The sequence below is a fragment of the Paenibacillus alba genome (genome assembly GCF_013204855.1).
Taxonomy (GTDB): Bacteria; Bacillota; Bacilli; order Paenibacillales; family NBRC-103111; genus Paenibacillus_E; species Paenibacillus_E alba.
The window spans coordinates 1-45,723 of the sequence record NZ_JABMKZ010000051.1; the positions used below are offsets into that span (position 1 = coordinate 1).

At 47.1% G+C, this 45,723-nt stretch carries 37 protein-coding genes, 21 tRNA genes and 1 rRNA gene; 53 read left to right on the top strand and 6 right to left on the bottom strand.

The window, feature by feature from the left end:
• The first annotated feature begins 3 nt into the window (after window positions 1-3).
• From rrf to HQN90_RS34640, 26 genes are all read left to right on the top strand, one after another.
• Window positions 4-120, top strand: a 5S ribosomal RNA gene (rrf, locus tag HQN90_RS34515).
• A gap of 52 nt (window positions 121-172) precedes the next feature.
• Window positions 173-249 (top strand) — tRNA-Ile (locus tag HQN90_RS34520).
• Between the two features lie 24 nt (window positions 250-273).
• Window positions 274-349, top strand: a tRNA-Ala gene (locus tag HQN90_RS34525).
• 3 nt (window positions 350-352) lie between these two features.
• Window positions 353-428 (top strand) — tRNA-Asn (locus tag HQN90_RS34530).
• Between the two features lie 27 nt (window positions 429-455).
• Window positions 456-543: transfer RNA gene (locus HQN90_RS34535), tRNA-Ser, on the top strand.
• Window positions 544-567: 24 nt separating this feature from the next.
• A tRNA-Met gene (locus HQN90_RS34540) sits at window positions 568-641 on the top strand.
• Window positions 642-653: 12 nt separating this feature from the next.
• A tRNA-Ser gene (locus tag HQN90_RS34545) sits at window positions 654-745 on the top strand.
• Between the two features lie 16 nt (window positions 746-761).
• Window positions 762-836: transfer RNA gene (locus HQN90_RS34550), tRNA-Glu, on the top strand.
• Between the two features lie 26 nt (window positions 837-862).
• Window positions 863-938: transfer RNA gene (locus tag HQN90_RS34555), tRNA-Val, on the top strand.
• 16 nt (window positions 939-954) lie between these two features.
• Window positions 955-1,031 (top strand) — tRNA-Asp (locus HQN90_RS34560).
• 23 nt (window positions 1,032-1,054) lie between these two features.
• Window positions 1,055-1,130 (top strand) — tRNA-Thr (locus HQN90_RS34565).
• 66 nt (window positions 1,131-1,196) lie between these two features.
• Window positions 1,197-1,278, top strand: a tRNA-Tyr gene (locus tag HQN90_RS34570).
• A 21-nt stretch (window positions 1,279-1,299) separates the two neighbouring features.
• Window positions 1,300-1,372: transfer RNA gene (locus tag HQN90_RS34575), tRNA-His, on the top strand.
• 19 nt (window positions 1,373-1,391) lie between these two features.
• Window positions 1,392-1,463, top strand: a tRNA-Gln gene (locus HQN90_RS34580).
• A 24-nt stretch (window positions 1,464-1,487) separates the two neighbouring features.
• Window positions 1,488-1,563, top strand: a tRNA-Lys gene (locus HQN90_RS34585).
• A 75-nt stretch (window positions 1,564-1,638) separates the two neighbouring features.
• Window positions 1,639-1,718: transfer RNA gene (locus HQN90_RS34590), tRNA-Leu, on the top strand.
• A 39-nt stretch (window positions 1,719-1,757) separates the two neighbouring features.
• A tRNA-Gly gene (locus HQN90_RS34595) sits at window positions 1,758-1,829 on the top strand.
• A 9-nt stretch (window positions 1,830-1,838) separates the two neighbouring features.
• Window positions 1,839-1,909 (top strand) — tRNA-Cys (locus tag HQN90_RS34600).
• Between the two features lie 14 nt (window positions 1,910-1,923).
• Window positions 1,924-2,009, top strand: a tRNA-Leu gene (locus HQN90_RS34605).
• Between the two features lie 17 nt (window positions 2,010-2,026).
• Window positions 2,027-2,103 (top strand) — tRNA-Arg (locus HQN90_RS34610).
• A 22-nt stretch (window positions 2,104-2,125) separates the two neighbouring features.
• Window positions 2,126-2,202 (top strand) — tRNA-Pro (locus HQN90_RS34615).
• 15 nt (window positions 2,203-2,217) lie between these two features.
• Window positions 2,218-2,288, top strand: a tRNA-Gly gene (locus tag HQN90_RS34620).
• Window positions 2,289-2,786: 498 nt separating this feature from the next.
• Window positions 2,787-2,948 (top strand): hypothetical protein, encoded by a 162-nt coding sequence (locus HQN90_RS34625; RefSeq protein ID WP_173227402.1) that lies wholly within the window; start codon window positions 2,787-2,789, stop codon window positions 2,946-2,948.
• A 222-nt stretch (window positions 2,949-3,170) separates the two neighbouring features.
• A complete protein-coding gene (tenA, locus tag HQN90_RS34630; RefSeq protein WP_173227403.1) occupies window positions 3,171-3,851 on the top strand; it encodes a thiaminase II in 681 nt (226 codons plus the stop codon).
• On the top strand, window positions 3,848-4,201 hold the full coding sequence (locus tag HQN90_RS34635) for a low molecular weight protein tyrosine phosphatase family protein (RefSeq protein WP_173227404.1): 354 nt from the start codon (window positions 3,848-3,850) through the stop codon (window positions 4,199-4,201). Before tenA ends, HQN90_RS34635 begins: the two co-directional genes overlap by 4 nt.
• A gap of 3 nt (window positions 4,202-4,204) precedes the next feature.
• Window positions 4,205-5,296, top strand: a complete 1,092-nt coding sequence (locus HQN90_RS34640; protein WP_173227405.1) for a M24 family metallopeptidase — start codon at window positions 4,205-4,207, stop codon at window positions 5,294-5,296.
• A gap of 11 nt (window positions 5,297-5,307) precedes the next feature.
• Here the strand turns inward: HQN90_RS34640 and HQN90_RS34645 are convergent, their stop codons facing one another.
• A complete protein-coding gene (locus HQN90_RS34645; RefSeq protein WP_173227406.1) occupies window positions 5,308-6,192 on the bottom strand; it encodes a LysR family transcriptional regulator in 885 nt (294 codons plus the stop codon).
• A gap of 187 nt (window positions 6,193-6,379) precedes the next feature.
• Between HQN90_RS34645 and HQN90_RS34650 the strand changes: the two genes are divergently transcribed.
• The 6 genes from HQN90_RS34650 (at window position 6,380) to HQN90_RS34675 (ending at window position 13,435) form a co-directional block, all read left to right on the top strand.
• Window positions 6,380-7,711 (top strand): uracil/xanthine transporter, encoded by a 1,332-nt coding sequence (locus HQN90_RS34650; RefSeq protein ID WP_173227407.1) that lies wholly within the window; start codon window positions 6,380-6,382, stop codon window positions 7,709-7,711.
• Window positions 7,712-8,258: 547 nt separating this feature from the next.
• Complete coding sequence (locus HQN90_RS34655) at window positions 8,259-9,620, top strand: extracellular solute-binding protein (protein WP_173227408.1); 1,362 nt, start codon at window positions 8,259-8,261, stop codon at window positions 9,618-9,620.
• 114 nt (window positions 9,621-9,734) lie between these two features.
• Window positions 9,735-10,619 (top strand): carbohydrate ABC transporter permease, encoded by an 885-nt coding sequence (locus HQN90_RS34660; RefSeq protein ID WP_079419761.1) that lies wholly within the window; start codon window positions 9,735-9,737, stop codon window positions 10,617-10,619.
• A 1-nt stretch (window position 10,620) separates the two neighbouring features.
• A complete protein-coding gene (locus HQN90_RS34665; protein WP_173227409.1) occupies window positions 10,621-11,448 on the top strand; it encodes a carbohydrate ABC transporter permease in 828 nt (275 codons plus the stop codon).
• 71 nt (window positions 11,449-11,519) lie between these two features.
• A complete protein-coding gene (locus HQN90_RS34670) occupies window positions 11,520-13,118 on the top strand; it encodes a response regulator transcription factor (RefSeq protein WP_173227410.1) in 1,599 nt (532 codons plus the stop codon).
• A gap of 125 nt (window positions 13,119-13,243) precedes the next feature.
• On the top strand, window positions 13,244-13,435 hold the full coding sequence (locus tag HQN90_RS34675; protein ID WP_079419741.1) for a hypothetical protein: 192 nt from the start codon (window positions 13,244-13,246) through the stop codon (window positions 13,433-13,435).
• Window positions 13,436-13,529: 94 nt separating this feature from the next.
• Here the strand turns inward: HQN90_RS34675 and HQN90_RS34680 are convergent, their stop codons facing one another.
• Window positions 13,530-14,186, bottom strand: a complete 657-nt coding sequence (locus tag HQN90_RS34680) for a GntR family transcriptional regulator (protein WP_173227411.1) — start codon at window positions 14,184-14,186, stop codon at window positions 13,530-13,532.
• Between the two features lie 210 nt (window positions 14,187-14,396).
• On the opposite strand from HQN90_RS34680, the gene HQN90_RS34685 reads away from it, so the two are divergent.
• The 12 genes from HQN90_RS34685 (at window position 14,397) to HQN90_RS34740 (ending at window position 25,813) form a co-directional block, all read left to right on the top strand.
• Window positions 14,397-15,422, top strand: a complete 1,026-nt coding sequence (locus HQN90_RS34685; RefSeq protein ID WP_173227412.1) for a tyrosine-protein phosphatase — start codon at window positions 14,397-14,399, stop codon at window positions 15,420-15,422.
• Between the two features lie 40 nt (window positions 15,423-15,462).
• Entirely contained in the window at window positions 15,463-16,341 is an 879-nt protein-coding gene (locus HQN90_RS34690; protein ID WP_173227413.1) for a carbohydrate ABC transporter permease, read from the top strand.
• A gap of 18 nt (window positions 16,342-16,359) precedes the next feature.
• Window positions 16,360-17,193 (top strand): carbohydrate ABC transporter permease, encoded by an 834-nt coding sequence (locus HQN90_RS34695; protein WP_173227414.1) that lies wholly within the window; start codon window positions 16,360-16,362, stop codon window positions 17,191-17,193.
• Between the two features lie 29 nt (window positions 17,194-17,222).
• Window positions 17,223-18,545, top strand: a complete 1,323-nt coding sequence (locus HQN90_RS34700) for an ABC transporter substrate-binding protein (protein WP_173227415.1) — start codon at window positions 17,223-17,225, stop codon at window positions 18,543-18,545.
• Window positions 18,546-18,565: 20 nt separating this feature from the next.
• Entirely contained in the window at window positions 18,566-19,495 is a 930-nt protein-coding gene (locus tag HQN90_RS34705) for a metallophosphoesterase family protein (RefSeq protein ID WP_173227416.1), read from the top strand.
• Between the two features lie 149 nt (window positions 19,496-19,644).
• Window positions 19,645-20,409, top strand: coding sequence for an NUDIX domain-containing protein (locus HQN90_RS34710; protein ID WP_173227417.1), 765 nt, complete (start codon window positions 19,645-19,647; stop codon window positions 20,407-20,409).
• Between the two features lie 20 nt (window positions 20,410-20,429).
• Entirely contained in the window at window positions 20,430-20,834 is a 405-nt protein-coding gene (locus tag HQN90_RS34715; protein ID WP_173227418.1) for a hypothetical protein, read from the top strand.
• Window positions 20,835-20,839: 5 nt separating this feature from the next.
• Complete coding sequence (locus tag HQN90_RS34720; protein ID WP_173227419.1) at window positions 20,840-21,649, top strand: ribose-phosphate pyrophosphokinase; 810 nt, start codon at window positions 20,840-20,842, stop codon at window positions 21,647-21,649.
• A gap of 1 nt (window position 21,650) precedes the next feature.
• Complete coding sequence (locus HQN90_RS34725) at window positions 21,651-23,138, top strand: nicotinate phosphoribosyltransferase (protein WP_173227420.1); 1,488 nt, start codon at window positions 21,651-21,653, stop codon at window positions 23,136-23,138.
• A gap of 26 nt (window positions 23,139-23,164) precedes the next feature.
• On the top strand, window positions 23,165-23,638 hold the full coding sequence (locus HQN90_RS34730) for an NADAR family protein (RefSeq protein WP_173227421.1): 474 nt from the start codon (window positions 23,165-23,167) through the stop codon (window positions 23,636-23,638).
• Window positions 23,639-23,666: 28 nt separating this feature from the next.
• A complete protein-coding gene (locus HQN90_RS34735; RefSeq protein ID WP_173227422.1) occupies window positions 23,667-24,596 on the top strand; it encodes an ADP-ribosylglycohydrolase family protein in 930 nt (309 codons plus the stop codon).
• Between the two features lie 638 nt (window positions 24,597-25,234).
• Window positions 25,235-25,813, top strand: a complete 579-nt coding sequence (locus HQN90_RS34740; RefSeq protein WP_173227423.1) for a TetR/AcrR family transcriptional regulator — start codon at window positions 25,235-25,237, stop codon at window positions 25,811-25,813.
• 72 nt (window positions 25,814-25,885) lie between these two features.
• On the opposite strand, the gene HQN90_RS34745 is transcribed toward HQN90_RS34740, so the two are convergent.
• Both HQN90_RS34745 and HQN90_RS34750 read right to left on the bottom strand, forming a co-directional pair.
• The gene (locus tag HQN90_RS34745; protein ID WP_173227424.1) at window positions 25,886-27,526 is read right to left on the bottom strand and encodes a helix-turn-helix domain-containing protein; all 1,641 of its coding nucleotides are present in this window, start codon (window positions 27,524-27,526) and stop codon (window positions 25,886-25,888) included.
• Window positions 27,527-27,528: 2 nt separating this feature from the next.
• Window positions 27,529-29,334: a cache domain-containing sensor histidine kinase gene (locus HQN90_RS34750; protein ID WP_173227425.1), complete on the bottom strand. Its 1,806-nt coding sequence runs from the start codon at window positions 29,332-29,334 to the stop codon at window positions 27,529-27,531.
• 299 nt (window positions 29,335-29,633) lie between these two features.
• Between HQN90_RS34750 and HQN90_RS34755 the strand changes: the two genes are divergently transcribed.
• From HQN90_RS34755 to HQN90_RS34785, 7 genes are all read left to right on the top strand, one after another.
• Window positions 29,634-31,025 carry an ABC transporter substrate-binding protein gene (locus HQN90_RS34755; RefSeq protein WP_173227426.1) on the top strand — a complete coding sequence of 464 codons (1,392 nt, stop codon included), beginning with the start codon at window positions 29,634-29,636 and terminating at the stop codon, window positions 31,023-31,025.
• A gap of 75 nt (window positions 31,026-31,100) precedes the next feature.
• Window positions 31,101-31,985 carry a carbohydrate ABC transporter permease gene (locus tag HQN90_RS34760; RefSeq protein WP_173227427.1) on the top strand — a complete coding sequence of 295 codons (885 nt, stop codon included), beginning with the start codon at window positions 31,101-31,103 and terminating at the stop codon, window positions 31,983-31,985.
• A gap of 1 nt (window position 31,986) precedes the next feature.
• Window positions 31,987-32,817, top strand: coding sequence for a carbohydrate ABC transporter permease (locus HQN90_RS34765; RefSeq protein WP_173227428.1), 831 nt, complete (start codon window positions 31,987-31,989; stop codon window positions 32,815-32,817).
• Window positions 32,818-32,850: 33 nt separating this feature from the next.
• The gene (locus HQN90_RS34770; RefSeq protein WP_246362977.1) at window positions 32,851-39,516 is read left to right on the top strand and encodes a glycoside hydrolase family 3 N-terminal domain-containing protein; all 6,666 of its coding nucleotides are present in this window, start codon (window positions 32,851-32,853) and stop codon (window positions 39,514-39,516) included.
• A gap of 231 nt (window positions 39,517-39,747) precedes the next feature.
• Window positions 39,748-40,188, top strand: a complete 441-nt coding sequence (locus HQN90_RS34775) for a HEAT repeat domain-containing protein (RefSeq protein WP_144028626.1) — start codon at window positions 39,748-39,750, stop codon at window positions 40,186-40,188.
• Window positions 40,185-40,340, top strand: a complete 156-nt coding sequence (locus HQN90_RS34780) for a DUF3934 domain-containing protein (protein ID WP_079419827.1) — start codon at window positions 40,185-40,187, stop codon at window positions 40,338-40,340. Before HQN90_RS34775 ends, HQN90_RS34780 begins: the two co-directional genes overlap by 4 nt.
• Before the next feature lie 119 nt (window positions 40,341-40,459).
• Window positions 40,460-41,092, top strand: coding sequence for a spore coat protein (locus HQN90_RS34785; protein ID WP_173227429.1), 633 nt, complete (start codon window positions 40,460-40,462; stop codon window positions 41,090-41,092).
• Window positions 41,093-41,145: 53 nt separating this feature from the next.
• Here the strand turns inward: HQN90_RS34785 and HQN90_RS34790 are convergent, their stop codons facing one another.
• Both HQN90_RS34790 and HQN90_RS34795 read right to left on the bottom strand, forming a co-directional pair.
• Entirely contained in the window at window positions 41,146-41,892 is a 747-nt protein-coding gene (locus tag HQN90_RS34790; protein WP_173227430.1) for a YqcI/YcgG family protein, read from the bottom strand.
• A gap of 77 nt (window positions 41,893-41,969) precedes the next feature.
• Window positions 41,970-42,557 (bottom strand): DUF1989 domain-containing protein, encoded by a 588-nt coding sequence (locus HQN90_RS34795; RefSeq protein WP_338042425.1) that lies wholly within the window; start codon window positions 42,555-42,557, stop codon window positions 41,970-41,972.
• 219 nt (window positions 42,558-42,776) lie between these two features.
• Between HQN90_RS34795 and HQN90_RS39780 the strand changes: the two genes are divergently transcribed.
• Complete coding sequence (locus HQN90_RS39780) at window positions 42,777-44,183, top strand: sensor histidine kinase (RefSeq protein WP_173227432.1); 1,407 nt, start codon at window positions 42,777-42,779, stop codon at window positions 44,181-44,183.
• A 73-nt stretch (window positions 44,184-44,256) separates the two neighbouring features.
• The gene (locus HQN90_RS34805) at window positions 44,257-45,330 is read left to right on the top strand and encodes an FUSC family protein (protein ID WP_173227433.1); all 1,074 of its coding nucleotides are present in this window, start codon (window positions 44,257-44,259) and stop codon (window positions 45,328-45,330) included.
• Window positions 45,331-45,723 lie beyond the last annotated feature (393 nt).

Genomic DNA, 45,723 nt, shown 5'->3' on the forward strand with positions numbered 1-45,723 from the left:
CTGTTTGGTGATGATGGCGGAGGGGACCCACGCGTTCCCATCTCGAACACGACCGTTAAGCCCTCCAGCGTCGATGGTACTTGAACCGCAGGGTTCTGGGAGAGTAGAACGTTGCCAAGCAGTACCCTTAGGGGTATTTTTTTTGCTGCCCTGTGAACGAGCTTATTCGTTAGGGCCCTTAGCTCAGCTGGTTAGAGCGCACCCCTGATAAGGGTGAGGTCGGTGGTTCGAGTCCACTAGGGCCCACCAATATTTCCTAAAAAGAACTAGTGAGGGGCCATAGCTCAGCTGGGAGAGCGCCTGCCTTGCAAGCAGGAGGTCAGCGGTTCGATCCCGCTTGGCTCCACCATATTCCCTGATAGCTCAGTTGGTAGAGCACTCGACTGTTAATCGAGTTGTCACAGGTTCGAGTCCTGTTCGGGGAGCCATTTTCTTACTTGTACTAGGCTTATCATGGAGAAGTGTCCGAGCGGCCGAAGGAGCACGATTGGAAATCGTGTAGACGTCACAAGCGTCTCGAGGGTTCGAATCCCTCCTTCTCCGTCTCTTAAGATATATGTTTCCTTTGGCGGCGTAGCTCAGCTGGCTAGAGCGTACGGTTCATACCCGTAAGGTCGGGGGTTCGAGCCCCTCTGCCGCTACTAGTTTGAATTGGAGAGATACCCAAGTGGCTATAAGGGGACCCTCTGCTAAGGGGTTAGACTGCGTAAGTGGTGCGAGGGTTCGAATCCCTCTCTCTCCGCCAGTAATTTTCTAAATAAGGCCCGTTGGTCAAGTGGTTAAGACACCTCCCTTTCACGGAGGTAACAGGGGTTCGAGTCCCCTACGGGTCACCATTCATTCCCACAGATTCATATCCCATGGAGGCTTAGCTCAGCTGGGAGAGCATCTGCCTTACAAGCAGAGGGTCGGCGGTTCGATCCCGTCAGCCTCCACCATATGTACAAACCACATGGAGCTGTGGTGTAGTGGCCTAACATGCCTGCCTGTCACGCAGGAGACCGCGGGTTCGAATCCCGTCAGCTCCGCCATTTTTGAACAAAGTAGAAAATATGCCGTTGTAGCTCAACTGGTAGAGCAACTGACTTGTAATCAGTAGGTTGGGGGTTCAAGTCCTCTCGACGGCACCAGAATTGTTCCCCAAAAAAGTGAAGCAACATCTCTTACTTTTTCAGGGATCGGTAAGGCTTTAATATGGAGGCTTAGTGAAGTGGCTAAACACGGCAGACTGTAAATCTGCTCTCTCCGAGTTCGGTGGTTCGAATCCATCAGCCTCCATATCCCTAATTTCATATTGTGGCGGTCGTGGCGAAGGGGTTAACGCACTGGTTTGTGGATCCAGCATTCGCGGGTTCAAGTCCCGTCGTCCGCCCATTATTATCAAAGCTTGATGGGGATTAGCCAAGCGGTAAGGCAACGGACTTTGACTCCGTCATGCCAAGGTTCAAATCCTTGATCCCCAGTATTTATTTTATTAATTGTATTATGAGTCATTAGCTCAGTTGGTAGAGCACCTGACTTTTAATCAGGGTGTCGTAGGTTCGAATCCTACATGACTCACCACTTTACCCCAAAAAGTGAAGTGAAAGCTTCGAAGGGAATTCCGATTACTTTTCGGGGGCCCCAGCATTAACATGCGCGCGTATGGCGGAATTGGCAGACGCACTAGACTTAGGATCTAGCGGGTGACCGTGGGGGTTCAAGTCCCTCTACGCGCATTAAATCCTCGGCAGTATTCATACTCCTGAGGTACCCATGCGGAAGTGGCTCAGCGGTAGAGCATCGCCTTGCCAAGGCGAGGGTCGCGGGTTCGATCCCCGTCTTCCGCTTTTTAATTTGGCGCTATAGCCAAGTGGTAAGGCAGAGCTCTGCAAAAGCTTTACCCCCAGTTCGAATCTGGGTAGCGCCTTATTACTATTGCAAGCCGGAGTGGCGGAATCGGCAGACGCACAGGACTTAAAATCCTGCGATAGGTGACTATCGTACCGGTTCAAGTCCGGTCTTCGGCATTATCCCAATAACATAAGCGCCCTTAGCTCAGCTGGATAGAGTATTTGACTACGAATCAAAAGGTCGGGAGTTCGAATCTCTCAGGGCGCGCCATTTTCATCAAGCTATACAATATCGGGACGTAGCTCAGCTTGGTAGAGCACCTGCTTTGGGAGCAGGGGGTCGCATGTTCAAATCGTGTCGTCCCGACCATTAATTTCATAACGCGCGGGCGTAGTTTAATGGTAGAACTTCAGCCTTCCAAGCTGATCGCGCGGGTTCGATTCCCCCCGCCCGCTTAACCTTAGTTTTATCTTAAACCCTTGTGTAGCAAGGGTTTTTCTTTGTCTACTTTTCGGCAAACGATTGAACTCTTCTGTAGGTATGGGCTTTTTCGTTTTGTGAAATTTCCAAGCGATTAGGAAAATCAAAATAGCCCTCTGTCCTGTAAAGGGATTGAGGGCTATTTTTGCTATATACGCTACATAATAATCATTTTAGTTGACCTGTTTCCTTCAGAAACTGCTCAACTTATTAATATCAGAAGTTGTCATTTTATGTAAGATGAAATGCTAATAGTCTTACTAATTCAAAAAACACGATTTCAACAGTTGTTGGAACCCCACATTCATCCCTCCCCATGGATAACAGTGTGGGTTTACACGCAAAAGGACCGTCAGGATGTTTTCTGACGGTTTTTCTTAATCTGAGAGGCTGAAAAACAGCCTTAAGTTGGCGGGGAAGTTCGAGATGAGCACCATAAGGCTGAAAAACAGCCTTACAGAGAGGAGAATGGTATGAATTTCTCCAAAGTGGCGGTCGAGAGGCTGAAAAACAGCCTTAAGTTGGCGGGGAAGTTCGAGATGAGCGCCGTAGGGCTGAAAAACAGCCTTAAAGAGAGGAGAAAGGGAGAATTCTCCAATCTACCCACCGAATGCGTCGCGGAACGCATGATTTAATAGTTCGAGCTCCACGTCCCAAAGGGGAGCGATGTCAGGACCGACCTGTTCATCGAACCAGTCGGAGAGTGCTTGTGATTGCAGCCATGCTCGACGATGAAGGGAAGGTTTAGCATGACCTTTTATATCTTACGAACCTTCAGGCGAAGGAAATTCGCAAAACTACGCTAAATATCGTATGCTTTTATTAGAAGCTTGAAGTTGAATAAAGGGGAAATTCGCATGTCATTTACGCAACATTTGATACATAAATACCAAGAGGCTTGGCGTCAAACACAGCAGCATCCTTTTGTACAAGAACTTGGGGCAGGCACGCTGGATCGTAATAAATTCCGTTTTTATATGGTTCAGGACTATTTATATTTAATAGATTATGCAAAGTTGTTTGCTTTAGGAGCAGTGAAAGCAACGGATTTGAAGACGATGGGAGAGTTTGCCACTTTGCTGCACGCGATCCTCCACGAGGAAATGGGGCTGCACCGCTCTTACGCGGCTCAGTTTGGAATTAGCGAGAAGGAGCTGGAGCAGGCAGAACCTTCGCCGATTACGTTGGCATACTCCCATTATATGCTGCATGTCGCACAGAACGGGGCGTTAGCTGAACTGACCGCAGCACTGCTGCCCTGTATGTGGAGCTACTGGGAAATCGGCTGTATGCTTAAGCAGATACCGGGAGCAGCGGAGCATGTGGATTATGGAGAATGGGTACGCATGTACAGTTCGGAGGAGTTTGGCGCATTAGCGCAGTGGTGCATCGGTTTGATGGATCGTTTGGCGGAAGGGAAGTCCGGCGACGATCTGGCTAGGCTGGAAACGATATTCGTAACAACGACAAGGTATGAGACGATGTTCTGGGAGATGGCTTATCAGGAGCAGATGTGGCAAGTAGGGGTGTCTGAATGATCGTGGATGGCGGCGGCCCATTAAAAATTCTTTTTGTATGCAGTCGCAATAAATGGAGAAGCCTTACAGCGGAAAAGATTTTCGCCGGAACTCCTGGATACGAAGTTCGGTCAGCAGGGACGGAAGAGCAAGCCAGAGTGAAAATAACAAGCGGGCACGTAGGGTGGGCAGATGTCATTTTCGCAATGGAGAAGAAGCACGTTAGACGCATAAAAGAGAAGTATCACGACTCATTAAGTAATAAGAAATTGATATGTTTGGATATTCCGGATGATTATCGATTCATGGATGAGGAATTAATTGAGATATTGAAATCACGAGTTTCGGACTATTTAGACCTGGAGGAATAGAAGATGAATCAACGAAAACATAAACTAAACGCGCTTATTGAAAATGAAGGGCTGGATATCGCTTTTATTACCTTGCCTAAGCTGATTTATTACTTTACGGGTTTCTATTCGGATCCTCATGAGAGATTTATGGCGCTTGTGTGCGTGAAAGGGGAGGAGCCTTTTCTGTTTGTACCGGTGCTTGACCACGAAAAGGCGGCAAGAGTGTCGAGCGTGAAAGCTATTTTCTCCCATAAGGATGAAGAAAATCCGTACGCTGTTCTTAAGACACACCTTGGAAGTCATATCTCCAAAATAGGCATTCAAGCCGATCACTTAAATGTAAAGCGATATTTGGCCTTGATGGAGATCACGGGGGCAGAGGCAGCAATTGACATAGAGCCCATGCTCAATTCGATTCGCAGAGTGAAAGGCGAGGATGAAGTTGCGATTATCAAACGGGCAATTGGTTGTATTGAAGAAGTGATACGTACAACGTTGCCTCTGATAAAGCCGGGTGTAACCGAACTGGATATCGTAGCTGAAATGGAATACCGCATGAAGCGGCTAGGAGCGGATGGTCCCTCTTTTGATACGATGGTACTGGCGGGAGAGAAGTCTGGGCTGCCTCACGGAGTGCCAGGGAATGATCGGGTTCGCGAGGGCGAGCTGCTGCTTATAGACACAGGCGTATTTGTGGATGGTTATGCTTCGGACATTACGCGCACGTTCGCCGTTGGGGAAATCAGCGCTAAGCACAAGGACATCTATGACGCTGTATTGCAAGCTAATCTACGTATGATTGAGGCTGGACGCCCCGGTGTTGCGATAGGGAGCTTGGACACTGCTGCGCGTGAGGTTATCGCTAACAGAGGCTATGGCGAGTATTTCATAACTAGGGCGGGACACGGCTTAGGACTGGAAATTCATGAATACCCGTCCATTTATGGAGGGAATCCAGATCCCTTAATTGAAGGTATGGTCTATACGGCGGAGCCAGGCATTTATATATCAGGGCTTGGCGGCGTCCGCATCGAGGATAACGTACTTGTAACCGCCAATGGGGTCGAGGTGCTGACTTCCTTCCCTAAGGAATTAACGGTAATCGGCGGTTAACCTTGTTGAATTTATGGCTCGGACGTCATGGTCCCTACCAGTTCTACGAAACGTTGCCCTGCCTTTGATAAGTAGTGCTGCTTAAGCCAAATAAGCGCGGAAGAAGCTGAAACTTCGGAGTCCTCGATATGGAAGGCTTGGACACGGTAGCCGCGGTGCTTCTTAAGAACGGTTTCCGGAACGATCGTGCTCCCGAAGCCTGATGAGACTAACTCCATAAGAATGGCAATGTCCGAACATTCACCAATGATGTTCGGACTTATATTTTTCATCCGAAACTCCTCTAGAATTAATTGAAAGATGCCCAAACCATCTGTACTTGGAAGTATGAGAGCATGCTGGGAGACCTGTTCGAGGCTAACGCTTGTGCTGTTTCCCAATTGCGGCTCTGAGGAGACAAAATAGAAGGACTCCTTCTGCAGCTGCAGGACGGTATAATCATCAAGAAGCAGCGGTAATCGAACGATGGCCAGCTCAATGATTTTTTCTTTGACCAACTTGGCAAGCTGTGAGGACTCATTTTGCTGGATTTTATAGGTGATATGCGGATAGGACTCCCGAAATGTCTGTAGGATTGTAGGCAACTGGTAGTAGGATATTGTATTGACTCCAATGGACAAGGTGCCTCGGACACCACTTCCAATTTGTGTGACCTCGGTTTGCGCTTCCTCCATATCCTTCGTAATTTTAATGGCGTAGCGCTGTAGTGTTGTACCTGCTTCTGTTAACTGCAAATATCGCCCCCTTTTTTCAAACAGCTTAACGCCTAATTCCTGCTCCAACTGTTTTAATTGCTGGCTAAGCGGAGGTTGTGCCATATGCAGCTTCTTCGCAGCCGCGGTGATCTGCTTTTCCTCAGCAATGGTTAGGAAGTAACGGAGTTGTCTAATATCCATCGTATTTCTCCTTTTATGTATATGTAAATCGTCTGTTAAAGCTATTAAATATATATTATTCCTATGATGACTCTCATGTTATCATATTTCTGCACAATCCTTTTGTAAATTTGCACAAAGCGATACGTGGAAGGATGTGCAAAGGAAGGAAGATGGACGATGCATCAAGAGAAACTCAGTGAAATGAATGGTTAATCCAATATCGCCGAAAATCTGGCTAGCTGGTGTCCAGTGGCTATTTTTCATGTTTACGAATACGTTTGTCGTTCCGCTTTCGCTAGGCCACGCTTTTGGGCTGGCACCTGGTGAAATCGCGGCATCTTTGCAGCGTTCTTTTATTTTGACGGGTGTACTCTGTATCCTGCAAGCGTTATGGGGACATCGGTATGCCGTGATGGATGGGCCTGCCGGACTATGGTGGGGGCTTGTGCTTAATCTATGTGCTTCGGCACCGTCTGTGGGATTAAGTTTAACGGAGGTAGGCGGAGGGCTTGCCAGTGGATTTCTATTGGCTAGCTTGACGATGATCGTACTTGGAAGTTTGGGCTTCGCCTCTTTTTTAAAGAAAATTTTCACGCCTATCGTCATGGGGGTCTCTTTATTTTTGTTAACGATTCAATTAGTTATGAACTTTTTTAAGGGCATGCTGGGGATGAATAGCGCGGGGGAAGTAGACCTAAAGGTTGCTGCTTTATCTATCGTTATTGCCATCTTTGTTGTCATCGTTAATTTGAAGGGATCCCGTGTGATTAGCAGTTATTCGATTCTAATTGGCATCGTTGTCGGCTGGATTGCTTATGTGCTGATCTTTCCCTCCACCCATCAGGTTCAGGAGAAAGCCGGCTCCCTAGTCGCACTTTTCCCATGGGGAGCGCCGAATATGCAGATGGGGATTATTCTAACGGCCTTTATTGTTGGCTTAATCAACATGACCAATTCCATTACGTGCCTAGCGACGGTGGAGAAACTGTACAAGACGAAAACATCGGACTCGCAATATAAACGTTCTTATCTGCTGACTGGCGTTTTCACCATTTTCTCGGCTTGCTTCGGGCTTCTGCCTTTTGGATTATTTACTTCTTCCGTAGGGCTGTTGGAAAGTACTAAAATTCTAGAACGCAAAGCGCTTATTATCGGTGGAGCGATGTTCGCTATGCTAGGACTCATTCCGGCTCTTAGCGGCTTGTTCTCATCACTGCCGACTAGTGTAGGCAATGCTGTGCTGTTCGTTGCTTACTTGCAGATGTTCGGCACGTCGCTTCGCACGATTCAAGGGTTTCAGTTCAATTCGAAGACCGTACACCGGATTGCGCTTCCTGTCCTCCTGGGCATCTGCATCATGAATATTCCGCCGCAGGCGTTCGCGCTGCTTCCACTCTACATTCGCCCGTTGATTAGCAATGGGTTGGCGATGGGAGTCATTTTATCTCTAGTGCTTGAGACGGCGATCAATTGGAGCAAATACGAGCTGCCTGCAGCAGCTGAGCCGCTCGCCATGTCAGAGACGAAAAAGGCCTAAATAGCAAAGGGGCTGTCCATAAGTAGATAAACCTACTTGAGGGACAGCTTTTTTGCTTTTTTGATTGGGATTCGGAGAGGCTCGACTTTCTCTAAACCTGCAATTATACATCTTTTTTGCTCTTGGAATAGCCTCAACGATTAAATTCCTGCGTTTGTGCAGGTTTTTGAGGCTTTTTCTGAATGTACGGCTGAAAAAGATAAAAATACCTGCACAATTGCAGGCATTTCCACTTTTTAACCAAATTCGCTCGGAAATTCCTGTATTTTCGCAGGCTTTTACACTTGGGTGAACGGATCTGATCTGGAAGCCCCTTCATCCCACATGAAAGTAATCAACCCCATCATCTATCGACGCTTTCCTACTTAATTTGGCTTATGGGACAGCCCCTTTTTTTGCATCTGCTTGCAGCAGCCGTCTGCGGTAATTGCCTTTATATGGAGAATTTTATCCCTGTTTTCTCGATATGTCAGCCTATAATTTGCCATTCTGTGTTTCTATAATGAGAGTGTAGGAACAAAAGTTAACCATTTGTAGGAGGTCAAGAATGAAAAAGACGAAAAGTGCATTATCTGTGGCAATGGTTATGGCAATGGCAGCAACTTCGGTAGCATGCGGTACCGGCACTGACACGAAGACGGCGGCTACATCGGCAACGCCCACACCAGCAGCTTCAGCAGCAGCTAAACCGGTTGAGTCTGAGAAGCCAAAAGAGTTCAAGATGACTTTGCGCCATACAGAAATCAGAGATACGGCGAAAGCGAATCTGGCTATTTTGCAAGATGTCGTCAAAGCAACGGAAGCCGCCGTACCTGGCTTGAAGTTTGAGCTGGATGGCGTTGAGGATGTTGTCAATCGCGATACGAAACTCAAAGCCGAAATGCAAGCAGGCAGTCCGCCTCCTATTTTTGACTTATTCGGTGGTGCAGATACTCAGAATTATTCGAAGGCTGGCCGCTTGCTTGATCTGACGCCTATTATTGCGGAGCTTGGTTTGAAAGACAAATTCATGAACTTGAACGAATTCACGGTTGACGGCAAAGTGTATGGTCTGCCTAGAGCAGGATTTGTTGAAGGCGTTTTCTATAACAAAAAATTATTTGCGGATGCAGGCGTTCAAGTTCCTAAGACGTGGGATGAGTTCTTGAAAGTGTGTGAAGCGCTCAAAGCAAAAGGGATTACACCAATTGCCATGGCCGGCGGTGCTGGAGATGGCTGGGTGCTTAACATGCTTACCAATACATTGTTCGTACGTTTGGGCGGACCCCAAATTCAAGAAGGCTTCGCGCCTGGCAAAACGAAATGGACAGATGCTCCCGTTGTAGAAGCATTCAAGAAAATGGAAGAGCTGAAGCAAAAAGGCTACATCGATAAGAACGTGATCTCAACGAAATATGCAGACGGTCAAGCTAAATTCTATACAGGTCAAGCAGGCATGCTGTTTGATGGAAGCTGGGCATCCTCGGGTATCATGGGTAAGAACTCCAAAGTCGCTGATGACGCAAGCTTCTTCAATTTCCCTAACATGGGCGGCCCCGGGGACGACATGATTAACGGAGGCTGGTCAAACGGTTACGGATTCTCATCGAAATTGACGGATAACGAGTTGAAAGCGGTTAAAGCCTTTATCAAAAACTTCTATACAGAAGCTAATCAAAAGAGAGCCCTGAAAGAATCCGGCAATATCCCAGCTATGAAGTTGAGCGATATTGGCGATGCTAAAGGATTAATCGCTGACGTTGTTCAAGGCCAGCTATCCGCGAAGAAAGGTGCCTTCCCGGCATTTGACGCGCTGGTTACACCAGCCGTTAAGAAAACGCTGGAAGGCGCGATGGAGGAGTTGATGGGCGGTAAAGTAACGCCGCAAAAAGTGGCGGAGAAAGTCCAAGCCGCACAAGACGCCAAATAACACGCCAAATAACAATCAGGGCACCACACCAAAGCGGTGGTGTCCTAATTGTTGCTAATGGAAGCAGAACTCCCGCGGGCAGCTATGTCATTAATATCGAAAGATGGGGATCACATGAATAAAGTATTGCGCAATCCACTCGCCTACGCGTTGTTTGTCGTTCCAGCCCTGTTGCTTTATATGACTTTCTACATCCTTCCCATGATCAGCTCGTTGAAATACGCGGTAACTAGCTGGAACGGAATTAATGAAGCAACATTTAATGGTTTGGACAATTTTGTTAAGGCTTTTCAGGATGAGAAGTTTTGGGTCGCCCTGAAAAACAATATTTACTTCGTTTTGTTCTCGGTGTTTATACAAATTCCGCTCATTATTTTCTTTGCAATTTTGATCAGCGGTGCGCGCAGATTCCTCGGATTTTACAAAACGACTGTATTTTTGCCCAGTGTGCTGTCGACGGCAATTGTCGGCGTCATCTGGCAGTTCATCTATCACCCTGACGCCGGTCTGATCAATCAGGTGCTGCGCGCCATGGGGCTTGAGAAATGGACACACGGTTGGCTTGGTGAAGAGGGCTATTCCATGCTGGCCATACTCGTCACCAATGCTTGGCAGTGGACAGGATTTTATATCGTGCTGGTGTTAGCCGCTATATTTTCGATATCCAAAGAAGTGCAAGAAGCAGGAGAAATCGACGGCGCAGTTGGGTGGTTGAAAGCTCGCCACATCACAGTGCCGCTTATTCGGCCGGTCATTCTAGTTGTCATGATGCTTTCGATCACCGGAGCTATGAAGGCACTGGACATCGTATTTATTATGACGAAAGGCGGACCCTTCGGAAGCTCTGAGGTCATGGCCACTTACATGTACAAGCAAGCTTATTCGATGTCGTTATTTGGCTATGCGAATGCCATATCTATCATCATTTTCTTATTTACGGTCGTATTGACGCTGATCTTCCATTTGCTCACCAAAAGGTCTGAGGAGGTCGAATACTAAGATGAAGAAACAAACAACGGGCACGATGCGACACCTCATTCTCCTGATCTATATCATTATTGTTCTGTATCCGCTGCTGTTTATCCTGAATTCATCATTCAAAAATAATTCGGAAGTCGTCCTGCATCCATGGGGACTGCCCGAAAAATTCGATTTTCAAAACTACGTAGATGCATTTACGAGTTCCAGAATTGGCACTTATTTTATCAATAGCTTATATATCAGTACGATTGCAACAACTGCAGCCATCCTATTTGCAACGGCAATTGCTTATGCGGTCACGAGAATGAAGTATCCCAAGCTGAGCAAGCTGGTGTATGGAACACTGCTGATCTCGCTGCTCATATCGCCAGCGTCGCTGCTTATCCCTTTGTATATCATGATTAGAAATCTAGGCATTTACAACACGCCTTTTGCTTTAATCGTTCCTTATACGGCTTTTGGTATTCCGTTGTCGGTGTTTGTCATAGCGGCCTTTTTGAAATCCATTCCAAGGGAGCTGGAAGAGGCGGGAATTATGGATGGGCTTTCGGTATATGGCTTGCTTATACGTATTATCATGCCGTTGACACTGCCTACGCTTGTGACCGTATTTATATTGAATTTTATGGGACATTGGAATGAATTCATTATGGCAAATTTATTTTTATCCAGTCAAAATCTGCGAACACTGCCTGTAGCTGTTGTTTCCTTCATGGATAAATTCCAAATGAACTACGGCGCTCTAACGGCATCCGTCATGATTAGTGCAATACCGGTCATTCTTGTTTATACGGTCCTGCAGCGACATATTATTCAAGGGGTTACCTCGGGAAGTGTGAAAGGGTAAGGAGTCGAAGCTGATCTGCCGCTCACGCCAGAAATGGTTATGCCTAACTCTTGATAAGGGAGGGGTTCATCATGTTGAAAGCGTTGCTTGTTGACGATGAAATAAACATTTTACGCAATTTGCAAAGTGTTATTCCATGGGAGAATATCGGTATAGAAATTGTTGGAACAGCTGAGAACGGTGCCAAGGCATTGGAACTTGTGGATCGTCTTAGACCCGATTTGGTGGTATCCGATATTAGCATGCCGATTATGGACGGGATCACGTTCGTTCAAAAGCTGCGAGAGCGTGGTATACCTTCTGAATGTGTGATGTTAACCGGATATCAGAGCTTTGAATACGCCAGATCGCTGATGCGGTACGGAGTTAAGGAATATATGATGAAGCCAGTGGACTATGATGAGCTTGAGAGGGTTATCCGGCGTACCGCGGCTTCCATTCTAGAGAAAGAGCTGAAAGCCAAGCAAGAGCAAAGAGTAAGGAACAGCGCGGTCAATTTAGTGTACGAGAAGAATTTGCACGATTTATTGCTAGATTGCTCATCTGTAGATATTCATTTGACTCTAGATGAAGAAGGAAAGAAACTGGATCTGGATAGGGCAAAGTACTTGCTGCTGCTTGTTGATCTTGAGCACTATGCACAGCTGTCGTTGGGGTGGGACGAGAAGGAGCGGAAGCTTTGGAACTTCGCCATTTACAACGTATTAAGCGAAGTGCTTTGCAGCGAGAATCGAAATTATACCGTTTTGCAAATGCGAGAAGGCGAATGGTGCTTATTAATTGAACAAGCAGGAGACAAGCTTGCTGACGAAGATATCAACCGGGCTGGGAGCTGGGCTGAGCTTATTCGAGAGAGTGTAAGAAGCAGCATTAAGCTGGATGTTCATGTTAGCATTTATGTAGAATGGATTCCTATTTCTGGCCTAGGGAACGCCTACAAGCGAGTTCATTGGGAGAGCAGTCTATCTCCAGCCAGCGTTACTTATGTAGCAGCAGCCCAAGGTCAGGGCGCAGCGCAAATACAGCTCGATATGCTGTGGAAATTAACGGAGGATATGGTCACAGGTCTCAAGCAATGCAGCCGGATGAAAACCGAAGAAGCGATGCAAGCACTTAATACTCATTTGAAAATAATTCCGGATTCCTCTCTGCTGCGTGTGCGGCAAATTATTCACTACTTCGTGCTCAATCTCATCCGTGAGATGCGTGAGGTCAACATGCTGACGCAGTCAGAAGAGGATGCCATCTGGGTTAAGCTTAATCAATGCATTCGGGTGAAAGACGTGCTGCTAGTGATGAATGAAATGGTCAGCCAATGTCTTGTCGTATTTGTCAGCAAGAAGACAAGCGTCGTTCTGATGGAATCCGCACAGGCGTATATTCACGAACACATGTCCAAGGACATCGGCATTGATGAGCTTGCCAGCACTTTGGGGATTAGCAACAGTTATTTTAGTTTGCTGTTCAAGCAGCATTTTGGCGTTACTTTTGTGGAATATTTGACGAAGCTCCGGATGGAGACAGCCAAGGCTATGCTGGAAACGAAGGAGCGCAGAGTAGCGCAAGTCAGTAAATCAGTCGGTTATTTGGATGGACGATATTTCATGAAGCTGTTTCATCGATATACCGGAATGACACCTACCGAATATAGAACCAGTAGAAGGAATTAAGCGGCAACCAGTGGCCTACATGATGTGCTTTTGAGAAAAGTCCCAAGACTAATGGACAAGGATAACCGAATATACATAAACGGAATCATCAGAAAGTTGGGTAACAACTAGGAGGTGTTTCACGAATGGTTTATTGGTTGGTGGCCGTTGTCATTGTCGTGCTTGGTTTACTGATTATCGCAAGTATGAGAAAGCGAAAAGTTGTGGATTCAACGGATTTGAAAACACATAAGCCGTGTTCCTACTGTAATGAGGAAATCGCCATTGATGCGGAGGTATGCAAGTATTGCAGGGGTGTGGTTGTAAGTTCGAATTAACAGCATATGAAATAAAAGAAACAACGGTCAGTTCGCAGCAGTGCGAGTTGACCGTTGTTTTTGTTTGGCGAAGGTTCTCATCGTCATCTGTTTCTTAGCTGTCAAAGCCTGGCACATCCATCGCAGTCCGATACAGGATTCTCTCAAAGGCTTCGACCAGAGACTGCTTGGCTTCACCATAGTTCCCCTGAAGGATCGAATCGTAAACCGATTGGTTGATCCGGTTGGCGGAATAATGCTGCAGATGGGGCGTTTGCTTCCAGTGAAGCAATGATTTCATAACGACTTTGTCTTTGTAGGAATCGATTAACATTAGCATGGTATCGTTATCGGCTGCGGAAATGACAGTTCGTCTAAACAGAACGGAATTTTCGATGTATGACTTATAGTCGTTTTTCTGACTTGCTTCTATTTGAATATCCAGATATGTTTTCAACTTCTTCGTATCAAATGCATATTCACGCAATACGGCCTGATCCAATACGTATAGTTGCAGCGCTAATATCGATTCATAAATGTGAATAAGTTCTTTGTGCGAGATATCCTTCACCAAGATGCCCCGTTTGTTGAACGAAACGATAAATCCTTCCGATTCCAAACGCGAGAGTGCGGAGCGTATCGGAGTACGGCTCATATTAAATTCAATGGCAAGCTCGTTTTCGGATAAAACCGTTCCAGGCAAGTACTCGCAGGAGACAATTTTCTGGCGAATATTAGTATAGGCGATGGATTCCAAGGATAATTTGGACATTCTCAAATGTTCCCTTCAGCGTGATTTCACTTGAATTCTACACGGATTGATTCGATGTTGCAATAAAAAATGTCACCTGCCCCACTTAGGGAACCGCAGTGTTTTCGTTAATAAATTCTTCATTCGACGTTAATATCCATCTAACAAATCGATTGTACACTTATATGTATACAATAATGTATACATAAGGAAGGGGCTCTACAAATCGAAATGAAGATTCAGTTATCCAAGGTAGAAGTTCAACGTATTGGCAATCGCATGCACTTGCAATGGAAATCAGATGAGGCATTGGGGAAGGTGAGCATATTCACAGGGTTGTCCCCGCTTGAAGCACATGATCCATTGGCTGAAACGGATGTCCGTATCTCATCCTTATCATTCCACGACCCGAATCCGGGACGAAGAACCTATTTTATATTGAAATCCGAATATGGGGGAGCTCGAATAACCGCCGAAAGGAGGCTGCCGCTCCAAGGCTCCTTGAATTTTCGCGATATGGGCGGATATGAGACGAGTGATGGCCGTTACTTAAAATGGGGGATGTTATATCGATCGGAAGAACTGATCGGTTTGACGGAGGCTGATCGACTTTACTTGCACAATTGTGGACTCAAGCTCATTTGCGATTACCGAGCAGAGTACGAGGCTGAATTGAAACCGAACCCTTCTATTGAGAATGCGAGGCAAGTGGGCATTCCCATCGAAGTGGAATCATCCAGGCATCGTTCCCGCATGAATTACATGGACATGATCGCCAACGACATGCTGCATTTGCTAGGTCCAGCGGGAGAAATGTTGACATTTGCCAATGAGCGGTATGTATCTGATTTTGCGAAGTCATATGCGATTTTGTTCGATCTTCTGTTAACGCCAGGCAACCTGCCTATGGTACAGCATTGCGCCGCTGGAAAGGATCGCACAGGGTTCGGATCTGCGCTTGTTCTATTGGCTCTGGGCGTACCCGAACAAACGATCATGGAAGATTATCTGCTAACCAATGCGTTCAGGGAAGAGGCAGACCAACAAATTCTTGCCTCCATTAAACCAAAGCTTAAGCGTGAAGCGGATGGCGAAGTTTTATTGGCCATGATGCAAGCAAGAGCGGAGTATTTGCAGGCGGCTTTTGATGAAATTTATGTGCGGTACGGAAACATGGATCGTTATTTGGAAGAAGCGCTTGGTTTAACCATTTCCAAACGGAAACAGCTTCAAGACATGCTGCTGACAGACATGTGATCGGCCTATAACCCTTATGGCAAAGGAGAGAACAAATTTCATGCGGCGAAGTCATCGTCTCGATTACCGACCCTATCTTTGCATCTTGCCTGCGTTGATTGGTTGTCTCGTGTTTACGGTTTATCCCGTTATCTACTTATTTTATCTTAGCCTTTATAAAGTTGATCTGTTAAGCAATACGTGGGTGTTTGTCAATTTGCAAAATTATCTGGATTTAGCTCATTCTCAGGGTTTCCTCCAGGTTTTACGAAATTCGGTCATGTATTCTTTTTGTACAGTCGCTATATCTTGTTGTTTATCACTTATCCTTGCTCTTCTATTGAACCGTCCCGGCAGGCTGCATCAATTTGTTCAGACGGCGGTGTTTTCACCCCATATCATCCCGTTAGTTTCCATTTCTTTGTTATGGATGTGGATGATGGACAAGGATTACGGGCTTCTGAACCTGATGCTCGAGTGGCTTCACTTGCCCAAACTATTGTGGATCGATAGTCCGGCAACTTCCTTGATGTCGCTGATTCTGGTAGCTATCTGGAAAAGCCTCGGCTTTAACATTTTGCTGATTATTGCCGGTATGCACGCCATCCCAGTGCCTGTGCTTGAAGCGGCGCGGTTGGATAGTGCAAATCCGTTCAAACTTGTTACCAAGATCATCATTCCGCTGTTATCGCCGACGCTCTTCTTTATGCTGACCGTTAATATCATCAGTTCTCTACAGGTGTTCGATTCTGTTAAAGTGCTGACAAGCGGAGGGCCTTCCAACTCTTCGAATGTGCTAGTCTACTGGATTTACCAGACGGGATTCGAGTTCTATAAATTTGGTGAGGCTTCGACGGGGGCCGTTATCCTGTTTGTCATTGTGTCCATGGTGACGATGGCGAACTTCCTGATCCTCCGTTCCCGGATTCATTATCATTAAACGAAAGGCGGTCATCGGATGAGCAAGCGCGTATTAGGCGTAACGATCCCGGAAGCGGCAGGGTTACTTTTATTGCTGGCAGTCGGACTGATCTATTTGTTCCCGTTTTATTGGATGATTGTGACATCCCTCAAGACGCTGCCGGAAACGTTGGTTTTTCCGCCGTCCTTTTTCCCGAAGCAATTGAAATTCGAGAATTATGTGGATGTATGGCGAACAGGGCCATTTCCCCGTTATGTGTTTAACAGTTTCCTCGTTGCCATATCGGCTACGGCCCTGCAACTGGTTGTCGCCATACCTGCGGCCTATGCGTTTGCACGGAAACGATTCAAAGGTTCCAAGATCATATACGGCCTGATTCTGTCAGGCATGATGCTTCCCATGCAGGTTGTCATCATTCCGATCTATTTACTGCTGAGCAAATGGGGCCTGATCAACACGTATGCGGCATTGATCATTCCTTATATGGTATCGCCATTTGCCATTTTCCTGCTATCTGAATCATTTAAGCAGTTACCCGAGGACATCATCGATGCGGCCAAGATGGAGCAGATGTCCGAGGGGAGACTCGTGTGGAGCATGCTGCTTCCGATGATTAAGCAAATTGTAGTTACGGTTACGCTGCTGCTTTTTATTACCCATTGGAACGATTTGTTCTGGGTATTAATTATGACCAGCAGCGAAAAGCTTCATACCCTGACGGTGGGCATGATCAAATTGACGAATACCGAAGGAACGCACTGGCAATTGCTGATGGCTGCCAACGTTATTCTTGTGGCCCCGATCTTTGCGATCTATGTGTTTGCCAGTAAACACATCAAGTCCGCTTTTACCTACAGCGGCATTAAATAGATAAAAACTTATTTGAAGGAGAGAACCTGATGAAGAAGCTTTCATTGATGCTCATGGTTTCATGCATAACCGTCTTATCCATTGCCGGGTGCGGAGGTAACGGGGGAAACAACGCCACTGGTGATAAAGCAGGCTCCGCGAAAGCGGAGAATACGGCGGCTTCCAAAACGAAAATTGACTATTGGTATGCGCAAGCAGCTCAGCTTAGCAAAGCTACAGAAGAAATGATCAGCAAGTATAATGCCAGCCAATCCGCAGTCGAAGTAACCGGTGTGAACCTAGGGGATGGCAGCGCGCTTGCCACTAAGCTCCAAGCCGCAATTCTCGCGGGAAATCAGCCAGCCGTTGCGATGCTCGCGACGACGCAAACGTCAGAGTTCGGCTTGTCCCATGCATTGGAAGATTTGAAAGCTTACTTTTCAAAAGAGGAAATAGCCGCTTTCCACCCTGGCATGTTGAATAACGCCATGATCAAGGATCAATTGCTCGGAATTCCTTTTTATCGAAGCACATTCGTCATGTACTACAACAAAAACATGCTGCGCGACGCAGGTCTTCCGGACATAGGGCCGAAAAATTGGGAGGAACTGAAATCGTTCGCTTTGAAAACGACTGATAAAAACAAATCCGTTGTTGGTTTTGAAATGCCGATTGATGTCATTTTCTTCGAAGACGGTGTGTTCCAGCAAAAAGGAGAAATGTTCTCTTCCGACGAGAAGCGGGTCGCTTTCGACAATGAAGCGGGTTACGCCACAGTCAAGCTGTATCAGGATATGATGAAGGACGGATCGATGAAAATACCTTCCGGTCAGGATTCGAACGCGCATCTATCGGCGATTAACGATTTCATCTCGCAGAAAGCAGCAATCGTTTGGACAACATCAGCGACCATGCCTACGATCCTTGAAGGAGCGAAGGATAAATTCGAGCTTGGGGTTGGCTTTCTGCCGGCAGGGCAGCAATTCGCCGCAAGTACAACCGGCTCTAACCTGACGATCATGGCGAAGTCTTCCGTTCAGGAGAAGAAGGCTGCGGCAGCTTTCATCAAATGGCTTGCGCAGAAGGAAAATGTCGCTCAATTGAGCGAAACAACGGGATATATTCCCGTGACGAAGGAAGCGAAGGATAGCGATCGCATTCAGCAGCTATGGGCCAAAACACCGCAATATCGCGTTGCGTACGATCAGCTTGATTTCGCTCGCGCAAGGCCGACGATGAAAGGGTACAAAGAAATATCGATTAAAATTCAGGATGAAATCAAAAAGGCTCTGCTGGATACTTCCATTGCTCCGCAGGACGCGGTGAAAGCAGCAGCGAAACAGGTTCAACAATTATTAGACGCCCAAAAATAACCGAGTAAGGGGATGCCAGCATGAATATGTTCTATGATGAGCTGCTTTTCAGAACGGACAAGCGGCCATGGATCGGGGAATTGCCGCAGACATCGACGAAAGATTTTAACTTTGCCATCATGGGGGACCGCAGCGGCTTTGCGATTGAAGGCGTATTTGAAGAAGCGCTCAGGCAGGTGAAGCGTTTGAACCCGGACTTTGTCGTTGCCGTCGGAGATTTAATCGAAGGATATTGGCAGCAGGCGGAAGGCGCTCATCGTGAGTGGGACGAGCTTGAACGCCATATTCACAGCTCAGGCTTGCCGTTCTTTCCAGTTGCAGGAAATCATGATTACGGTAATGAAGTAATGAAGAAGGTATGGCAGGAACGCAAAGGCATCGATTACTACGCCTTCCGTTACGGCAACGTCTTGTTCTTGGCTCTGCATACGGAGGAACCGCAGCATGCTCTTTCCCCTGAACTTGAACTCGCGTTCCGCGAGACGGAACTACGCAGCAAGCGTGAGCCTGAACAAGCCGAAGAAGTGATCAGGGAACTGCTTGAGAGCATTGCCGAACAGACGAAAGACGTTAAGAACAAGCATGTGCCGAGTCCATGTATCGGGGAGGAGCAGTTTGCTTTTATCGAAAAAACGCTCCATGACCATCCAGATGTAGATATGACCTTCGTCATCACGCATCAGCCCGTTTGGAAAACGGACTCGGTTGTATACGCACGTTTGCTTCAGGCATTGAGTGCCAGACCTTTTACGATGCTCGCCGGACATTTTCATAAATTGGAATTCACAAGGGTTGCCGGCCATGCACATATCCAAATGGGGAGAACAGGCGCAAACAAACACAAAGCAGGATTGGACGATTTTCATCATATCCTATGGGTAGCTATGAAGGATGGGCTGCCTACCTTTACGGCTATTAAGCTGGAGGGCATGCTAGCGTTAGATGCATAGTTGTAAAGTAACCGTGATGGCCCGCTTATAGCGCGGCCTTTTTTTTGTATATGTTTTCTTTATTTTCTCAACACCCATTGACTTTCATTCTAATTATGTCATAATGATAATATCAAAACGAAATAATCAATTCAGGCTGGTGAAACCACATGGTCGAAAACGAGTCCAACTATTCCATAAGCAATTATCGAACACCTGACGGAGCGCCAACTGATATCGTCATTTTTACCATCATATCGCAAGAGAAACATACAGGTAAGAAAGCACTGCCAACTCGAGAACTGCACGTGATGCTTATCCAGAGGAAAATATGGCCCTACGAAGGCAAATGGGCTCTTCCTGGTGGCTTTACGAAAGAAACAGAGACAGTGCATGCTTGCGCTATGCGGGAGCTGAAAGAAGAAACAGACGTGGAACACGTCCATCTCGAATATTTTAATGTTTACAGTGACCCTGGACGAGATCCGAGGGGATGGATCATCTCTCATGCCTTTCTGGCTTTAGTGAATGAGAATTTGTTAGCCAACCGCAAAGCCGCGGTCGATGCATCGGAGGTTCATTTGTTCCCAGTAGATGAAGCTCTAACTATGGATCTAGCCTTTGATCATCGGCAAATTCTGGTGGATGCCCTGCACCAAATTCGTCTGAAGATGCTCACGACTACGATCGCCAAAGAGTTCCTTCCGGAGGAGTTTACGATAGGCGAGCTGTATCAAGTCATTCAAGCGGTCGTGCCAGAATTCGAGGAAAAGAATTTTATTCGGAAAATTACTTCCACGCAGAGCCGAAAAGGAATTATTGAGGAAGCTCGCCATCCAGACGGCACCTTAAAGAGCTCAAACAAATATTCCCAACGGGCAGCCCAGTTGTATCGCTTCACAGAGGTCGAACCCCAGCTTTCCATTTATAGTTAAAAGAAGGCGGTGACGTTGATATGGATTTCTACTTAGAGGATGCAAATGTCATTGAACGACTCGTTACGGAGTGGAAAAAATATAATAACCTAGTGATCGCTTATGATTATGACAACACTGTCTATGACTTTCATCGCAGAGGCCATCAGTACCATGATGTCATTCAGCTTTTGAGAGAATGCAAGGCGTTCGGGGCTCACTTAGTCGTATTTACAGCTAGTGCGGATGCTAACTTTCCGAGCATTATCAACTACCTGGAAGCTAACGAGATTCCGTTTGATGCCATTAATGAAAGCCCAAGCTTTGTACCTGTCGCCGGCGGCAAAAAGATTTATTTCAATATCCTTCTCGACGACCGAGCAGGACTCAGCTCCGCTTACCATTGCCTGCAAGCAGCCTTGACCATCATAAAAGAAGGAGCGTGATCATCGTGATCCTATTAAATGGCACTGAATTAGTCTTCAAAATGTTCCCGAACGGCGAGACGCTGGTCGATGGCGAGCAACTCCTTAACGAGGTTAAGGTTCATAATGAAATTGCTTTTAAATACGAAAACGACAGCGATTTAATCAAGCTGATGTTCGTGAAGAATTTTTTGAACGATCATAACTTCCAAGCTTCGCTGATTATTTATTACATGCCCTACAGCCGCATGGATCGCGTGGAGGGTTCGTCGGTTTTCACTTTGAAGTATGTGGCGAATTTCATCAATGCGTTATCTTTCGACAAGGTGACGCTAATCGAGCCTCATTCCGATGTTTCGCTAGCACTTATTAATAAAAGCATCGCAAGATACCCGACCATTGAATTGCTTGATCAAGTCGTTGCCGCTACAGCTTTCAACCCAGCCGTCGATTACTTGTTCTTCCCGGATGCAGGAGCACAAAAGCGCTACAGCAAAATCAAAGGCTATCAACAGCTGGTTGGCTTTAAGGTAAGGGATTTCCAAACAGGCCAAATTAAAAAGTTGGACGTTGTGGGAAGCATTGAGAACGAGGGCTTTAAAGCTATCATTGTGGACGACTTATGCTCATATGGCGGAACTTTCATGCTGAGCGCGGAGAAGTTACAAGAAATCGGTGCTTCCGAGATTTATGTACTCGTCGGTCACTGTGAGACAGCGATTTTCAAAGGGAAGATTCTTGAATCCGATGTAATCGATAAAGTATTTACAACGAACACCATATTAGAGCCAACCGATCACCCCAAAATTCATATATTCAACATAGGAGGCGTGTAAAATGACAAAACCATTCATCTACCCAGCAACCCTGCTTTGCGATTTCTATAAGGTGAGCCATAAGAATCAATACCCGAAAGGGACTGAGCTTGTATATTCAACTTGGACAGCGCGCACGAGTCGCTTGGAAGGAATTAATGAAGTTGTCGCTTTTGGCTTCCAATCGTTCATTAAGGAATATCTCATTCAATATTTCAATGATAACTTCTTTGCAAGACCCAAAACGGAAATCGCTGCTGAGTACAAAAGGGTGCTTCAATACGCGCTCGGTGCCCAGGATCCTGACGCTTCGCATATCGAAGAGCTGCATGATTTAGGATATTTGCCGATCAAGATTAAGGCCATTAAAGAAGGAAGCTTAGTGCCAATCAAAGTGCCTATGCTGACCATAGAAAATACGAAGCCGCAGTTTTTCTGGCTGACCAATTATCTAGAAACACTCATGTCCTGCCAGCTTTGGATGCCTGCAACGAGTGCTACGCTAGCTTTGGAATACCGCAAAATTCTTGAAGAATTTGCAGTGAAAACGAATGGCGATACCTCGGCTGTCCCTTTTCAAGGACATGATTTCTCGATGCGCGGCATGAGCTCACTTGAAGCTGCGAAAATCAGCGGTGCCGGGCATTTGCTCTCTTTTACAGGGACAGATACGATTCCGGCGATTCTTTATCTGGAAGATTACTACCATGCTGATATTGAAAAAGAGCTAGTCGGCACTTCAATTCCGGCAACAGAGCACAGCGTGATGTGTGCGCATGGCACGGACGAAATGGCCTCATATCGATACCTGATCAAGGAAGTATACCCAAGCGGGTTCGTATCCATTGTGTCGGACACTTGGGATTTATGGAGCGTGCTGGATGTTGTGGTTCGCGGGTTAAAAGAAGATATCCTCAGCCGTGACGGCAGAGTCGTCATTCGTCCGGACAGCGGAGATCCTGTCAAAATCATCTGCGGCGATGCAGAATCAACGAATGAATTTGAACGCAAAGGCGTCATTGAAATCCTGTGGGATATCTTCGGCGGCACAACGACAGAGAAGGGCTTCAAGCAGTTAGACAGCCATATTGGCGCTATTTATGGGGATGCAATTACGATTGCCCGCTGCCGGGAAATTTGTGAAAAGCTAGCGGCAAAGGGCTTCGCTTCGACCAACATGGTTTACGGCATTGGCTCGTACACGTACCAATACAATACGCGGGATACGTTTGGTTTTGCGTTGAAGTCGACGTTTACTATCATTAATGGCGAAGAACGCAAGATTTTCAAAGATCCCAAAACCGACAGCGGCCACTTTAAAAAGTCGCAAACGGGGCTCGTGCTCGTCACGGAGAAGGACGGGAACATCAATTACACAGATAATCTGAGTGTAGAGGAATATGCCAAGCGTGAAGCTGAAGATTTGCTTGAGGTTGTATATGAGGATGGAAAGCTCGTCCGTGATCAAGCTTTGGCGGAAATCAGACGGGAGCTTATGAGAAACCTCTAAATGACGGAGGGAGAAGGATAATTCGTATGGAAAGATTTACATTTTTTTGGAGAACGGAATCGCCGTTTTCGCAGTGGCACCCCTGTCGCTTTGTCATCGCGGGTATCTCCTTTAATTGCGCAGAACAATACATGATGTACATGAAAGCGATAAGTTTTGAAGACAATTTGATGGCAGATAAAATTCTGGCAAGAAGCTCACCGTCCGAACAAAAGCGATTGGGCAGAAGTGTCTCAAACTTTAAGGCAGATCAATGGCAGCGGGTATGTAAACAGATTGTTTATGACGCTAACTATGCCAAATTTACGCAAAATCCTGAACTCAAGGATCACTTGCTCGCAACAAGCGGTACAACAATTGTTGAAGCAAGTCCTGATGATAGAATCTGGGGAATCGGATTAGCGGAGGATCATCCCCATGCCAAAAATCGCAGTAAGTGGCGGGGCACCAATTGGCTTGGTGAAATTTTGACCCAGCTTCGAGAGGATCTTAGCAAGTAAATAGCAGGAAGGGAAAGGAGTTATTTTCATGAAAAATCAAGTGCTAGCTGGACTTCTCGGACTTAGCGTAGGCGATGCCTTAGGCGTGCCTGTTGAATTTAAGCCTAGAACGTATCTGCAGGAAAATCCGGTTAGAGATATGATTGGTTATGGAACTCATCATCAGCCAGCGGGTACATGGTCAGACGATAGCTCCTTAACCTTTTGTTTAGCAGAAAGTTTATGCAGCGGGTATGATATTTATGATATCGGCAATAAGTGCGTCCAGTGGTATCACAAAGGGTATTGGACTCCACATGGCAAGGTTTTCGATATTGGAAATACAACCGCATTGGCGTTAGATACTTTGTGTTATGAGCTTATTCGTCCCGATTTGGCGGGACTGACAGGGACGCGCAGCAATGGGAATGGCTCGTTGATGAGAATTCTGCCGCTTGCCTATGTGCTGAAAAACGCAGCCTTCGAAGAGAAGGTGCCGATGATCACGGCCGTTTCCTCGATTACACATCGGCATATGCGGTCAATCCTAGCTTGCGTTATCTATGTGGAGCTTGCGTGCCAGCTTTTGAATGGATTTACGCTTCGCGAAAGCTATGCGCAAATGCAAAACACGGTCAAAGCGTATTACCAGGATGAGCCAGAATTAGCTCACTTCAAGGCTGTTCTGGATGCAAATATCGCGGACAAAAGCGAAGATGAGATTCACTCTTCCGGCTATGTGGTTCATACTCTCGAAGCAAGCTTATGGTGTCTGTTCAATAGCGGGACGTATGAAGAAGCGGTCTTAAAAGCGGTGAATCTAGGCGAGGATACCGATACGACGGGTGCTGTAGCAGGTGGGTTAGCAGGTCTTCTATATGGTATTTCTTCTATCCCAGAAACTTGGATAAACGCATTAGCAGGCAAAGATCGAATTGTTGATTTGGCGGATAGATTTACGCAGAAATTGTTGTCATGATGCCATTGTGATAGGCACAAATGCGAGCTGTTGGAATTCGGCTGACTTGAAAGGGAACAGGAGTACGCTATTTTGGGGAAAAGGCGATTATTTCTGCTCAAGCGGAAATAGGGGACGCTATTTCGACGTTTGCAGCTTCAAACCACGCCTGTTTCAACAAATAGCGGATCTCAGTTCCGTTTGATTCAGATTTAAGCTGAAAATCATGAAATAGCGTACTGTAGTTCCGCTTGCCTCATAGTGCATGCTAAGAATTTCAATAAATCCCCCAAACCGCCAGCCAGAAGCGGGTTGGGGGATTTGTAGTTATTTGCGAAGTTACCGTTCCTATAGCTGGGCAGAAGCCTTTGTCAACTGCTGAGCACCTTGCTCAGACTGTGCAATTTCATCGGAAACCTGCTGCATTCCGCCTTGCACATCCAATCCACTTCACCAATATGTTACTTTTCGTAATTGTGACCTTTGGTCATAAATTAATTTTTAGAAAAAATAAAAGTTTTAGTCCATTAATTGATCTTAATTTTACTTATATGAGATTCATATATGACTTGCGGTCATATTGTAGATTGAACTAATGCAGCGTTTGCTCTATACTTGATCATATACATGACACAGTCTTGGTTAATGGAGATGAGCTTATGAACCGAGAAGAGAAAAAGATTGCTACACGCAAGAAAATACTGGACTCAGCGCTGGAGCTTTTCGCAGAGCATGGCTATGAAACGACAACCGTTCATATGATTACAGAACGCGCGGGTGTAGCCAAAGGAACCTTTTTCAACTATTTCGACTGCAAAGAGGATGTTTTCTGTGATCTGCAGACGTTCCGAGCGACGCTGGAATTTGAGAAGTTGAAGGATATACGTGGACCGATCCTCCCTCATGTTCGTGAGTTTCTAATGGAATTTGTCCGTTTTGGCCCTAATAGCAGACAGCTTGTTCGTGCAGTGCTTCTGAGTGATCTGAGCAATGAGAAATCGCTGTCCAATCAACGGAAGATGCTGGAAGAGCTGAAAGAAATGCTGATTCCTCTTATCGTGGAAGCGCAGAATCGGGGAGAATTCACGTCAGCGATACCTGCCGATATGATTGCTGATCAAGCCATTCAGACTTACATGGGGGTATCCTTCACTTGGGGAATGGGGATGGGCGATGATAAGCTGATTACGCAGATGGTTGCTAGCTTTGAGTTGTTTTTCCGCGGCCTGCAGCCCTGATCCCTAACCTATTAGAGCTGGTTGACAACAAACAAAAGGACGAAGCCGCTTAAGGCTTCTGTCCTTTTTGCTTTACAACTTGGGCTCGAGCGCCTCTTTCTTATACTGAGAAGGGGAAAGTCCTGTCCATTTCTTAAATGTTCTTGTGAAATGGGCCTCGTCGAAGTAGCCGACTTCCCGGGCGATCGTCTGGATTTTGTGGGCGCCGGATTGCAGCAGCGCCTTGGCCCGCTCAATGCGGTATTGATGGATGTAATCCAGAAAGTTAATACCTAGTTCCTGCTTGAAGAGTGTCGATAAGTACGTGCTGGACACGAACAATTCTTTGGCCACGCCTGCCAAGGACAAGGCCGTAGAGTTATAGTGCTCAGCGATCAGTTCCACAGCCTGCTGGACTTTGCGGCGAGGCGTTTTATGAGGATTTCGCAGCTCAACCAATTGCTGGATTGATTTGTATACAAGGCCTGATAATTCCTCGAATGTTTCCACACGGTGAACTTGATCTGCCATTGCAACTAGACTATCCGACCAGCCTGGCGCGGCTAACTCCTGTTCTTTGCCAAGCTGCATCAGCCGGGCTATTAAGGAAATCGTCTGCAGGTTGATTTCCATCCGAGAATGGGCGTGCTCTGCATGGAAATAATCGAGCCACTGCTCCGTAAGATTCAAGGCCTCTGCGTATAGACCGGAACGAAGGTGGTCGATGATCATCGGCTCCAGCCGAAGCCGCTCCGTCTCTGTTTGGGCAGGGAGCGGGCCTAGCAGTAAGGTTTCTGATTCGGTATAGAAGTAGATTCCTCCCAAACCGCGGTAAAACCGCAGCTCAAGCGCAGAATTGGCTTCGATGTAAGCCTCGGCAAGGCTGTCGATGCTCGCTTTGGAGCTGCTGATTCCGATGCTCACGGTAATCTTTAAATACTTTTCAAGATTGCGCTGAAGCTGGGACAAGCCCGTCATGATTTTATCCCTCAAGAGATTCAGAGTCCCGCTGCATATAGCTATAATTCCGTCTTGATCCTTGATGACCTCAACAGGCTGCCGGATGCTTTGCTCGAGCGTTTCCTGTACGATATTCGTCGTCGCGAATTGAATTAATTGCAGGTCAGTGCGGCTGTAGTTAAGCTCATTCAGCGGCTTGCCATCGGGGTGGATGATGATGACAAGGGTGTGCTCAGCAGAAATGGAGATCTCCAGCTTGCGCAGTTGCTCGCTGCGATTTTCGTTTTTGCGTTTGGGGTGGTGAAGCCACTCCAGCAAGGTCTGGGATTTGACGATCGGTATGTTCTCCTTCAATTGATATTGAAGCCCGTTCCAATCATGCTGGTGTTTTCTTTTGTCTAATGTTTTCATAACGACTTGCTCAAATACGGAAGCGATTTCCCTCGGAGGGCATGGCTTGATGATATAATCCAGCGCACCCAGACGCAGCGCACGCTGCGCGTACTCGAAATCGCTATAGCCGGTAAGCAGCACAGAAGGAATATCCATTTGTTTATTATTAATTTCTGTGAGAAGCTGCAAGCCGTCCATAATCGGCATCCGAATATCGGAGAGCAGCAGATCAACACCGCCGGAATTAATAATGTCCATGGCATCCAGGCCATTGCTCGCTTGTCCGCATACCCGAATACCGAGAGATCGCCAATCGATCATGGTATACAAGCCTTCGCGTGTCGTCAATTCGTCTTCAACAATCAGCAGATTCAGCAGCATTCTCACCTCTTCGAATGGGGTAGGAGCAATCGAACCCTCGTCCCGAAATTTTCCACGCTGTCCATATCCATTAAGGCCTCAACTCCATAAAACAGTCGGATTCGATTCCTGATATTTAGAAGTGCAAAACTTTCATTTTGACTCGTTTGATAAGGAAGATCGACAAAAGCCTGCTCTTGAATGGCCCTTAGTTTGCTTTCAGGCATGCCCACACCATTATCCGTGATCTCAATCTGAATCATACCAGGGTGATCTTCGGAAGGAGCGACGGTGACTTGAATAAAGCCACTGTCATCCGTCAGGGGTTCTAACCCATGAACGATGGCATTTTCGATTAAAGGCTGAATTAATAGCTTAGGTATTTTAAAAGTGGCTAACTCGGGATGAAGTTCCATTTCGTAGGATAGCTTTTCTCTGTAACGCATTTTTTGCAAAAATAAGTAATGCTCCGCGAGCTTCATCTCTTCTTTCAGCTCAATATGGTCTCTGCCTTGACTGAGACTGATCTGGAAAATACCAGAGAGTGAATAAATCATCTCCGCAACAGTGTGCTCCCCATTTTTCTGCGCAGTCCAAGCAATCGTATTCAGTGTGTTATAGAGGAAATGCGGATTAATTTGCGATTGCAGCACTTTAAGCTCTGCTTGCCGCTGTTTAATTTCGAAGGTGTACACATCGTCAATCAATTGGGTGATTCTGCGAACCATAATATTGTAACCAGTGCCGAGCTGTCCGATCTCATCTTTTCCTTGAATGCTCACCTGTTGGGAGAAATCGCCTTTTTGAAACTTTTTCATTGAGGCTAAAATGGTTTTCATCGGCTTCGTAATAACGGCAGCTGCGGACCAAGAGACGATAAGACTTAGAAGGAAGGTCAGGCACAGGATCAAGGCAGTGATCCACTTAATGCGGTTCAGCTGGGAGAGCAAGTCCTCACGGGGCTGCAGCACCAATACGTGCCAACCGGTCAAGGAGGATTGCGAATGAGAGAACACCCAGTCTGGTTTCTCAATGGCCGGGTTGATGAGATCAGGCTGATCAATGGGCTTCGTAAAGTAAGGGAGTTCTCCGATGGACTTGCCAACCCAAAAGCCGTTTGTATCCGAAAGGATATGTCCATCTGAATTCATGACGATAATAGTGGTCTTGTCATTGGGAGTCGAATAGGAGCGGCGGATATCCTTCTCATCGATGCCCAGAATCAGCACGCCTTCCGGCTTTAGGGTTAGATCATTTTTGAGAATTTTCGTGAGCAGCAGCTTGTTTTTCGTATCTCCATAGAAGATGCTTTTGCTGTGATTGGGTACCTCGATACTCCATTCATCAATTTTTTTCCGTGTAAGAAAACCGTCATAGTCAAATTTATCGCGATATTCCTCAAAAGGTATGGCTGATGACAATCCTTTATTATTGAACTGAATCGGTTCAAAGCGCGGTGAATAGATGGTCAGGAATTGAAAATAAGGACGCGTGACCATCAGCCGATTGATCATAAGAATAGAATCATTGTTGATGTAGCTGCCGCTTGCCGAATCCGACTTCAGCATGACTTGAATCTCAGGGGTTAAATATAAATAATCGGATATATCCAAGGCGTCCTGAGCGATGTAGTCGAGATGATCAATGGCCTGCCTGGCTGAACTAACTTGTTCCACACTCATTTTGGAAACGATTTCATTTGAGGCTATGCGATAGGAATATACGCCTGTGATGGCAATGGTAGCCAGAAGCAGCGGAGCGAACCAGAGAAGGAGCTTCCGTTGAATCGGTAAATCTAGATACCACTTGGGTGACAAATAGGATCTCATTAGTGTACCTTCTCTGCGGCGGGATAATTTCATCATAAGAAAGAAGTCCCTGGCAAGCAACAAGAAAAATAACGCTCAGCAGCCTAATGTGAAAACTGTACAACAAAATCACAAAAACGTACAAAAATGCAGCTCAAAGAAGTACTTGTTTCCAAAGATCGGGTAGTGAAGCAGAAAGCATAACCTGAAAAATGTACAACATTACCTGAAAAACCGAGCCTAACAATTTCCCTTCCGCTCACCTACAATGAGTTCATGGAAGAGCAGATGACCAATTTAGAATGAAGAAGGTGGATACGATGACAACATTACGATTCAAACAAGCGGGAATTCATCTCGCCGTTCTGACGACGGCACTTGGACTTGCCGGCTGCGGGGACGGCACCTCTACAACGCCGAGTTCGGCCGCACCAAGCGCTGCAGCGTCAGCCGCAACAACGTCGGCGGCGACAGAAGCGCCGAAGGCTGAGAAGATCACCTTGTCTTTTTTTACGAACAATTCAGATCGCGCAGTGGGTCAAGGCAAGCTTGAGCAAGAGCTGATTGAAGCTTACATGAAAAACAATCCGAACATTACGATCAAAGTGGAGACGCTTTCTCCCGATCCGCAATACCAGGACAAGATTAAGGTGTATAACGCTTCCAACCAACTGCCGGATATTATCAGTGCTTGGGGCAACACGAACTTCCTTAAACCACTCGTTAATAATAATGCTTTGGCGGAAATTAACAAAGATGATCTGAAGGACATGGGCTTCATCCCCTCGTCCCTGGATGGATTCTCATCCGACGGCAAATTATACGGCATTCCGCGCAATTCGGATTTCTGGGTGCTGTATTACAACAAGAAGGTGTTCGCGGACAACGGGCTGCAAGTACCGAAGACGGAAGCGGAGCTGTTCGGTGTCATAGATAAGCTGAAGGCGAAGAAAATTGTGCCTATCGCGATGGATGGCAGAGAAGCGTGGACGTCCGGTTTATGGTTCGACACGCTGCTCCAGCGAGCATCCGGCACTTGGGACACCTCGAAGAAGGCGCTTGATCGAAGCGGTTCCTATAAAGATCCAGCTACCGTAGAGACGGCCAAAGCGGTACAGCGCTGGGTGAAAGCCGGGGCGTTCGGAGATGGCTTCTTGAATCAGGATTACGGCGCAGCCCGCAATATGTTTGGTCAAGGCAAAGCGGCGATGTTCATGATGGGCGAATGGGAGATGGGAATGGCCGCAGATGCGAATTTCCCGGAAGAAGTGCGCATTAATATCGGCGCGTTCCCGATTCCATCGATTGAAGGCGGCAAAGGCAGCACAGATGATCTGACGGCTTGGTTTGGCGGAGGTTATGCCGTTTCCAACAACTCGAAGCACAAGAAAGAAGCGATTGAGTTCTTGAAATGGATGTTCCGTCCGGATGGCTGGGCCAAAGGCGTGTGGCAAAACGGCATCACCTTCCCTGCCCAAAAGTACGATCAATATTTAACCGGCAAGGAAACGGAAGTTCAGAAGGATTTGACCAAAATCTTCAATAATTCCAAAACGTACAGTGGAACAGTAGCGCAAGACAAGTTCTCTTCCGATACGCAAAAGACGTTCTACGATTCAATTCAGAAGCTTGAAGGCATCAAAATGACGCCGGAGGATTTCGCGAATGCGATTGACGAAGCGGCAGATAAATCAGCCAAAGCGACGAAATAGCGATTCCAAATAAAAGAGGGGCAAGCGGCTGGACACACGGTGCGCTGCCCCCATGTTTCCGATAGGGTGATGAGCATGAATAGCATCATAAGCAACAAAAGAACGATTTTCTGGCTCGTAGCTCCAGGATTCCTTTTATTCACCGCGATGATCTTCATTCCCATTTTGGTCAGCTTCTATTACAGTTTGACGAATTGGGACGGAGTCGCGGATTACCAGTTTATTGGTCTGAGCAATTTCATTGACATTGTGACCAAAGATGACGTGTTTTGGAAGTCCTTGCTCAACGCAATTCTTCTTGGCTTGGGGCTCGTGCTGATCCAGCATCCATTTGCCGTTCTGATTGCCATGCTGGTGCAATATTGCGGACGATTTGAGAAGTTGCTGCGCGTATGTATCTTTATTCCTTCTATTATTTCAACCTTCGTTACGACGCAGCTCTGGGTGAGCGTGTTCAATACACAGTTCGGACTGCTGAATCGAATACTGGAGATGGCCGGGCTGGAGTCGTGGAAGCAGGATTGGCTCGGGGACTCCAAATTGGCGATTGGCTGCATTATTTTTGTGTGCATGTGGCAAGGTTTCGGCTACGCCTTTCTGCTGTATTACGCAGGAATTAAGGGGGTACCCAAGGATCTTCACGAAGCGGCTATGCTGGACGGCGCCTCACAGATCCAGCTCAACCTCAAGATTGTATTTCCGCTTCTTGCACCGGTGCTTAGAGTCAATATTATTTTGGCTGTGGTGGCTGCGTTCAAGCAGATGGAGACGGTTTATTTAATGACCGGGGGAGGTCCTGCCAACAGTACGCAGTTTCTATCGACTTACCTCTATTCCAAAGCGTTCCGCGAGGGGCTGTACGGGTATGGGAATGCCATTTCCATCCTGTTCGTGATCATCTGTTTGTTGATTACTGTGCTGTTGAATCGTGCGCTCAAGAAAGATGTAGGTGAGTATTGAGATGAAAATCCGAGGTATTTCAGGGCTGCTGTTCGCCGTATGCATGACGGTTCTTGTCTTGATTGAGCTGTTCCCGCTCGTATGGCTGTTTGATTTTTCTCTTTTGAAAAGCGGGGATTTCTTCGGCTCCAGCATTTTGAAATGGCCAAACCCGCCGATGTGGAAAAATTACGCTGACGCCTTCAAAGGCGCGCATATTACGATGCTGTTCTTCAACAGCTTGCTGGTTTCATTCCTCTCTATTGTGATTATCGTCGCACTATCGATCACGATGGGCTATGCCTTCACTAGAATGCGTTGGAAGCTAAGGAATACGTTTTTCGCACTCATCATGGTGGGCATGATTATTCCCATTTACGCCACCTTGCTGCCTAACTTTATTTTGTTCAAACAAGCTGGCATCTTGAATTCCTACTTGTCGCTGATTTTGCCTTATGCGGCATTTGCAATTCCGGTGAGCATGTTCATTATTACGGGTTTTCTTGAAACGATACCCAAGGCATTGGAAGAAGCGGCGATTATGGACGGTCTTGGCGTGCCTGGGATGATATATAGAATCATCCTGCCCCTCTTGAAGCCGGCCATTGCCACCGTTGCGGTTCTGGCGTTCTTGAGCTGCTGGAACGAGTTTATTATGGCGGTTACGTATATTGATAAGGATTCTTTGAGAACGCTTCCTTTTGCGATTGTTTATTTTATGGGGCAGTATTCTTCCAATTATGGGGCGCAATTCGCAGTTCTGGCGATTATTGCGATTCCGTCGATTGTCATTTATTTAATTTTTACAGATCAAATTACAAGAGGCATCACCGCTGGTGCAGTTAAAGGCTAGCTCTTGGTTTTACTACGATTAAGGAGGAAATTCATGAGAATGTGGAAACGCAAAATATCTTTGTTGTCAGCCGGTATTATGATCAGCTCATCCTTATCCGGAATGACGGCTTTGGCAGGTGAGGAGAACACGCCGAAGGCAGCGGAGCTTGCCGCTTACTGGAACAGTTCGAAGCCAGTCGAGGAACGCGTCAGCGATCTGCTCGCCCATATGTCATTGGAGGAAAAGGTTGGCCAAATGGTACAGGCCGAGCGCGCATCCGTTACACCGGACGATGTGCAGAATTACTACCTAGGCTCTGTGCTCAGCGGAGGAGGCTCCTTCCCGAATGGCAAGCAATCGGACAGTACGCGCGAGAATTGGGCTGCGCTTGTCGATTCCTACCAAGCAGGGGCATTGTCCACACGTCTTGGCATTCCCCTCTTGTATGGGGTGGATGCGATTCACGGCAACAGCAACCTGCTGGGAGCAACGCTTTTCCCGCATAACATTGGTCTCGGGGCGTCGCGTGACACAGCTCTTGTCGAGCAAATCGGCGTCGCGGCCGCCCAGGAAATCAAAGCTGCTGGAACGCATTGGGCATTCTCTCCAACCATTGCAGATCCGCAGAATATTCAATGGGGGCGTACCTACGAAGGCTTCAGCGACAATCAGGAGCTTGTTGGCAAGATGGGAGCGGCCTTTATTAAAGGGCTTCAAGGCGAAACAAGGGATCAACTGAAGCGTACCGACCGCGTAGTTGCTACGGCGAAGCATTTCTTCGGCGAAGGCTTGACGGAAGGCGGCGTGAACCAAGGCAACATCACAGGGATGACAGAAGCTCAGGTTACAGCGCTGGATTTGCCGATTTATCGAGCGGCGATTGACGCTGGCGCACGCACGGTCATGGCTTCTTATAGCAGCATTCAAGGTTTGAAAATGCATGCGAATAAGCGTCTTTTGACGGATGTCCTCAAAGGCACGGGTGAAGGACAGCTGGGTTTCACAGGCTTCGTTATTTCTGACTATAATGCGGTGCAGCAAATTACGAAGGATTGGGACAACAACGCCGTGAGCGGTTTGAAAAATCAGATCCGCGTTGCAGTGAATGCAGGCGTAGACATGATGATGATGCCTACGGACTGGAAAGCGACGATCACGAATTTGAAGGCGCTGGTCGCTGAAGGCGGGATTAAGCAGGAGCGTATCGACGACGCGGTAACCCGCATTCTGCGCGTTAAATTTGAATCCGGCGTATTTGAGCATCCGATGACGGATGCCAAGCTGGCTGGCACATTCGGCTCCGATGAGCACAGGGCGCTGGCGCGCAAGGCCGTCAGCGAATCGCTGGTCTTGTTGAAGAACGACAAGGTGAAGGGCTCTCCGATTCTTTCGCAGCTGTCTGGCATGAATAAGATCTTCGTAGCGGGCAAGAGTGCCGACGATATTGGTCTTCAGGCCGGAGGGTGGTCCATTACTTGGCAAGGCGCTAAGGGCAATACGACAACTGGAACGACGATACTCAAAGGCATTCAGCAGGTCGTTGGCAGTACGAAGAGCGTTACGTACAACAAGCACGGCCGGGGTGCGCAAGGCAATGATGTCGCAATCGTCTTCGTCGGTGAAGCGCCTTATGCGGAAACCAATGGCGACGGCTTGAACAAGCTGAAGCTCGACTCGGAAGACTTATCCACCCTGGATAATGTCAAGGCATCCGGCGTACCGACGATCGTTGTTCTTGTTTCGGGACGTCCGCTGATGATTGGCGACCGTTTGAATGATTGGGCAGGACTTGTGGAGGCATGGCTGCCAGGAACCGAAGGAGCGGGCGTAGCTGATGTTCTGTTCGGCAGCAAAGACTTTACAGGCAAATTACCGGTTCGCTGGCCGTTCTACACGGAAGCTTATACGAATCCTGCAGCCGGACAGTCCAACCTTGATCCCAAATATGTGTTGTTTAATTACGGGTATGGCTTGGCGAAAGCGGAAGGCACCCCGATATTGCCTGTAATGCCTGACAAACCAGGGCAGCAGGATCCGTATGTCAAAGTCGAAGCTGAGAACTACACGGCGAAATCGGATGGTCTTAAAGGCGAGAGCACATCCGACATAGGCGGCGGACAGGATATCGGCTATACCTCATCTGGCGCTTGGCTCGAGTATTTGATTGATGTTCCGGCGAATGGCACGTATGATATCGATTTCCGCTATGCCGGCGGTGAAGCCAGCATTACGAACTCGGGCATGCTGATCCTCGATGCCGGCGGCCATACCCTTGGAGAGCTGAAGGGAGTTGGCTATACAGGAGGCTGGCAAACTTGGAAGACAGCCACGCTCAAGGGCGTTAGTTTAACAGCAGGCGTGCAGAAGATTAAGCTGCAGTTTACAAACGGCGGGATAAACTTCAACTGGTTTGCTTCCACAGGTTTCAGTCCTGCCGCTGTTCAAGGCGGTGGAAGTGCAGGCGGCGCCATCAGTCCGCAGAATCCGGTAACGGGCGGTCAAGGTGCGGTCAAGAGCTGGCTGTCCAGCGAACGCAGCAGTCAAAGCCAGCTGTGGTATTATGCTCCGCAATGGCAGCCTGGCGATGAGCTTAAACAGTTGACCTCGCAGGCGAATCTGAATCTGACAAGCGTAGGCAATGACGTCTATGCGACGACGATCACCATTGATCCGAACAAACAGTACCAGACGATGACCGGTATGGGCTCCTCGATGGAGGAATCGACGATTTTCAACATAACGAAGATGTCGGATGCGAAGCAAACGGAGCTGTTGACCAAATTGGCAAGCAGCACCAATGGCATTGGCATGAGCATGACGCGGGTAACCATCGGTACGGCGGATTTCACATCGCGGAAATTTTATTCGTACGATGATATGCCAGCGGGTCAAACCGATCCGAATCTAACCCATTTCTCGATTCAAAAAGATATTGATTACGGCATTATTCCTGTTCTTAAGAAAATAATCGCGATCAACCCGGATATGAAATTCTTCGCTTCACCTTGGAGCCCGCCGGGCTGGATGAAAACGACGGACAGCATGATCAAGGGTTCGGTGAAAGACGAATACCTGCCTGTATTGGCCGATTACTATGTGAAATTTATTCAAGCTTATAAAGCGCAAGGCATCAACATCTCAGCCATGACACTGCAGAACGAACCGCTTCTGGAGATTGAGTATCCAAGTACCAAAATGCCTTGGCAGCAGGAAGCTGAGCTTAGCAAGCTGCTGCATCAGAAATTAATCGCTGCTGGCCTTGATGTGAAGATCTGGATCTTCGATCATAACTTCAGCGACACGATGAATTATCCGGCTCCGATGCTGGCGGACGCCGCCAATCGCGACGCCATTGACGGTACGGCTTTCCACGATTACGGCGGTGACCCTTCCATGATGTCACAGCTGCATAATTTGTATCCAAATGAGAACATCTATTTGACAGAACGCGCGATTTGGGGGACTGCGGGTGCAGACCGAATGGCACAATATTTCCGCAATTGGGCGAAAAGCTACAATTCCTGGGTCGTTATGCTCGATAGTGATATTGCCACCCATCAATGGGTCGGCACACCGGACCCAACCATGGTCATTCAGGATTCCAGCCATCCAGACAACTACTGGTTGACGCCGGAATATTACACGCTGGGCAACTATTCGAAGTTCGTACGGCCGGATTACATTCGGATTGACAGCAGCTACGGCTCCAAGGATAACGTAACGAACGTTTCTTTCATGAGCCCGGACAAGAAAACGATCGTTTCTGTGGTCGTCAATCAGACAGACAAGACACAAACGTTCAAGCTTGTAAGCGACGGCACGCAAGTGGCTGCGCAAATCCCGGCGAAATCCGTTATTACGTACAAATGGGATCGCATTGTATTAGAGCAGAAAGAGCCTGTGATTATGACAATCGCTCCCGAATCTCTTCCTTACAATGTAAACAATAAGGAAATCTCTGTGACCGTAACAGGCATGACGTATGGAACCAAACTGGGGACCGTTGCGCTTGGCGCTGAAGCGGCTGCAATGGGGATTACGTTAGGCAGCGTAACCTATCCGAGTTCTTCGCAAGCGACTGTTCAATTGCGATGGGATTCTACGAAGCCGTACTATGTGAATGCGCCGTTGACGGTTACGGCATCGACGTACTCGAGTACAGAAGCTGGTCAGAAGTTGACAGGTAGTGTCATGCTGACAGGAACAGGGCATAAGACCACAGCCACTGATATTGTGCCGGGACCTGTAACAGCGAACGACTACTATCAATTGGCAGGCGTTGCCATTAGCGGCGCCGATACTGCAAACGCCAAGTTAACTGGTATCGATACAGGCGATTGGGCTGAATTTAAGATTAACGTGCCGGCCGCGGGCAAATATGCGGTTACTCTGAAAGTAGCTTCTCCGAACGGTGGTAGGTTCCTCGTGCAATCGGAGAATCAGACTACCCTAGGCACCTATGCCATTCCGAATATGTATGGCTCGACAGCCTGGGCAGGTGCGCGGTTAGCGGTACAACTTCAGGCTGGCGTACAAACCATTCGCATTCAAGGAAACAGCGGCTCCTTCGACTTGCAAAATATGACGTTTGAACCGGTGACGGCACAAGCAGCGGGAACCGATGGCGTCATTAAGCTGGAGGCCGAGAACTTTGTCGCAGCAGGCCAACAGGTTATTCAGTATGGAAGCAGTATGAACAATCTTGGATATACAGCAGCGGGATCGACATTTGATTACCTGATCAATGTACCGCAGGCAGGCTATTACAAAGTGCGTCTTCAATATGCTACGCCACAAGGCGGTGTATCCACTTCGATATGGTCAGACGGAGTGCTCAAAGGCTCCAAGCCCTTGCCGTCTACGGGAGCGTGGGGAACTTATCAAGAAGCTTCGCTCGTTGTGAAATTGGAGGCTGGCGTGCAAACGCTGCGCATTACGGATAATGGCGATGGATTTAATTTCGATGCCTTCTCCATTGAACCGGGCACGCCTGAGGTAGTGATACAGAAGGCTAAGGCTCCTCTTGCGAAAGCATCGGCAAAGTCCATTGCTTTGACAACGGAGACAGATGGCGCGACGATTCACTATACAACGGATGGCACGCTGCCGACGAAGGATAGCGCAGCTTATACAGCGCCAATCAGCATTCTATCGGCTCAAGTGATTCGGGCAATCACAAGCAAGGAAGGCATGATCGACAGTTATGTGACCTTCATTTCGACGCCTGAAGCTTATGTAGCTGTGGCAGGCATCTCTCTGGAACCAGATAAGCTCACCTTGCAAATAGGAGCAACGAGTACATTGAAACCGAAGTTCCAACCAGAGTTTGTCAGCAATGACGAGGTCGCTTGGACATCGAGTGACACAGGCATTGCAGCCGTTGATAGCTCCGGTAAAGTAACGGCCGTAGCTGTAGGAACTGCAACAATTAAAGTTACGGCCGTGGATGGAGGCAAGGAAGCAGAAGCCGTGATCACGGTAACGAAAGCGGAGGAACCGGGAAGCGGAGGAGGAGGCGATTCGACGTCAGGAAGCAGCTCGCCTAGTACGCCAAGCGTGCCAACTACGACGTCGGATGCCAGTAAAATTACGGTTCAACCTACAATTGATGCGAACGGTGCAGCTGCGGCTGCAGTGAAGCTTGAAGATCTTAAGGCCGCAGTACAGGCTGCCAAAGATCACACGATTACCATTGTCGTGAATGCACCAATTGGTACCAAACAAGTGAAATTGGACATTCCCGCGCAGGATATTATCGCAAGCAGCATAACAGCGATTCAGCTGGATACAGGCTTAGCTATCGTTACGATCCATCCTGATCTGATCAGCGCAAACGGAGGAACTGCGGCATCCATCATCCAGCTTTCCGTAGAAGCGGTAGACACAGCAGCTCTTCCTGCAAACGTACAAGGGCAGCTGAACGGAAAAACGGTGTATGACTTTAGTCTCCGCATTGATGGTAACAAGGTCAGCAGTTTTAACGGAAGCACCGTGCAAGTAAGCATTCCATATGTGTTAAAAGCTGGCGAAAAGCCGAACAACGTCATTATTTATTATATCGATGGTGCTGGGAAGCTCGAAGTTGTGAAGAACGGCAAATATAATCCGGCAACCGGCAACGTAGAGTTTAAGGCAAAGCACTTTAGCCAATACGCGGCAGCTTATTCTCATGCCTCCTTCACTGATACTTCAGCTGCGGCATGGGCGGAAGACAGCATTCAAGCGCTGGCTGCAAGGGGCGCCATTAATGGAATAGGCAATGGCTTGTTCAATCCGACGGGCGAAGTGACACGCGCAGAATTTATCAAAATGCTGATCGATACCTTTGATTTGGCTGATGCAACAGCGGTAGCAACATTCAAGGATGTCCCTGAAGGCCAGTGGTACACGAATGCTGTTGCAAGCGCACAAAAGCTGGGTATCGTTAACGGCAAGGATGACGGCACCTTTGGGGTGAACGACAACATTACGCGTGAGGATATGGCTGTCATGGTATATCGGATTAGTCAGCAATTAAATCTGAAGTTAGCTTCTGGCCATCCTTCCGCAGCCTTCACGGATCTGTCCCGGATTGCTGGTTATGCCAGAGCGGCCGTGGATGCCATTCAGAATGCCGGCATTATCAACGGTATGGAAGATGGCAGCTTTGCTCCTAAGGAACATGCTTCAAGAGCGCAAGCTGCAACCATGATTTTCAGACTTTTTTTCAAGTCGTAATTGTCAGTGAGGTAGAATAACCATAATGAAGCACCGCCATTCTCTTGGTACATCTTGCCAAAGGGATGGCGGTGTTTATTATGTCTATAGAAGCTCTGGCCACTTTGTTTTGCAACCACTTTACTTTTCGTGACTAAAAAGTTGGCGCTTCGCGCAAAAAAAGTGTAACATCTATCACATAAAAGAAACTTGCGATGTACAGCAGTTAAAAGGAGCCTGAATCATTTGAGTATGGAACAAAACTATGAATTGCCCCCTAATTTCGAGGAATTAAAAAAATCAGCCAGCCGCACCTCCAATTGGAGAGAACGCCTGGATGCTGTTGAACAATTAGGTCAGTGGAATGATCAACAAACGATCAATATCCTGGCACGGATTCTGAAGAACGATGCGGTGTATCCCATCCAGGAGGCGGCATATCGCAAACTGCGAGCATTCGGAGAAGATGCGCAGCTGCCCCCACGCAAAAAAGGCGATTTGATTAAAGGCGCAGGCAAGGTTTTTGTGCGGATTAAAAAGAGCCTGCCTGAAGGTCATACGTATGAAGAATTCAAAGAAAAGCTGCAAAAGACAAGAAGCGACGTATACGACACCTATGAAGGCGACAAAGGGTCGGACTTTGATGTTTGGCTTGAAGCGATGTGGAATTCCTTGCTGAGCGTGAAGGCATGAGCAAGAGCAAGGGCGGAACGGGTAGAGGAACAGACAAAAAGGGCTGGGATCGCTGGCAAGCGAGTGCCAATCGCGCGAAAAGCGCCCCGAAGCCGTATAAGAGCAAAGGCTTGAAGGCAGCCGCGGAAGCTGCCAAGAACGCCTCCAAATAAAATGAACCCTCGGCAGCTTGCCGGGGGTTCATTTTATTCCCATCCGCGCGCATAATTTAGATGAAATCAACGCAACTTATCGAAGTTACCAAACTTATTGATTCAAAGGAGACTTCGAGATGCAGCAGCAGAACCCTTACAACAATGCGCAGCAAGGTGAACATTATATGAATCATGGCGGTCATGAGGTTTTTGATTTGCATGAAGTACTGGCTAGTACGATCAACTTACTGGATCAATTCATGATGTTCCGGCAGTTTGTTCAAGATCCTGAGCTTCTGGATATTCTGGATCGCCAGTACAATTTTACGTTGTTCCATTACAATTTAACCGCTGAATGCTTTGCGACAGGGCAGAAGCCAAGTCATGAAACAGGTACTTACCTGATTCGTAATTTGTCGCAGCCGGTTTATGGGATCAAGCCAACCCAGCCGAAGAAACCGAACCAATCGCTGGCTGACGTGAAGGATGCAGGCATCAGCGCCCATATGCTAGGCCTTGTGAAATCCCAAGCCTCATTGCTAACGATGACGGCTGTCGAAGTGACGAATCCTGCGGTTCGTCGTGTATTGGCTTCTCAAGTACAGAACTTTATTGAAATGGCTTATGAAATATTTCTATATCAAAATAGAAATACCTATTACCAAGTTCCACGATTGGAAATTTCCGATATGCAAAAAATGCTCAATACCTTCGTTCCAGCACAAGGTATGCCGCAAATGCCTCCGAATAACAGACCTTCTCTGCACTAGCAGCAGAAGAGAGATGAACCAGCATCGGTCCCATGGACCTTGCTGGTTTTTTTCTAATCCTTCTTGTGCATGGAGCTAAAGGGGCATTTCGCTGCTACCGTTTCATCATCGCGCAGAAAATATTGCTCCCACTCCAAATTATCCGCCTGACCATACCATTTCAGGGAGGGGTGTGCAGGCACGCCGTCGTATGCCACTAATTTTTGGCGAATTTGCTTTTTCATATTGCGTCCAAAGGGGGTCGAATCATTAATCTCAGCGAATACCCACCTCGGCTGGAACGTGATGAGGAAATGAGAAGTATGCCGACTTTTTCTGACTTGATGGGCTGGTGTTCCACAGAAAGCGAAATAGGGATGACCGCTAAAGCAAAACTCCCAGGAATGATGAGAAGGATCACTTGCAATGTGACCTGGCCAGGGAAGCTGGTCTTTGGCGCTGACGCGGCTCAGTACGGACCAGAAAAGCTGCTCGTAGTCTTCTACCGCGTAGTCATTCCTCATGTCATCCGGAGTTTGGAAAAAAATAACGAGCGAAGCATATTTCCCTGTCTCCCGGGAGCAATCGCCATATTGCCGCAAAAGCGTGGCAACCTCGTCAATGGCTTCGTCCAATCGTGGATCGGCTGCGAATCCGAAGCGCAAGCTGTCAGAGAGAAAGCCCTGCCGCCCTGGAATGCAGGGATACATGCGGGCTTCATCAGCAATCATATCTCCAAACTGGCTAAAAGCATCCTGCTGCCACTCGGGCAGCTCGCTCAGATGACGATCGAGCCAAGTTTTCGCGTTTAAAAGAACCATTAAGAACCCCTCCTTCATTCATTCGGAGCATATTATGCGAAGGAGGGTGGGTGGGTGAATGCCCACTTGCTGCTGTTTTACATAATTTCTACGTCAATCGGCGTACATACGAAGCCGTTGCAAGCACTTTCCGAACAGGGACAGGCAGATACCGCAACGATGAGATCCATCTCGGCCCGAAGCTCGATATAGTCGCCAGCTTTGGATAATGGCCGCTCGACACTAATCTTTCCAGATGGATGAATAACCGTGTTCATAAACAAATTGAAAGGATACTGTTGATCGGGAGCGGGAATTTGGAAATCAGCGATCGCTTGATTCAGGTTATGAAAGCAGCTGGCATGCTCTTTTTTGTTGTAAAGCAGTTCATACATTTCCGAGCGGCAGGCGGCATTAATGAAATCATGACGGCCAACGGTATCGGCAACAATCGTGAGTATAGGCTTATATGTCGTGCTGTACAGAATATCCCCCGGCTTAATATTGGTCGTACTAAGGGCATCAAGAGTAACACCCGGGTCCAGTCGTTCACTCAAATCGTTGGCGTTAAAAGCAATGAAATCGGCAACCTGCTCACCCTCTACATCCGTCACACGGACCACTTGTCCTTTATTCAGTCTAAACCCAAGACCTTGTGTGGCTGGAATTCGCCATTTCTGTTTAATCATTGATATCCTCCTGATGGATTAGGTGACTGCTTTTAACAGTATGGCTCTAGGAAGACGGTGTCATGCGCAAATCTAGTACTTTAGCAGCGGTGTTTGGTTCTAATAGACATAAGGGTATTTTTATCATACATCAATAGGTATAATTGAAAGATAACACCCACCGTCATTCACTTATGGTCAGGAGGAGCTATCATCACCATTTTTATAAGCTTTCTAGTGAATATATGTATTTTGATCACCTGTGCGTATTTATTTAATTTAATTTTTAAATATACTTTGCAGCAAGCTTCCTGGAACGTTAGGCAGATTGCGCTTGTCGCTATTTTTATTTCATCCGGATGGCTGACGATGTTTTTTGGGGTGAGAATATCAGAGCATATGCTGTTTGATTTACGTGCGCTGCCGCTCATTTTTGGCACCCTCTTTTTCCGGAAATATTACCTTCTCCTCATTATCGGGTTAGGCATCGCCCTTGCCAGATATACGATTACCGGCATCAGTCCGCAGGCCTTTACTGGGTCAATAAACATCTTGCTGTTAAGTCTGCTGGCAGCATTCCTTGTGGCTTTATACCAACAAAGAAATTGGAGCTATAAGAAAAAAGCATTAATTTCCATCCTTTCTATCAACACGCTTCAGGTTATTGGGATTGCTAGTTTTGGTGCTGTAAAGACGAGCGTCTATCTAGCCACGGTTGGCATTTATACTTACCCCACCTGTCTTCTTCTCAGTGCTTTCTTTGTTTTTATCATTCGGGATTTCTACAGTGAACAGCTGCAAGCGAACAAGATCCGTAATATGAATATCATTTTGCGCAAACAAACGAAGCAGCTCCTTGAATCCAAACGCGAGCTGGAGCAGCAGGCGCATCAGTTAACGCTGACGTCCACGTACAAATCCCAATTTATCGCGAATATGTCCCATGAATTTAAAACACCCTTGAACAGCATCATTGTCTTGTCTGAATTAATTCGGGAATTCGATGATCCAGCGAATTTTCAAGAAGTTAGTGAATATGCGGGTATTATTCATACCTCGGGCAATGAACTGCTGCTTATGCTCAATAGCGTATTGGATCTATCCAAAATTGAAGCGGGCAAAATGGACATCGTCTGGCAGCCTGTCGTGATGGAAGAGCTTATTTACTACATAAGACAGCAATTTCAACCTTTGACAGATGCTCAAAAGCTGCGCTTTGACATAACGACTGCGCCCGATGTGCCGGCAATGATCCGAATGGACGCTCAGAAGCTCAATCAAATTCTTCGTAATCTGATAATGAATGCAATTAAATTCACAGAGCAAGGGAGCATCAAGCTGGAAGTAGAAGTTCGCCCGAATACAGATGCATCAGTTAATTGGATCGTCTTTACTGTCGATGATACAGGCATTGGCATTGCTTCGGACAAGCAGCAGCTCATTTTTGAAGCGTTTCAGCAAGGGGATGGCGCATCGAATCGCAAATATGGCGGAACGGGGCTTGGCTTGTCGATTAGCCTCCAGCTAGCCAAACTGCTCGGTGGATCCCTCTCTCTACAAAGTGAAAAAGATCAGGGAAGCCGCTTTTCCTTGAGTCTGCCCCTTCATGAATGGCATGCTCAAATGGAGGAAGCAGAAGAATAGATGCTTTTTTGCATCCAATCTTTCACCTGTGTAAGATAGGGTTGTATCCATTTTTAGATGAGGAGGAACCTTGATGGTGTTCGGTGCACGCGTGTGGAAGACGGGAATCGCCGTGGCTTTAGCCTTATACATAAGTGCTTGGCTTAATTTCACTCCTCCTGTTATCGCGGCCGTAGCAGCTATCTTTGCGATGCAGCCTTCGATCTACCGATCCTGGCGCTATTTTCTGGATCAGTTGCAGACGAATATTTTTGGCGCGGCGCTTGCTTTGCTAGCCGGCATGTTTTTTTCTAATAATGTCATTGCTATTGGAATTGTTTGTATCATTGTTATCATTATTAGTCTTAGAGTTGGAATGGAGGACACTATAGGTCTAACGCTGGTTACTGTCGTTGCGGTGATGGAGGCTTCCGGAGAGTGGCAATTTGCTGTTAACCGTTTGCTCCTTAGCTTGATTGGAATCGGCTGCGCCTTTGTCGTGAATGTGTTATTTTTTCCTCCTAAGCCCAAGCAGCAGTTTGCGGTACAAATTCAAAGTATTTTTGCGAAAATGTCGCTCCTCCTTCGAACCGTCATTTCGAACGAAATGAAGGAGAATATTTTCCGAGATGAGAAAGAAGGACTGCGAGGCTCGCTGAAATCCTTATCGGACAAGTACAGACTGATGGAGGAAGAGATTAAGAAGCTGAAGGGGAAAAAGAACGGATTCAGCCGCATTCGAGAGCTTGTGGTCTATAAACAGAAGCTGCTTGTTATGTACAAAGGTCTCGAGGTTCTTGATGCCGTAGACGAGCATTACTTTCAGGCTGCGCCTACAGAAGCTATGGATGATTATTTCGATCATCATATGGAGAAGCTTATTAAGTTCCACGAGCATGTACTGTTGAAGTTTGATGACAAGCTCAAAGAAGATATTACCGAGGGTTTGGAGATGGAGGCCGAGAATGAGCGTTTCATGACCGAGCTGATTGATCGCTATAACCAGCAGCCGACAGGTATGCTTCGATTATCGATTGTGGCAGCCGCCATGTACGACTATGGTCATCAGATCGCACGCTTGGATAAGCTTGTCGAGTACGATCATCGGGGAGAGGCGGAAGAGCGCGAACCTCTTGAACTTCTGCTCAAAGGCATTTGGCTGAAATAGATTTGCTTATCGTTTGAGGAGCCTCCTTGTTGTCAGAAGCATGCCGACAGCGGGAGGTTCTTTTCACAAAATGAAAATTCGATTTGCATTACGAAATTGGATGTGCTATATTATGATTCTTGTTCCAAACGGGACGAGCAACAAGCCCAAAACAATAATCTGAACGTGTTGAATAACTTCACGAATGGATGAAAAAAATAAAGCTTGCAAATGAAAAATCAATATGGTATATTACTTCTCGCTGCTTCGGTAACACGGCAGCGAACGAAAGAAATTGATCTTTGAAAACTGAACAACGAGTGAGTAAGCACGAACGAGCAATCGTTCAAAAAGAGATTGTAAAATCTCGCTAGCAAGTCAATTGAGCATTTCAGCTTTCAGATATACGGACGA

Bases quoted from the DNA above. Each gene is read 5' to 3' on its own strand.
- HQN90_RS34780 (WP_079419827.1), top strand. From the start codon at position 40,185: ATGAGCAAGAGCAAGGGCGGAACGGGTAGAGGAACAGACAAAAAGGGC.
- HQN90_RS34750 (WP_173227425.1), bottom strand. From the start codon at position 29,334: ATGAGATCCTATTTGTCACCCAAGTGGTATCTAGATTTACCGATTCAA.
- HQN90_RS34760 (WP_173227427.1), top strand. From the start codon at position 31,101: ATGAATAGCATCATAAGCAACAAAAGAACGATTTTCTGGCTCGTAGCT.
- HQN90_RS34775 (WP_144028626.1), top strand. From the start codon at position 39,748: ATGGAACAAAACTATGAATTGCCCCCTAATTTCGAGGAATTAAAAAAA.
- HQN90_RS34675 (WP_079419741.1), top strand. From the start codon at position 13,244: ATGGTTTATTGGTTGGTGGCCGTTGTCATTGTCGTGCTTGGTTTACTG.
- HQN90_RS34695 (WP_173227414.1), top strand. From the start codon at position 16,360: ATGAGCAAGCGCGTATTAGGCGTAACGATCCCGGAAGCGGCAGGGTTA.
- HQN90_RS34740 (WP_173227423.1), top strand. From the start codon at position 25,235: ATGAACCGAGAAGAGAAAAAGATTGCTACACGCAAGAAAATACTGGAC.
- HQN90_RS34715 (WP_173227418.1), top strand. From the start codon at position 20,430: ATGGATTTCTACTTAGAGGATGCAAATGTCATTGAACGACTCGTTACG.
- HQN90_RS34660 (WP_079419761.1), top strand. From the start codon at position 9,735: ATGAATAAAGTATTGCGCAATCCACTCGCCTACGCGTTGTTTGTCGTT.
- HQN90_RS34790 (WP_173227430.1), bottom strand. From the start codon at position 41,892: ATGGTTCTTTTAAACGCGAAAACTTGGCTCGATCGTCATCTGAGCGAG.
- HQN90_RS34635 (WP_173227404.1), top strand. From the start codon at position 3,848: ATGATCGTGGATGGCGGCGGCCCATTAAAAATTCTTTTTGTATGCAGT.
- HQN90_RS34700 (WP_173227415.1), top strand. From the start codon at position 17,223: ATGAAGAAGCTTTCATTGATGCTCATGGTTTCATGCATAACCGTCTTA.
- HQN90_RS34690 (WP_173227413.1), top strand. From the start codon at position 15,463: ATGCGGCGAAGTCATCGTCTCGATTACCGACCCTATCTTTGCATCTTG.
- HQN90_RS34685 (WP_173227412.1), top strand. From the start codon at position 14,397: ATGAAGATTCAGTTATCCAAGGTAGAAGTTCAACGTATTGGCAATCGC.
- HQN90_RS34625 (WP_173227402.1), top strand. From the start codon at position 2,787: ATGAATTTCTCCAAAGTGGCGGTCGAGAGGCTGAAAAACAGCCTTAAG.
- HQN90_RS34680 (WP_173227411.1), bottom strand. From the start codon at position 14,186: ATGTCCAAATTATCCTTGGAATCCATCGCCTATACTAATATTCGCCAG.
- tenA (WP_173227403.1), top strand. From the start codon at position 3,171: ATGTCATTTACGCAACATTTGATACATAAATACCAAGAGGCTTGGCGT.
- HQN90_RS34640 (WP_173227405.1), top strand. From the start codon at position 4,205: ATGAATCAACGAAAACATAAACTAAACGCGCTTATTGAAAATGAAGGG.
- HQN90_RS34725 (WP_173227420.1), top strand. From the start codon at position 21,651: ATGACAAAACCATTCATCTACCCAGCAACCCTGCTTTGCGATTTCTAT.
- HQN90_RS34785 (WP_173227429.1), top strand. From the start codon at position 40,460: ATGCAGCAGCAGAACCCTTACAACAATGCGCAGCAAGGTGAACATTAT.
- HQN90_RS34745 (WP_173227424.1), bottom strand. From the start codon at position 27,526: ATGCTGCTGAATCTGCTGATTGTTGAAGACGAATTGACGACACGCGAA.
- HQN90_RS34805 (WP_173227433.1), top strand. From the start codon at position 44,257: ATGGTGTTCGGTGCACGCGTGTGGAAGACGGGAATCGCCGTGGCTTTA.
- HQN90_RS34730 (WP_173227421.1), top strand. From the start codon at position 23,165: ATGGAAAGATTTACATTTTTTTGGAGAACGGAATCGCCGTTTTCGCAG.
- HQN90_RS34645 (WP_173227406.1), bottom strand. From the start codon at position 6,192: ATGGATATTAGACAACTCCGTTACTTCCTAACCATTGCTGAGGAAAAG.
- HQN90_RS34650 (WP_173227407.1), top strand. From the start codon at position 6,380: ATGGTTAATCCAATATCGCCGAAAATCTGGCTAGCTGGTGTCCAGTGG.
- HQN90_RS34765 (WP_173227428.1), top strand. From the start codon at position 31,987: ATGAAAATCCGAGGTATTTCAGGGCTGCTGTTCGCCGTATGCATGACG.
- HQN90_RS34665 (WP_173227409.1), top strand. From the start codon at position 10,621: ATGAAGAAACAAACAACGGGCACGATGCGACACCTCATTCTCCTGATC.
- HQN90_RS34670 (WP_173227410.1), top strand. From the start codon at position 11,520: ATGTTGAAAGCGTTGCTTGTTGACGATGAAATAAACATTTTACGCAAT.
- HQN90_RS34735 (WP_173227422.1), top strand. From the start codon at position 23,667: ATGAAAAATCAAGTGCTAGCTGGACTTCTCGGACTTAGCGTAGGCGAT.
- HQN90_RS34770 (WP_246362977.1), top strand. From the start codon at position 32,851: ATGAGAATGTGGAAACGCAAAATATCTTTGTTGTCAGCCGGTATTATG.
- HQN90_RS34710 (WP_173227417.1), top strand. From the start codon at position 19,645: ATGGTCGAAAACGAGTCCAACTATTCCATAAGCAATTATCGAACACCT.
- HQN90_RS34705 (WP_173227416.1), top strand. From the start codon at position 18,566: ATGAATATGTTCTATGATGAGCTGCTTTTCAGAACGGACAAGCGGCCA.
- HQN90_RS34655 (WP_173227408.1), top strand. From the start codon at position 8,259: ATGAAAAAGACGAAAAGTGCATTATCTGTGGCAATGGTTATGGCAATG.
- HQN90_RS34755 (WP_173227426.1), top strand. From the start codon at position 29,634: ATGACAACATTACGATTCAAACAAGCGGGAATTCATCTCGCCGTTCTG.